At 31.2% G+C, this 57671-nt stretch carries 46 protein-coding genes (1 of these 46 cut by a window edge); 17 read left to right on the top strand and 29 right to left on the bottom strand.

Going from position 1 to position 57671, the window contains the following annotated elements; all coding sequences use genetic code 4:
• Together T416_RS0103150 and T416_RS0103145 are read left to right on the top strand one after the other, a co-directional pair.
• Positions 1-473, top strand: partial view of a DUF31 family putative serine protease gene (locus tag T416_RS0103150; RefSeq protein ID WP_031489361.1) — the final stretch only. The gene continues 1270 nt to the left of window position 1, outside the view; the window shows 473 of its 1743 coding nt (coding positions 1271-1743); its start codon lies off the left edge, out of view; the stop codon is at positions 471-473.
• 63 nt (positions 474-536) lie between these two features.
• A complete protein-coding gene (locus T416_RS0103145) occupies positions 537-791 on the top strand; it encodes a DUF2188 domain-containing protein (RefSeq protein ID WP_051676011.1) in 255 nt (84 codons plus the stop codon).
• A 51-nt stretch (positions 792-842) separates the two neighbouring features.
• Here the strand turns inward: T416_RS0103145 and T416_RS0103140 are convergent, their stop codons facing one another.
• The 8 genes from T416_RS0103140 to rpmF form a co-directional block, all read right to left on the bottom strand.
• Positions 843-1610 carry a Nif3-like dinuclear metal center hexameric protein gene (locus T416_RS0103140; RefSeq protein WP_031489359.1) on the bottom strand — a complete coding sequence of 256 codons (768 nt, stop codon included), beginning with the start codon at positions 1608-1610 and terminating at the stop codon, positions 843-845.
• On the bottom strand, positions 1600-2265 hold the full coding sequence (locus tag T416_RS0103135) for a class I SAM-dependent methyltransferase (RefSeq protein ID WP_031489358.1): 666 nt from the start codon (positions 2263-2265) through the stop codon (positions 1600-1602). The genes T416_RS0103140 and T416_RS0103135 overlap by 11 nt, the downstream gene beginning before the upstream one ends.
• A complete protein-coding gene (locus T416_RS0103130) occupies positions 2249-3592 on the bottom strand; it encodes an RNA polymerase sigma factor (protein ID WP_031489357.1) in 1344 nt (447 codons plus the stop codon). Before T416_RS0103130 ends, T416_RS0103135 begins: the two co-directional genes overlap by 17 nt.
• Positions 3593-3626: 34 nt before the next feature.
• The gene (locus T416_RS0103125) at positions 3627-4490 is read right to left on the bottom strand and encodes a bifunctional 5,10-methylenetetrahydrofolate dehydrogenase/5,10-methenyltetrahydrofolate cyclohydrolase (RefSeq protein ID WP_031489356.1); all 864 of its coding nucleotides are present in this window, start codon (positions 4488-4490) and stop codon (positions 3627-3629) included.
• A 37-nt stretch (positions 4491-4527) separates the two neighbouring features.
• Positions 4528-5844 (bottom strand): hypothetical protein, encoded by a 1317-nt coding sequence (locus T416_RS0103120; RefSeq protein ID WP_031489355.1) that lies wholly within the window; start codon positions 5842-5844, stop codon positions 4528-4530.
• An 18-nt stretch (positions 5845-5862) separates the two neighbouring features.
• Entirely contained in the window at positions 5863-7704 is a 1842-nt protein-coding gene (locus T416_RS0103115; RefSeq protein WP_156953993.1) for a hypothetical protein, read from the bottom strand.
• A gap of 117 nt (positions 7705-7821) precedes the next feature.
• A complete protein-coding gene (locus T416_RS03890; RefSeq protein ID WP_051676008.1) occupies positions 7822-8226 on the bottom strand; it encodes a hypothetical protein in 405 nt (134 codons plus the stop codon).
• A 34-nt stretch (positions 8227-8260) separates the two neighbouring features.
• Positions 8261-8434 carry a 50S ribosomal protein L32 gene (rpmF, locus tag T416_RS0103105; RefSeq protein WP_031489352.1) on the bottom strand — a complete coding sequence of 58 codons (174 nt, stop codon included), beginning with the start codon at positions 8432-8434 and terminating at the stop codon, positions 8261-8263.
• 125 nt (positions 8435-8559) lie between these two features.
• On the opposite strand from rpmF, the gene udk reads away from it, so the two are divergent.
• Genes udk through T416_RS0103090 form a run of 3 tightly spaced genes read left to right on the top strand, consistent with a single transcriptional unit; the run spans position 8560 to position 9821 of the window.
• Positions 8560-9210: a uridine kinase gene (udk, locus tag T416_RS0103100; protein WP_051676006.1), complete on the top strand. Its 651-nt coding sequence runs from the start codon at positions 8560-8562 to the stop codon at positions 9208-9210.
• Positions 9197-9493 carry a hypothetical protein gene (locus T416_RS0103095; RefSeq protein WP_031489350.1) on the top strand — a complete coding sequence of 99 codons (297 nt, stop codon included), beginning with the start codon at positions 9197-9199 and terminating at the stop codon, positions 9491-9493. Before udk ends, T416_RS0103095 begins: the two co-directional genes overlap by 14 nt.
• Positions 9477-9821 (top strand): NifU family protein, encoded by a 345-nt coding sequence (locus T416_RS0103090; RefSeq protein ID WP_245600642.1) that lies wholly within the window; start codon positions 9477-9479, stop codon positions 9819-9821. The genes T416_RS0103095 and T416_RS0103090 overlap by 17 nt, the downstream gene beginning before the upstream one ends.
• On the opposite strand, the gene T416_RS03885 is transcribed toward T416_RS0103090, so the two are convergent.
• The 5 genes from T416_RS03885 to T416_RS0103065 are packed head-to-tail and all read right to left on the bottom strand — an operon-like array spanning position 9793 to position 14237.
• The gene (locus T416_RS03885; RefSeq protein ID WP_156953992.1) at positions 9793-10842 is read right to left on the bottom strand and encodes a LytS/YhcK type 5TM receptor domain-containing protein; all 1050 of its coding nucleotides are present in this window, start codon (positions 10840-10842) and stop codon (positions 9793-9795) included. The two genes, T416_RS0103090 and T416_RS03885, sit on opposite strands and share 29 nt — an antisense overlap.
• A 19-nt stretch (positions 10843-10861) precedes the next feature.
• The gene (locus tag T416_RS0103080) at positions 10862-12157 is read right to left on the bottom strand and encodes a hypothetical protein (protein WP_031489347.1); all 1296 of its coding nucleotides are present in this window, start codon (positions 12155-12157) and stop codon (positions 10862-10864) included.
• A gap of 13 nt (positions 12158-12170) precedes the next feature.
• Positions 12171-13079, bottom strand: a complete 909-nt coding sequence (holA, locus tag T416_RS0103075; protein ID WP_031489346.1) for a DNA polymerase III subunit delta — start codon at positions 13077-13079, stop codon at positions 12171-12173.
• Positions 13064-13861, bottom strand: a complete 798-nt coding sequence (locus tag T416_RS0103070; RefSeq protein WP_031489345.1) for a TrmH family RNA methyltransferase — start codon at positions 13859-13861, stop codon at positions 13064-13066. The genes holA and T416_RS0103070 overlap by 16 nt, the downstream gene beginning before the upstream one ends.
• A 1-nt stretch (position 13862) precedes the next feature.
• Entirely contained in the window at positions 13863-14237 is a 375-nt protein-coding gene (locus T416_RS0103065) for a hypothetical protein (protein ID WP_031489344.1), read from the bottom strand.
• A 202-nt stretch (positions 14238-14439) separates the two neighbouring features.
• Here T416_RS0103065 and lepA point away from each other — a divergent pair, with 202 nt between their 5' ends.
• A complete protein-coding gene (gene lepA, locus T416_RS0103060; RefSeq protein WP_031489343.1) occupies positions 14440-16236 on the top strand; it encodes a translation elongation factor 4 in 1797 nt (598 codons plus the stop codon).
• Between the two features lie 2 nt (positions 16237-16238).
• The gene (locus tag T416_RS0103055) at positions 16239-17633 is read left to right on the top strand and encodes an MFS transporter (RefSeq protein WP_031489342.1); all 1395 of its coding nucleotides are present in this window, start codon (positions 16239-16241) and stop codon (positions 17631-17633) included.
• 156 nt (positions 17634-17789) lie between these two features.
• Here T416_RS0103055 and T416_RS0103050 read toward each other — a convergent pair whose 3' ends face one another.
• Complete coding sequence (locus T416_RS0103050; RefSeq protein ID WP_031489341.1) at positions 17790-19085, bottom strand: Vmc-like lipoprotein signal peptide domain-containing protein; 1296 nt, start codon at positions 19083-19085, stop codon at positions 17790-17792.
• A gap of 405 nt (positions 19086-19490) precedes the next feature.
• Here T416_RS0103050 and T416_RS03605 point away from each other — a divergent pair, with 405 nt between their 5' ends.
• Positions 19491-22802, top strand: a complete 3312-nt coding sequence (locus T416_RS03605; protein ID WP_038079786.1) for a hypothetical protein — start codon at positions 19491-19493, stop codon at positions 22800-22802.
• Positions 22803-23048: 246 nt separating this feature from the next.
• Here the strand turns inward: T416_RS03605 and T416_RS0103040 are convergent, their stop codons facing one another.
• Positions 23049-24686: an IdeS/Mac family cysteine endopeptidase gene (locus tag T416_RS0103040; RefSeq protein ID WP_031489340.1), complete on the bottom strand. Its 1638-nt coding sequence runs from the start codon at positions 24684-24686 to the stop codon at positions 23049-23051.
• Between the two features lie 119 nt (positions 24687-24805).
• Here T416_RS0103040 and T416_RS0103035 point away from each other — a divergent pair, with 119 nt between their 5' ends.
• Both T416_RS0103035 and T416_RS0103030 read left to right on the top strand, forming a co-directional pair.
• Positions 24806-25753 carry a U32 family peptidase gene (locus T416_RS0103035; protein ID WP_051676002.1) on the top strand — a complete coding sequence of 316 codons (948 nt, stop codon included), beginning with the start codon at positions 24806-24808 and terminating at the stop codon, positions 25751-25753.
• The gene (locus T416_RS0103030) at positions 25740-26969 is read left to right on the top strand and encodes a peptidase U32 family protein (protein ID WP_051676000.1); all 1230 of its coding nucleotides are present in this window, start codon (positions 25740-25742) and stop codon (positions 26967-26969) included. Before T416_RS0103035 ends, T416_RS0103030 begins: the two co-directional genes overlap by 14 nt.
• Positions 26970-26994: 25 nt before the next feature.
• Here T416_RS0103030 and grpE read toward each other — a convergent pair whose 3' ends face one another.
• The 8 genes from grpE to T416_RS0102990 all read right to left on the bottom strand — a co-directional run bounded on the left by grpE (position 26995) and on the right by T416_RS0102990 (position 38031).
• Entirely contained in the window at positions 26995-27723 is a 729-nt protein-coding gene (gene grpE, locus T416_RS0103025) for a nucleotide exchange factor GrpE (RefSeq protein ID WP_031489337.1), read from the bottom strand.
• On the bottom strand, positions 27713-28843 hold the full coding sequence (locus T416_RS04045; RefSeq protein ID WP_031489336.1) for a DnaJ C-terminal domain-containing protein: 1131 nt from the start codon (positions 28841-28843) through the stop codon (positions 27713-27715). The genes grpE and T416_RS04045 overlap by 11 nt, the downstream gene beginning before the upstream one ends.
• A gap of 110 nt (positions 28844-28953) precedes the next feature.
• Positions 28954-31374 (bottom strand): leucine--tRNA ligase, encoded by a 2421-nt coding sequence (leuS, locus tag T416_RS0103015; RefSeq protein WP_031489335.1) that lies wholly within the window; start codon positions 31372-31374, stop codon positions 28954-28956.
• A 2-nt stretch (positions 31375-31376) separates the two neighbouring features.
• Positions 31377-31811, bottom strand: coding sequence for a Holliday junction resolvase RuvX (gene ruvX, locus T416_RS0103010; protein WP_031489334.1), 435 nt, complete (start codon positions 31809-31811; stop codon positions 31377-31379).
• The gene (alaS, locus tag T416_RS0103005; protein WP_031489333.1) at positions 31811-34552 is read right to left on the bottom strand and encodes an alanine--tRNA ligase; all 2742 of its coding nucleotides are present in this window, start codon (positions 34550-34552) and stop codon (positions 31811-31813) included. The genes ruvX and alaS overlap by 1 nt, the downstream gene beginning before the upstream one ends.
• Positions 34553-34608: 56 nt before the next feature.
• On the bottom strand, positions 34609-35910 hold the full coding sequence (locus tag T416_RS0103000; protein WP_031489332.1) for a thymidine phosphorylase: 1302 nt from the start codon (positions 35908-35910) through the stop codon (positions 34609-34611).
• Positions 35911-36017: 107 nt separating this feature from the next.
• Entirely contained in the window at positions 36018-37370 is a 1353-nt protein-coding gene (locus T416_RS0102995; RefSeq protein WP_031489331.1) for a DUF2130 domain-containing protein, read from the bottom strand.
• A 31-nt stretch (positions 37371-37401) separates the two neighbouring features.
• Positions 37402-38031 (bottom strand): ribonuclease HII, encoded by a 630-nt coding sequence (locus T416_RS0102990; RefSeq protein ID WP_051675998.1) that lies wholly within the window; start codon positions 38029-38031, stop codon positions 37402-37404.
• A 95-nt stretch (positions 38032-38126) separates the two neighbouring features.
• Here T416_RS0102990 and T416_RS0102985 point away from each other — a divergent pair, with 95 nt between their 5' ends.
• The 3 genes from T416_RS0102985 (at position 38127) to T416_RS0102975 (ending at position 43797) form a co-directional block, all read left to right on the top strand.
• The gene (locus tag T416_RS0102985; protein WP_051675995.1) at positions 38127-39443 is read left to right on the top strand and encodes an endonuclease/exonuclease/phosphatase family protein; all 1317 of its coding nucleotides are present in this window, start codon (positions 38127-38129) and stop codon (positions 39441-39443) included.
• Between the two features lie 141 nt (positions 39444-39584).
• Entirely contained in the window at positions 39585-41324 is a 1740-nt protein-coding gene (locus T416_RS0102980; RefSeq protein WP_031489328.1) for a Vmc-like lipoprotein signal peptide domain-containing protein, read from the top strand.
• Positions 41325-41886: 562 nt separating this feature from the next.
• Positions 41887-43797, top strand: coding sequence for a Vmc-like lipoprotein signal peptide domain-containing protein (locus tag T416_RS0102975; protein WP_031489327.1), 1911 nt, complete (start codon positions 41887-41889; stop codon positions 43795-43797).
• 144 nt (positions 43798-43941) lie between these two features.
• Here T416_RS0102975 and msrB read toward each other — a convergent pair whose 3' ends face one another.
• The 3 genes from msrB to T416_RS03600 form a co-directional block, all read right to left on the bottom strand.
• Positions 43942-44385: a peptide-methionine (R)-S-oxide reductase MsrB gene (gene msrB / locus T416_RS0102970; RefSeq protein ID WP_031489326.1), complete on the bottom strand. Its 444-nt coding sequence runs from the start codon at positions 44383-44385 to the stop codon at positions 43942-43944.
• 727 nt (positions 44386-45112) lie between these two features.
• Positions 45113-45781, bottom strand: a complete 669-nt coding sequence (locus T416_RS0102965; protein WP_211246925.1) for a hypothetical protein — start codon at positions 45779-45781, stop codon at positions 45113-45115.
• Positions 45782-46625: 844 nt separating this feature from the next.
• Positions 46626-48011 (bottom strand): coiled-coil domain-containing protein, encoded by a 1386-nt coding sequence (locus T416_RS03600; protein ID WP_038079780.1) that lies wholly within the window; start codon positions 48009-48011, stop codon positions 46626-46628.
• A 655-nt stretch (positions 48012-48666) separates the two neighbouring features.
• Here T416_RS03600 and T416_RS0102950 point away from each other — a divergent pair.
• The 4 genes from T416_RS0102950 (at position 48667) to T416_RS0102935 (ending at position 51557) form a co-directional block, all read left to right on the top strand.
• Positions 48667-49641, top strand: coding sequence for a DNA cytosine methyltransferase (locus T416_RS0102950; protein ID WP_031489324.1), 975 nt, complete (start codon positions 48667-48669; stop codon positions 49639-49641).
• Positions 49642-49704: 63 nt separating this feature from the next.
• On the top strand, positions 49705-50337 hold the full coding sequence (locus tag T416_RS04110) for a UpaP162 family type II restriction enzyme (protein ID WP_408645120.1): 633 nt from the start codon (positions 49705-49707) through the stop codon (positions 50335-50337).
• A 240-nt stretch (positions 50338-50577) separates the two neighbouring features.
• On the top strand, positions 50578-51042 hold the full coding sequence (locus tag T416_RS0102940) for a hypothetical protein (RefSeq protein WP_031489322.1): 465 nt from the start codon (positions 50578-50580) through the stop codon (positions 51040-51042).
• Positions 51030-51557, top strand: a complete 528-nt coding sequence (locus T416_RS0102935; protein ID WP_051675993.1) for a hypothetical protein — start codon at positions 51030-51032, stop codon at positions 51555-51557. Before T416_RS0102940 ends, T416_RS0102935 begins: the two co-directional genes overlap by 13 nt.
• A gap of 293 nt (positions 51558-51850) precedes the next feature.
• Here T416_RS0102935 and T416_RS0102930 read toward each other — a convergent pair whose 3' ends face one another.
• The 3 genes from T416_RS0102930 to T416_RS03950 form a co-directional block, all read right to left on the bottom strand.
• On the bottom strand, positions 51851-54490 hold the full coding sequence (locus T416_RS0102930) for a DEAD/DEAH box helicase family protein (RefSeq protein ID WP_031489320.1): 2640 nt from the start codon (positions 54488-54490) through the stop codon (positions 51851-51853).
• A 247-nt stretch (positions 54491-54737) separates the two neighbouring features.
• A complete protein-coding gene (locus T416_RS03595; protein ID WP_211246924.1) occupies positions 54738-56243 on the bottom strand; it encodes a DNA methyltransferase in 1506 nt (501 codons plus the stop codon).
• Between the two features lie 67 nt (positions 56244-56310).
• Positions 56311-57671: site-specific DNA-methyltransferase (locus tag T416_RS03950; protein ID WP_038079775.1), on the bottom strand; the 1361-nt coding region annotated here is incomplete at its 5' end.

Raw genomic sequence — 57671 nt, 5'->3', positions numbered from 1 at the left:
AAAAAGATTTATCACAAGATTTGTTAAAGAACTACCTTGCTTTTACTGCTAATGATTTAACCTTCCTTGATCGTAACTATACAACAAGTATTCTTGAAGAAAATATTAGTCCTAAAAACAAGGAAATTTACTTGAAGTATCTTGCTGATTTAAAAAATGAGAAATATCAACGTAATAAAGTGGTTGATAAAATTTATGCTTACCGGAAGGATAGTGATTTTATTAATGAAGGAAGCAATGCTGACTTTAACGATTTAATTACCACTTTCTATCAATTTATTAAGAAGTTAATTGACACGGAAACTCTTAATAAAACTCATGGTCAACTTCCACCACCTGATGACATCAAGGGTATTGAAATTAGTTGGGATGAACGCAAAAACATCGCGATTAAGGTATCATTTATCTTTGATAAAGAAATCAATTTTGGTACCGTTGGTAGTTTTAGAATTAATTTTCTTGTTTTAAAGTAGTGTTGTAACTTACTTTTTTTCCTTTATTTATTAAAATATAAGTAAATAATAGGAAGTATTTTTATGGCAGAGACAACAAAAAAAGAAACAAAAACTGACAAAACTGCTACAAGTAAAGTAGTTTATTACCTATCTCCGAATGGAGATAATGGATGAAAGATTATGAAAAAAGGTGGTCTTAAACCTTCTAAGGTGACTACCACGAAAAAAGAAGCGATTGAGTACATTAAGACACTTGGTCGTAATCAAGAAGCTGTCGTATACATTCAAAGTAAGACTGGCCAAATCCAAGAAGTGCGAAACTACCGAAGCAATTAAAAAACACACGAAACATCTCGTGTGTTTTTTCGCTCCATCAAACCTTTTATTTTAATAGAAAGCAAGTCTTAATGGAACTTCGGCTTTAAGTAAATCAACCCCGCTTATTTTCTTTATTAAGAAATCGTAAATGATGTCAACGAAATTATATTCAGATAAATGGTGGACATCCATTATGTTGTAGTTTTTTTCGTTTGCTTCAATTCAGTCGTGGTATTTCAGATCACTTGTTAAGAAGACATCGATGTCGTGGTTTTTAAAAATATAATCACTAAAACGGAACCCACTTCCAGCGACAAGTGCGAACTTGTGGATTTTCTTAGTTCGGAATTTATCACTAGCGGTAATCATCGGTGAACCAAGATCTCCTCTTATTTTTCTAGCTCAGAAGTCTTGACCAAATTCTGACTTACTTTCACCGGTAAAGACATACTTGTTGTTGGGATCTTGTTTGATATTAATTAGTTCGATTAATTTAGCGAATTTATGAGTAATTGATTGACTAACTTGATCAAAAGCCGTATGTAGGGAAATAACAGATATCTGATGACTTTTAATTTTTTCGATTAACGTAGTATTGATGAATCAATCTTTTGTTTCATCATCTTTTACTTCTGTTTTAAGAGGATGGTGGGTGATGATTAAGTTTACATTATCCTTAATTGCACTATCGACAATTGAAGTTGTTAATTCAAGGGTAATTAAGATTTTTTTGATGTCTAAATCAAAATCAAAAATAATCCCATTAGTGTCTCATTCTTCACCATCTTTGATTTTGAAACTATCGTATAATGTTTTTAAGATTTCATTAGTTTTCATATTTATGTAAAAAATCCTTTATTGCCTGGTATTCGTTTTTTAGTTTGGAACTTACTTTAGATATATTTATTGTAGAATAAAAAGACATCCTATCCTTTAAATATTCAATGTATATATCTTTATAATTATCTAATAAATCGTTGTCAATATACCTATTAAAAATTATCCTATCCGTTTTTCGATTATCTTTTTGGTAGTGAAAGATGAAATAGTATATTTTATTCTCATATACAATGTGCGAACTAATTTTTTTGAATCCTAATTTTTCCATTTCTTCTTGTAACAAATAAGGATTGTTGTTGCTTTGAAGAATATAGTTTTTAATTGATAAATGATGATTTTTTATAATATCAATAATTTTATTGCTTCCAAGCCCCGCAATGATTAAATAATCAAAGATGATAGTGGATGATAGGTTTTTTAAACCATCATTAACTAACGGAAAAATACGATCTATGAGACCGTATTTTTTAATGTTCCTAATCCCAGACTGTAGCGGTTCATAGTTAATGTCAATCGGGAGAGCAAAATATGTTTTTTTACTTCGTATTAGTTCAATGTCAAGGAGACAATGATCACACCCGACGTCAATAATGCAATTAGCATTGTCAATGAGAGAGGCAATTTTTAATAAACGTTTATTTTTCAGTAGCATCGATGAATGAACGGAGTTTTGTTGTTTTAGAAGGATGTTTAAGTTTGCGAAGTGCTTTTGATTCAATTTGTCGGGCACGTTCCCGGGTAAAACCGTGCATTTCTCCCACTTCTTCAAGGGTGTAAGGACGTTCGTATGGAGCCAGACCAAATCGGGCTTTAATGATTTCTTCTTCTTTTGGAAGAAGAACTTTACGGAAGATTTCGTTGATTTGTTCGTTTAATGCTTTACGTTCAGTGTACTTGATTGGTGAAATGATTTCATCGTCAGATATGAAATCACTAAATTGTGATTCTTCATCGTGACCGATTTGCTTATCAAGTGAAACAGGATCGATGTTTAGCTTTTTAATTTCAACAACACGCTGAGCGGTCATTAGAGCATTTTTGTCGTCTTTCTTAATGATCGTAGTGTTCATTAAGTTTGCAATTTCCTCGGCGGTTGGATCACGACCTAGTTCTTGCAGAAGACTACGTTCAGCTTTTGTTAATTTATTAATAACTTCAACCATATGAACAGGGATTCTAATTTGACGGGCTTGATCTGCGATAGCTCTTGTAATACTTTGGCGAATTCATCAAGTTGCATATGTTGAGAATTTATGCCCCTTACTATAATCAAACTTATCAATTGCTTTTAATAGACCGGTTGAACCTTCTTGAATTAAATCTTCGAGTTCAAGTCCACGGTTTAAGTATTTTTTAGCAATACTAGTGACAAGTCGTAGGTTAGAAGTGTAAAGTTGATGTCGTCCAATCTTTGCGATTTCAGGATCTTCATCACATGCCATTTTTGCATACTCAACTTCTTCAGCGTGACGAAGCATTTTACTCTCACCAAGAACTCCAAGATAAGCCTTGATACCATCATCTACTTTTTCTGAAGTTGATGAACTAAAACCGATTTTATAAGCAGAAATTTCAACAGTATCATCAATTCCGTACTCATCTTTTTTTCTTACATTACGACTTAATGAGCGAAGGGAAAGGTCGAAATCAGATACTTTGACCCCGACTTTACCAAGAACTTCAACAATTTCGTTAAATTGTTCATCTTTTAGGTTTAGATGCGAAAAATATGATTGTAATTTAACAAATTTAATTTCGTTCTTTACACGTTTTTTCTTACTTAAATCTTGAAGAACACTAATTAAAATTAACTCAGGATCCCTTGTGTCGTTATTCTTTAAGTTACGACTTTCAAAAATTCCGGCTTCTTTTTCAGAAAGGGTAAAAGAAACCAAAAATTCGTCCTTAAAACTTAGTTTAATTTGACTCTTAATCTCATCTGATATTTCAGCTTGATCATTTACTAATTTTTTGGCCATACATTTCTCCGTCATTAAGTATTAATTATACCATTTATTTAGTATTTAAAAAACGCTTCAAACATTTAGCGAAGTTTATCCCATATTTTGGACTAATATAGTTTAATAAAAGAAAAAAGGTAGTAAGTTGCCCGACACCATATGGGACAGGAGTGTATTTGATGTGTCGTTTTACACAATCTTCATGATCAATTAAGAATGAACCTTTAACTTTACCGTTAAGAATTTCAAAAGTCCCATCGATCAGTACTGCATTATCTTTTAATTGATTAGTATGATAAGCATTCGCTTGGTTAATACAGGAAACAACGACATCAGCTTTATTGAAAAGAGTTTTTTTATCGGTTGTTTTTGTATGCATTAACATCGTTTCTTGAAAACCATTCTGTTTCTCTATCAAATGGTAGATAAAACCACCAAGATGTTTACTCCGACCAATAAAAAGAATGCTTTTGTCTTTTTTTACTAGATCTAGGTATTCAATTAGGAAGTAAATAGTTGCGACTGTTGCTGGATAATATTTAAATGATTGATAATCAATATGATTTAATAATTTTGATCGTAACCCATCAATATCGTTTTCTGATGAGAGAAAGTTTAATAAAGGGAGATAGATGTTAGGTATCGGTAGTTCAAAAAAAAGAAAGTGTGATGAAGCGATTTGACCGATATACTTTTCCCATTCTTCAATATTTCTTGACCTCAAATCAAGAATTTCGATTGGTATTTGATAATTTTCACTTAACATTCGTTTGCTTTTAATATAAGCTGAATTAATGTCAACGGCTTCGCTATCGTAAAAAATGGATATTGTTTTTTTTCTACTAAAGGTTATCTTTTCAAGAAAGGAAATAATTTCTTTTTTGATTTGTGCTATTTTTAATCGTAAATTCGTCATACTATAAAAACAAAGACCACTGGTCTTTGTTAGTTGTTTATTTTTTTAGTTTAGTTTCAACATCAATCATTTTGTTAGTTCTACGGTCACGAAGGGAAACACGAACTTTTGGATCATCAACGATAAATGTAGGAGCAAGAAGTGGTTCACGCGAAATAATTTTTTCATCAAGATAAACTGGTTGTTTTTTGTTATCAAGCTCTTTTAATTCATCGTAAATTAAGTTTAAATTATAATCATTCTCAAAAAGATCACGAGCCAAATATGACTTTGTTTCGTATAACAATGAGTGCTTAATGCGGTCAATCATTGTACGGTAATAGCCGTAATTCATTAACGGATGCTTAATGTTTTTAAGGAAAGTTCGGTATGTATTTAGGTCTTCATAAGCTGATAACAAAGTATCTAGCGTTGAAAGTTCAACTCCAACAGAAACCATACTCTTCACCATATAGTCATAATGGTTTTTAATGTAAAGACCCTTCTTGTCACCACGATAGACCATATTAAGTGTTTTAAGACTTAATTCCGCTCCCTTAACATAATTTTCTGTTCTATTTAATTCTTGTTCTGAAACAATATCTTCAAGAACACGAACAATCCCGATTAATCGCGAAAGATAGAGTGCAATGGTTTCGTGACTCTTGTATGTTTCGTAACTATTAAGAGTTTGTTTTGGACTATAAAGCGGATTGTTTTTGTTTAACATTTCTTTTTTATAACTTTCGATTTTAGCAAGTTTTTTTCTTGTAAAAAGCATATGATTGCTATCAAGCTGATAAGCTAGTTCGTTAAATACAATTTCCGCATTTGATTTTTTTCGTTTATCCTTTGAAGGGAAAGGATAACGAGACGGTTCCGCACTAAAAATTGAGTAGTGATCAAAAAAGAAATCAAGATCGATACGGTTTTTATATTTTTGAACAATTAATTCTCGTTCTTCCTCTTCTCTGACATCAAGATCATTTAGGATTGCAGCATGTCATTCAAAAATGTGATTTTGAATAATCTCTTCATTGATTTCAATGTTTTTGTTTAATCGTTCTTCATTATGATCAACAAGTTCTTGTGTCACGTTGTGACCGATTTTTTCGTACTTAGCAATCGCATTATTGCAGAAGTCACTATAAGCATCATCAATCTTTTGGTCAAGTTCTTTAATATAAGATTTTAGTTTTTCTAGATCAACAAGATTATCCCAAATGACAATTTCAGTGATTGGCAAATCATTTCCGTAATATGGTTTGTATACATTTAAAGATCCACCAATACGGTTTTTAGGCTTATTAATATTGAACAATGTATCGTCATTATTGTCCTTGATTAGCTGTACCTTTTTTGTAATATTTTCCATAACCAATTCCCCTAACAACTATTTATGTTTTTTACCTAATTTTTTTGAAAGTTTGATATTTTCTTTGTTTAAGTTAGCGGTTTCTTCTGATAAGTTATGTTCGTTATTTTTTCATTTATTAAAGAAGTCTTCAATGCTCTTGTTTTCAGAAAGTTCATCATTTGATTTTTCAAATCACATCGATGAACTATTTTCATCAGTATCCATTTTATGTTCGTCAAGTTCGCTAATGTGAATACTTTCCATTGTAGGTTCGTCGTCAATGATTGGTGGATAGTCGATAGTATCCGTAGTATCTTTTGTGATTTCGTTTTGCTCGTCCATCATAGGAAGTTCAGCATCCAATGTTGGAGTTTCGTCAATCATCGGGACATCATCCATCATTTGAGTTTCTTCAACGGAAGAAGATGACGGAACTTCGTCGCTATAAATATCGAAGTCGTCAATCGGTCTCATAAACCCACCTTGATTTTCATCTTCAAGGATAGTTGGTTGTCCTTCCTCCATCGACTCTTCTTGCTGTTGTTCGTTTTCATCAACCATCATCTCTACATCGTCGCTCATTGTTGAAGAATGCGACATTGAAGTTGAAGAATAATCTTCTAGCTGACTATCCTTTAAATCATTTTTTACAACTCACTCTGTATCAGTGTGTTCCTTGTCGTGTTCGACATCAAGTGTATTAGGATCAATGTAAGTTTCTAAGTCATATGTTGTGTTGCTATCCATAATAGCATTTTCACCCATTGTTCTCGCAACTTCGTCTTCTACCTCAAGCATCATTTTGCCCTCATGGTTTCGACGGTATTTTTCATCAATCATTTTTCCGAACTGATCAACTTCATTTTGTAGCTCAGATGAAAGATCTGTGTTGTGTTGTAATACAACACTTTCTTCCATGTTTTCAACATCCTCAATGGTTTCCTCAAAATGATCTAATTCATCTTCTTTTTCTTCATAGTTGATTGGGTGGTTCAAGTAGAATTCTTGTTCTAGATTTGAAATTTCAAGGTCGGTCATCGTAGTGTCATCGTAAGTTTTAAGTTCAGACACAATTTTTGATCTCTCTTGATTGTTTTCTTCATAAGGAACTGGAATCATATCAGCATCATCGTATTGATTAGTGATGTAATCTCGTCTAGTTAAATATTCATAACTATCAAAATTTGGATTTAGGAATTCGGTTTTCTTTAAATTGAATAAATGGAATGGTTCAAACGGTTGTTCACCATTCGCTTTTTGGTAACGGTTATATTGTTCTTTGATGTGGATTGTTTTTAGGTAAACTAGAATTTGAACGATGCTAGCCTTTGCTTCAAGAGTTGATTTTAGGTCATCAAACTCTTCGTTAGTTAATTCGTAATATTTTGTTTCGTTAACTAAATCACCATATGCTTTTTTTGCTTTATTTAAGTCAAAATCGACATCACGAAGATATGTGTCGTATTTGCTAATGTTATTTTTTAATTCATCGTCAGTTAAAGATTGAACAACTTTGTCTTCAGCGAAAAATAAATTAATACTTTCACTTGCTTTAATTCCTTTTTCAATAAAGAAGTTTTTGATCTTAAAGTTAACTAGTTGTTCGTAATCAGTTAGACCGTTTGTTAAATGACTAACATCAGCAAGGTAAGTGTTGTCAACCCTGATGTTTGTTTTATTCTTTTTGTTTAGTTGTTCAAGGTAAGCATGACCTTTATTTAAAACAAGCGATAGGTAAACTTCATCGCTATAGTCGACCATTTCATTTGTTTCAAGCACACAATCATTTAAAACAACATCTTGTTGTGATAAATTAACAATACCAAGATCAAGAGCAGTTGATGAATCGAGATAAAGTGTCTTTTTATTTTCGTTCATTTTCATGATGAATCCCCAATAAATATAATAAAAACTTATTTATAATTATAACTTAAAGTAATCATAAATAAGTTTAATAAGTCTCATTAATTTTAAGTTTATTTCTATCCTTGCCATTTATGTGTTTCTAATCGCGATCGTAATCGCTACACTAATGATGATTCCAAGGAGAATAAACGAAGTTACAATAGAAAGAAAAAGGGTGATAAGAAAGTTACGTGATTTCTTAAGTAACTTTTTATCAGCATAATTCGTCGATGACGGAATGTTTAGTACTTTTGTCAGATTATTACTTTTGTCGATTTCGTAATTAGTTGTGGTACTGAAATCAAGACTGCCTTTAGTCCCTCGAAATACGATATCCTCGTCGTTCTCTTCGTTAACCATTGGCGGTTCAAAATCTTCATCAATGATGATGGCCTCGGTAAGGATGTCTTTACGTTTTTTTTGTTCGATACCTGAAGAAACTTCCGTATTTTCTTTACTTAATTCAACTTGTTCGTTCTTTTTATTTCTTTTCATAACCTAAAAGCTGCTGATAAATAAAAAATAGCAATTATTTAATTGCTAAACGTACATCTCGATAAGTTTTACAAGCTCGACAAGCACGGTGAGGCATTAGTGCTTCACCACAACCTTGACATACTGAAGTAAGTGGTACTTCTAAGTGGTCGTGACTACGACGCATACCCTTACGTGACTTGCTCACTCTTCGTTGTTGAACTGCCATACAATCGCCTCACTTCCATTTTAATAATCACAATGTCTTTATATTATAACTAATTTATTGAAAAAATTTATTTTTTTTAAATCTTAAGTGGTAATAAACTTATAATTAATTAAATAGAAAATGATATGAAAACTAAAAATAGTAAGAAACCTTTTGTGATCTTTATAGCTGGTGCTTCAGGGAGCGGAAAGTCGACTTTCGCGAATGCTCTTGTAAGAGCATTTCAAAACGAGCACCTTTCAACATCCCTTCTTTGTATGGACTCTTATTACCAAAGTGATAAGAACTTAATCCCTAAAGTTGAAGATTTGCATAATTATGATGATCCAACATCGTTAAATTGAGAGTGGATTAAGCATGACCTTGAAACCTTGATTAGAAACGAACCAATTATCCCACCTGTTTATGATTATACCATTAGCAAACATGTTAAGAGTGATGTAGTTTTATATCCTTCTGATGTCATCATTTTTGAAGGTATTTATGCTATTTATGATGAGGAAATTAATAAACTTGCGAACTTAAAAGTGTATGTTCAAACACCGAAGGATGAATGCTTAAATCGGAGATTTATTCGGGATACTAGAGAACGTGGTCGAACGATTGAATCGATAGTTCGTCAATGACGTCTTTGTGTTTCACCAATGTTCGATAAGTATATTGACCCATCAAAAGTTAATGCTGACTTAATTGTTCCTTGAAGTGAGAAGCATGAAAAAACTGATTTTTTGATTAAATCACTAATAATGTTTTTAATTAATCATGAGAAAAAATAGAAGAATACGATTCGTTCTAACGGATCATGCTTATTTTAGAATTAAACAAAGAATTGCTGGATATGAAAATTACTCATTACTTTTCATACAAGCTATGGTTAATGACTTGCTTCGAAACATTAAACCAGGACGTGCCGACGATGCGACCTTGTTTTTTATTAATCCTAATAATCCACGATTTGTTTTTACAGCAAGACAAAGTGGACTAAATGAATTTACTATTATTACCTATAAGAAGTTATCAACATCGAAAGATGTTATTATGTATGGACAAGAAGAATAAAACAGTACTTGAGTTCAATCGTTTATTTGTTGATGAAAAAGAAGAAGAAATGTCACCAGTGACTGATGACATTGATACTTTAAAGATTAAAGAAATCATTGAAGATTTAAGAATTTATGTTCGACTCGACGGAGGAGATTTTAAATTTATTAAATATGAAAACGGGGTTGTTTTCATTGAAATTCTTGGAGCTTGTGTTGGATGCTCATTAATCGATGTAACCTATCGCGATGGACTTCTCAATATTTTAAAAAAAGAAGTTCCATCGGTAAAAGATGTAGTTATTGTTGAAAATAAATCTAAAGGTCGCTTCTTTTTTCCTTTTTAGTTTTAACTCTAAAAAGATGCTTTAAGACAGAAGGTTCCTTTCATTTTTTATGACTAATTTTTTTAATGTTTTCAAATACATAATTAAAGGTGGTAATAATTGTTGCAAGAATGATGATGTAAATAGGAGTTTTAACACTTTCTTTAATGATTCTTGGCAGAAGATAATAATTAACCCCATATTTTAAATAAAGACTAGATGGTTTTTTACCAACATACTGGAGAAATTTTAACTGGGTATGTGGTCCTAAAGCAAATGAGAAGAGCATTGTTGAAGTCATTACAAGTATCGTTACATATAGGATAGTAAGGATAAAATCTTTTGGTTTATTTTTAAACCGGGTTAGATAAACAATAATGGTGATTTCACTGAACAGAATGAAGAAACACAGAAAACCGATTGTTACATATCGAAAGATAGAAGAAAAATCATCGTTAATTTCTTTATCATTACGAATGATTGACTTAAATAATTGTGTTGAATCATCAGCAAACATCAGGATTAGACTAATGGTAAGAAAACCAAAAACAAGAATAAAAATTTGGTTAAAAATGATGTCACTAACGATATTTTTACCAGTTTTTCGTAATGCTAGAATACTACTAAGCAAACCAGCAATACACCCTAGAACAGGTTCTTGGATGGCATACATTCAGAATCAAGTACCACCCCGGAGTAATCATGTGAAAGTATCCATCAACATTCCACCGAATATCCCAAGAACGGGGCCAAAATACCAACCAAGTACCATTAGTGGCATTCAGGAGAATGATAAGGTAATACTAACTCCAGGTACTTTAACACTTAAAAAACTCATTCCTAATCGGATTGCAATCAGTAGTGAGAAGACCGTCATCATACTGATGGAACGGAATAATTTAAGTGGGTAAAAAGGGAAGAAAAACTTAACAATCTTGATTTTTAATGTTAAGTTTTCATGTAAAATAATCGGTTCCTTTTTATAAGCAAAAAAAGGTTTTTTTCGTTCTTTGAGTTGCGATCAGGTTTCTATAAAAATCACCCCAATATTTTAGATTTACCTAAAAGGTAAAGGAATCACCGAAAGGACTTTTTTTCTTTTGACCATATTGATTAGGATTGACTTTTCCTTGAACTACATCATTTTTAATTTGTTCAAGTAAAGCCTCAAGACGTTCGGTATCACGTTTCGGATTTAAGAATTTAGCCGTAATTAAAATAAGGATTAAAAGAAGTACAAAAACAAAAATTAAAATTTGGGTAACGAAGTAAGTAATGATTAAACCAAACATCTTGTCATAGTCATTATCACCAAGTAAAGGCTGACGCAATCGTGCATCAACATCGTCGTTTTTCATTTCGTTAAATCGAGCAATCACGTTGTTTTGATCTCATCTTAAGTTACCACTAAAAATATCGACGAACAGTGAGATAAAGACGACACCAACAAAAATGAACAACATAAAGATTCGGAAATTATACTTCGTGTTATCGTTACGCCATGTTCTTACAAGACTTATAACGGTCGAAATAAACATTATTCCGAAGATAATAATAGAGACCGGTATCTGTCCTGTACGATGGTATGAAGCTACGATTTGTTCACCATTATCCTGTCTGGTGAAAATCTTATACATATTCTTCGTGTATTCAGTAAAAGTTGAGAAAGCAATAATTGAAAGAATTAAGGTAAGTCCTGCGACAATGACAAAGAAAATCTTTAATGCAGGAATTAATTTTGGTTTTGTTTTGAACATATAAACTTCATTGTTAAGTACTTTTTGAGTGAATACATTAGAAGCTATTGCGTCAATCTGCATTTGACGGAATTCATCACTGTTGTTTGTAAAACCAAAATTAGTAGCATCAAATTGCGGTTCTTCTTGCATCTGTTCATCAGTATCAAGCGGTTTGTTGATAATATCTTCTTTGATAACAGTAGCTTCTTTTTCATCAAAACCCATTGACATTTTTGTTGCTTCGTCAAAAACAAAAGTGATATCTGCTTTTTTATTTTCATAAACATCAACTTCGTATGTGTTTAAAATGTAAACACGAAGTGAATTTATGACATCGGTAATTTGGTCAAGATCATCTAAGCTATTTTCAACATAACTAAAAATGCGATATGATTGAAAAGCTTTGATGTATTCAAGGTGCATTTGCTTTTCAACATCATAATTTTCTTCGATGTTTTTGATGATGGAAATGTTTTTATTAATTTGATTAGCTAGCTCATTATCGCTTTTGATTGAAGTGTTAACTTTTTCTTCAAGAAAAGTGACGTTCAATAATTTGCGGATATCGTTATAAATCGTTGATAATCGTTCACTAAGCTGATTTTTAACCGGTTCCATATTTCCTCCTTTGCTAGCTATTAAAGCTGATTATTCAATGTAGAAAAAGCAATTCTTGATTAATGGAAGTGCTTTTGAACATTTTTTCAAGATCAATTAAGTCTCTAATCTTATTAATTATAGAGATTAAGGTAAACTTTGATAAAAGTTTTTTCATTTTTGTAACAAGAAAAGGTTGGAGCTTTAAGGTACAGACGATATCGTTTTCATCATAACCTTTTGATCGAAGAAGGAGAAAAAGGTAATAATTCTGTAATAGGGTAACAAGCATACTAACAAGAATTGCGGTCTGTTCACGGTTCTTTGAAAGAAAGTTGAAGATATCAACATAATTTTTATTAAAAAGATAAACCAGAAAATCAAAAATCTTATAGGTTGTGTAATCAGAAATAAAACGAAGACGGCCGTCGTTATCATCTAGTAAACCTTGCTTAATGATTTCAGCATAAAGAAGATCTTTGTTATTTTCAGTTTTTATTTTTAGTTCATTAATGACCGTTTGGTTTAAAACAAGGTGATTAAGGTCAAGCATTTCCTTGATTGATGAATTAAGACTAGACACCGTGTTTTCTTCGATGTAAAAATGGAGTTTATTTTTTATTTCATTTGGGAGTTTTTTAAGGTCAATGTTTTTTTCTTTTACAAAAAAAATGATAATGTCGTTCCTAGAATTATTTTCCTTGAAGAAAGGAATGCTTTTCTCAATATCTTTTTGATTGTTAAAGAGATTATCTGATTCTATTAAATAAACTTTATTGTTAGAAAAAAGGTCGTTATCTAATGATAAGGAAAGCAATGTCTTGTTCTTAAGCGATGACTCATTTAACTTAACAACTTCAAAACCAGTACAGTCCTTAATCAACTCATTAATAGTTTTTTTTAGGAAAAAAATTGAACTGTAATTAATTAAATATCAAAACATTGTTTATACCATTCATAAATAATAACGCTGGCCGCTGTTGAAACATTAAGTGATTCGGTATTTGAGATAGGAATCATTAATTTTTCATCAACATGATTAATGAAATTTTGGTGTAAACCATGACCTTCATTTCCGAAAAGAAAAGCATATTTAACATCGTTTTTAAACCGATATTGACTAATTTTTTTTGCATCACTAGCGATTGTACATCCTACCTGATAATATTCATTTTCAGTTAAGAACCGAAGAGTTTCTTCATCATTTTTGAAGGACAAAGTATTAATCTTGAAAATCGCTCCCATACTAGCTTTAATTACTTTATTGTTGTAGAGATCAACACAATTACTAAGGACTAGGTTAGTCATTTTAAAAGCAACACAACTTCTTAATATAGTACCAAGATTACCAGGATCTTGAATGTTATCAAGGACGATTATAGGATCGTTAGGTGATACCGGATGAAACGGCATTTCAATGACAGCCATTACTTTTGAAAAAGATTCATTTGAAGATATTTTCTTCATAATGGTATCGGTCAATAAATACACTTCTACGTCATCACAAAGAGTGAAACGAAAGCACTTTTCAAAGTTTTTTTTGTAGTGAACATCGTAAACTAACAAATTCTTTAGTCGATAGTTCATTTTTAGTGCTTCATCAATTAATTTTTCATTTTCGACGAGGATAAGACGATGCTTCATTCGATATTGCTTATCAACCACGATGGACTGAAAATGGTTAACAATTGGATTTTTGCTTGATGTGATGGTAATTAATTTCATACTATGATTTTTTGATCTTTGGTGCCTCTTTACTAGTAACCTTCTTCTTTTCTTCCTCTTCGTCCTTCTTATCCTTAGCCTTTGTTTCTTTTTTATCGTCGTACTTTAATGTTTGATTGAAAAGTTCAGTAAAATCAACATTCCCATCACCATTTGGGTTGATGGAATTAAAGGCTTCTTTCAGGGACTGCATTTGTTCGCTAAGGTTAGCATAATCGTGATTAACGAATGCCATATAGTCATTGGTTAAATTGCTAATCATTTCCTTAATAAAACCTTCGGTTGTAATTAAACCAGTAGGATCTACTCGGTTTTTAACTTCTTCAATTTTTTTAAATTCTTCTTCCGTAAAAGTTAACTTAATTTCTTTATTCATAATTACTCGCTTCCTTAATTTAGATATTATAAATTACTTCGGAGCCCTTTGCTTGTTTTTAAAAAACAAAAGTAATTTAATAAGGTGCTTAATATTATATTCGCGAAAAAAATAAAAATTAGAAAAAAACTAATGCTAATATTATTATTTGTGTTTTCATTAATCTTTTATAATTAATAGATATTACAAACATTAGGTAAATATGGATAAGAAATTAATACGAAACTTTAGTATTATTGCACACATCGATCATGGTAAATCTACTTTATCTGACCGCATTATTGAAATGACCGATACCTTGAGTAAACGAGAAATGACCAATCAAGTTCTTGATAATATGGTTATTGAACGTGAACGTGGTATTACCATTAAATTGAACGCAGTGCAGCTTCTTTATCATAGTCAAGATGGAAATGACTATGTCCTTCACCTCATCGACACACCAGGACATGTTGATTTTACCTATGAAGTATCACGAAGTCTAGCGGCTTGTGAAGGTGCTATTCTTGTTGTTGACGCCTCGCAGGGAATTGAAGCACAAACCTTATCTAATGTTTATCTTGCTCTTGAGAATAATCTTGAGATTATTCCTTGTATTAATAAAGTTGACCTACCTAGCGCTGATGTTCCTAAGGTTAAGAAGGAAATTGAGGATGTGATTGGTCTTGACACATCAAATATTCCACTTATTTCAGCCAAGACTGGTCTTAATGTTGATCAAGTACTAGAAGCAATTGTTAAGTATATTCCGTATCCTATCGATGCTGACGATGATGCTAAGTTGCAGGCACTTATTTTTGATAGTTTTTATGATTCATATAAGGGTGTAGTCTCTTTAATTCGAATCAAGAAAGGGACTTTAAAAGTAGGCGATCACATTAAGATGATGTCTAACAATAAAGAGTTTATTGTGACTGAACTTGGAATTAGAACCCCCAAAATTATTAATAAAAAAGAGTTGGTTGCAGGAGAAGTTGGTTGAGTTGCAGCAAGCATTAAAAATATTAAGGATATTTCTGTTGGGGATACCATTACTCATACCGATGACCCAGCACCGTCACCATTAAAAGGTTATAAAAAAATTCTTCCGATGGTGTATTGCGGACTCTATCCGGTTGATACAAGTCAGTATGAACATTTTAAAGAAGCGATGGCAAAAATTGCTCTCTCTGATGCTTCATTAACTTACGAGTATGAAACTTCAACAGCACTTGGTTTTGGGATTCGATGTGGTTTTCTTGGCCTTCTTCATATGGATGTTATTCGTGAGCGTGTGCTTAAAGAATTTAATATTGAATTAATTTTAACAAGCCCTTCAGTACAGTATCATGTTGAATTAAATAATGGTGAAGTTTTAAAAATTGACTCTCCAAGTAAGTTACCAGATCCAACCTTAATTAAAGCAATACACGAACCTTTTGTGAAACTTTCAATCATCGTTCCAGAACAGTATCTTGGGTCTTTGATGGAATTATGTCAAGAGTGTCGTGGAACTTATCTTGATTTACAAATGATTGACCAGGAGCGAAGAAAATTAATTTACCATATGCCTCTTGCGGAAATTATGTATAGTTTTTTTGACCGTCTTAAGTCAATTAGTAAAGGGTATGCGACTATGGATTATGAACTGGTTGGATACCGTCCTGAGAAATTAGTAAAAATTGATATTATGTTGAATGGTACAAAGGTTGATGCTTTAAGTTTAATTGCTCATAAATCTTTTGCTTATGAGAAATCAAAAGTCATTGTTGAGAAACTTAAAGAGGTCATTCCAAAACACCAATTTGAAATACCTGTCCAAGCTAGTATCGGAAGCAAAGTGATTGCTCGTGAAACTATTAAGGCGATGCGTAAAAATGTCCTTGCGAAATGTTATGGTGGAGATGTTTCACGGAAGAAAAAACTTCTTGAACAACAAAAAGAAGGTAAAAAAAGATTGAAAGCAATTGGTAATGTCGAAGTTCCGCACGATGCCTTTGTTAAAATTCTTGGTGATTAATAATGAAGATGCTTGATCAAAATCAATATATCTCAATTGGTGTTAACATTGGGATATTTATTCTTTTTCTCATTCTTTCGATTGTTTTTCTATTCAAAATTAAAATTGAACAAAAAGGTTATAAAATAACTTATGTTTTTTATATCCTTTTTTGGATACCAATAATGCTGGTCAGAAATCTTAATGCGACGATTCAATATGGTATCGGCGATACCTCATTGTTGTATATTGTCCTTGGAGTTTATGGTTTTGTTGGGATATTCATCCGTTTACTAGCTGATTATATTTCGTTTCTAGCAAAGTATCGGAAAGCATTCTTGATGTTTGCTATTATTTCCATTATAGTGACTTTCATTCCACTTACCATTGTTCAAAATACAACTACTAATATAATCCAAGTCGTAGGGGTTGGAATTGGTGCATCTTGTATTGGAACTTATCATCTTCTTTTTAAGGAACAATATAGTAAAGAAAAGAATTTTCTTGCTGTTTCCTTACTCTCAATTCCTCCCTTACTTGCGAATTTTATTACAAGTCCGATTCGCTCTGTTTTTAATACTATTGCATACAATAGCGTTACAAAAGCAGTAGATCCTTCTTTTCTTAAGTATCTTTGAGTAATTGCTATTCTCTTTATGGTCATCGTTTTTGTTTTTTGATTCTTTATTAAAGAACGAAAGATATTATCCTTATGAATTGAAGATAAAAATAAAGAAGTAAAGAATGATAAATACCAGATTGGGATTTTTATCCTCTTTTCAATTATTGGATTAATTATTTTATTCATTCGATTCTCGAACGCAGGGTCGGTTGCAGCTCTTCATTTACAAATTCTAAATAAGTTTAATGATCAGAAAGCATTTTATTACGAATCTTATTTAAATTTGGTGCACAATGTCTTCCAACTGATTGCCGGAGTTCTTATGGGTGTTGTTTTTGTAAAAAAACTAAGACCTGTATACTTAATGATGATCGGTTGTGCACTTTTCGTTCTTTACCATCTACTTTCCATCTTCCTTCTAACTCCAGTTTCATTCTTTATTATCCATATCATTAATGGGTTTGCTTATGGTCTTGTTTATAACACTTTATTGTCTGTTGTAATGGTGATTGTCTGAAGAACAAAGAAAATAACTGCAATGGGTGTTTATCAGTCAATTCTATCCATCGGGATCATGTTATCAGGACCTTTTGTTAACTTCCTTAAGATTGGATTTAATGCAAGTAAACTTTCTTTTGATGATTATAAGGGTCATAATGTAGTTTATAATGTCATCTTAATTTCCCTTGCCATCCTTGTTATTTTTCTTCTTCTAGGTGTCTTTTTCCTTATGAAGAAAAGAGAGAAGATGATTGCTTTAAATAAGGAAAAAAATCAAATCCTTTTTAAGACTTAATATTAGATTTATTAAGTTAATTAAAATCATATAACTCAGTCTAGTACAGTATGTTAAATGTTTAGATAAGAAAGAGATAAGAAAAAAACGGCGACTTTGCGTTGCCGTTTTTCTATGATTTATTTAATTAATTAAGGAAGACCAATATGGTTATTATTATTGATTTTTTTCAACTTGGGTAAACTTAATTACTAATGAGTTTGTGCTATATGGTTTACCGTTTTCAAGAATCTTGTAAGTACCTTTGTTTGCTTGTCCATTTAACTTAGAAGAGTCTTGGTTAAATCGGTAAACAAGATTGTGTTTTTTACCATCGTACTTATCAGTTTTTCTTGGTTTTTCATCTTTCTTTAAAATACCAACTTGTCCATTTTCTCGGTATTTAAAGTCTTCTTTTTGATAAACATTTTCTTCTCTTTGACTAAGTGAGAAAACTTCGATGACAGGTACAAGGTTAGCATTACCTTTATACTTTCCAAGAACTGTTAAAAGTTCATTAGCGTCATAGTTTAAATCAAAATTGAATGAAACTAATAGGCCACGAACGGTAATGTCACGCTTAGTAAATGCTTTATATACACTTAAATTTTGGAATTCAGGTAATTCAGTGATTAAGCTTGTAGTTGTATCTAAAAGTGAAATTTGATAATCAAGTTTTAAGCTAAAGAATGATTTATCATCAAGTTCTTTACTATTAAGAGTTGTAGTATTTTTAGGAATTTTAATAGTTAGTCAATTTGGAGTACCTTTTGGTGTATCAAATTCAATGTTTTTTAGGTTCGTAGAAGTATCTGTATTAGTAAATAATTTAACACTTGCTAATAAATGTGGATTTTCATTCTTATTAGGAAGCGGAACTGGAGCTGGTGTTAAAGTTAATGCATCAATAATTTCTTTTTCTTTTGGTTTAGATTCAGTTTTACCTTCATCACCTTTTTGTTTTGATTGATCATTAGCTTTAGCATCTTCAGTTTTACCTTGCTCAGGTTTTTCTGTCTTTTCATCAACCCCTGGTAATTCTTTTTTATCTTCGCTTGCTGTGTTATTTGTTTTAAAACGAATTAAAGCAATTGCTGAAATATCAAGTTCGATGTTTTTATAAACAACTTTTTCAATTGCATATTCTTTATTTTCTTCTAAATCACGGAAATAAATTGTTGGATGATCTTCGTCTTTATTTATTTTTACAATACCTGTCTTTCCTTCAGAAAGGTAAACAGTTAAATCTTCTGCCTTTTCAAGTTTCTTTGAAAGGTAAAGTTTTACCGCATAAGTATTCTTATCAACATTTCCAAGAATAGAAAGTCCTTTAACACCAAGTCCATTAATAACATTTTTAGCTAGATTTGTTGTGTCCTTATTATTACAAGCCACCGCAACGATTCCAATCGTTGAAGCGACGAAACCTATCCCAAGAAGAGAAAGTCCTATCTTTTTAATTTTTGTTTTCATTTGAGTCTCCTTAATTGAATTAGGTCTACTAATCGTAAAAAACATAAAAAAGTAAAATAAGTATAGACTAAAACTTTATTTTTGACATAAAAATTTCATTAATATATGGTTTTTTCCTGTTAAAAGTAAAAGGAAAATTACTAATTTTCTAAAAATTAGTTTCCAAAATACCGATTTCTGAACTAAATATTTTTTTGAAAAGTATAAAAAATAAACGTGAAAAGACCTATTTGATTGAAAAAAATATTTTTAATTGTTATATAGCTGACAAAAATAATTGACAAAAAGGATATTAATGACGAAAAAATGCTTTTTTTCTTCACAATTTCAATCATTATTAATATTTAAGAAGTTATCGTATTAAAATATTAAATAATTATTATTTTCATTAAAGGGTGAATGATTATGGTTCAAGAACAATCTCAACCTAATTTTAAACTCTCGTTAAACACGAAGGTAACATCGACAATTACTAATGTTCTGCGAGAGTCGTTCCGCTTTGTCTTTAGTTCGATGATTACAGCTGTAGCTCTTATCCTCGCGGTCGTTCTTATGGCTGATGGCCTAAAAGATGGAGCTTTTGGAATACAAAGTATCACATACGTTACCGTGTTTCAACTTTCATTCATTTCTCTTGGAAGTGTTGTCGGGAGTATTATTTCTTTGTATTCGCATCGGCCAGGTGAGAAACAAAAAGGAATAATTAACTATAAGGCATCGAGTCAGGCCGGGAGCATTTATGCTTTCCTTTTTGGTATTTTTCTTCTTCTTTTATATTTTTCGACTAGTCATGTCTACAATGAATATGCAAACTCACATTTCAATACATTATTTAGTAAAGATGTAGGGACACACTGAATATATGCTTCATCTGGGTTAATCCTTTTTTCTTCACTAAAGCAATATTGATTATCAATTTTATATCATTCTGATAAGAAGATTAATAAGATACTTTATTATGTTTTTGAGTTCTTATACTTTCTATTAGGTTTATCACTTGGAGCAATTATTGGACTTCTTTCAAATATTGCATATGCTGGAGTTGGGATCGGACTATCGATTATCGCAATTCTTGGTACACTTGGGATTTACCTTTATCTTTGATTAACTAAACTTTATCAGCATGACCGAATTGATTTTTTAAAGAATCAATTTATGATTATTCTACGCTCTACTTGAGAATATACCTTGATTTCTTTATTTACTTCAGTCATTAAGATGTTCGCATTGATTGGACTATATTATGTAATTCAAGAGAAAGTAGTTGGATCAATTCCCCAATACATTCAGAGTGCACGAATTATTTGGTATCAAGCAATGATGTTCTTTCAAATGGGACTTTTTGGTCTTGCTGACTACCTTATTTATCTTTTTAATCAACAAAAAATCAAAGATGAACGACTTCATACACCAACTCTTTTTGTCACAATTATCATCTATGGAATAGTACTTACGACTATTCTTGGATTAATCTATGGATTTAGCATTCATGCATTAACTCGTCTTTATAGTAAAAATCAAGATTTAGTTGTCGCACTTGAACGAAATGGACCACCAAGTTATCTTTATGACGATTTTAGAAAGAAGTTGCTAAGTAATGAAGATACAATTAAGAATCTTGTTAATGCATCCGTTTTAACTCCTGAAGGAAAGAAAGCAATGCTTGATGGGATTTATGTTAGGCTTCTTACAAAATTAAATAATGATGTTAAATTAACTGATGGCCAACTAGCAATGTTAAAAACTGATGGTTTTGAAAAAACACTAAATCATATGATTGAAAATATTGCAAAGGATAAATTACAAAATGATCCAATGGTTATCGATCTTGCGACTAAGGGAGTACAACTTGAGTTTCTTAAACGTGTAACAAAAACTGATTCATTACCAAAAGAAGTGGTTGATGGTGTCAATAATAACCATTTCCTTGATGTTCTTCACAAGATTATTGATGACATTAAGTTAAAAGAAAATGATAAGGTACAACAACTCGTTTATGCTGTGCAAATTGACACCTTAAAGAAAATTTTGAAACTTAATGAACTACCAGAAGAAATGGCTCGAAGAGTTATTAATGAACCATTTATGGAGTTAATTAGTCAGGTTATTAAGGATAAAGTAAATAACCTAATTAAAGCGACACCAACTCTTGATCTACAAGTTGCTGAAAATATGGTAAAGAAGGAAATTCTTCAATTACTATATACAACCAACTACAATGATTCACTACTTGCCAAATTTGATGCTTCAATTAATGAATATGTAAACACCTGAGTTAATAAGAATTTCCGGATTATCGCAATTGGAGAAATTACTAAGCAAATCCTAAATAAGGATTCGATTGATGCTGAATTCCTTGATACTATTAACAAATATATCAAACACCAAGTTGAATTAAGAAAAGTTCCAGAAGCAATGAAAAATCAAGCAATCATTGCTGAACAAACCGAACTGATTAAGAATATCCTAAATACTTCTACACTGGATAAAACAACTTCAGATATGATTAATCAAGGTAAGTTTAATGATGTTTTAATTAGTGTTTTAAATGAATCAATTAAGAATTCTGAAATCATTCAAATTAATGTTAAAGACGAAGTTGCAAAAGTTATTTTTGAAAAAATTTTAGGAGACAAGAGCAAGTTCCCTAAGGATTTATTAGTTCGTTTAAGTAAAGAAGGTTTCTTTAAATTAATAAACGAAGTGATTAACATCAAAGCGAAGGAAGTTTCTGATAAAAGTAATGGTTTGTTTCCACTTAACTTAGTTATTCCACAAATTCAAAAAGAACTCCTTAAGGGTCTCTTTAATGATCAATACAAGGATAGCTTCTTAAAAAACTTCCCGGCATCCCTTGAAAATGGTTTTAACAAGGTGGTTGCTGAACAATTTACAAAACCTGAAGTTTTAAATCTAGCAAAAGGATTCATCGGTTCACGTGTTTTAACAGCTCTTGATACAAACATTGTTAATACCGAATTTAATGATCTTGTGAATAGAACAGTTAAGGAAAATGCTCTTCACAATCCACTTGTCATTGAGAAAGTAGTGGAAAGAATTGAATTAAAAATTCTCGATGAATTAAAACTAAATCAATCGTTACTTGAAAATGGAAAAGAAGCTATTAGCAAACATCAATTTACCAGCTTTATTAATAATGAATTAATTCCTAATGTATTTGTTAAAAAAACACTTGATACACGAATTAATGAAATTATAACTTCATTAAAAAGTGAAGATGTAAAGCAAAGAATTGCAACTACAAAGCAAATTATTGATCCACTTTGAATGAAAGGTGATGAATTCTTCAGTCAAACAAAGGATAAAGTAAATCCATTTACTAAATCATTTAAACACATCGAAGCAAAAGATATTGCGAGTGAACTTTATCGTAATAACGGTATTATTCATATCTTTGTTTTCAGTCTCTTCTATCCGCTTGGATTAATTATTATTCGTTATGCAGACATTATAAGAAGAAAGACTCTTTACCCAATCTTTACACTAGTCATTCAAGTACTTGCAATTGCTTTTGTGGTTGGTTTTGGAATTGATTACTCAATGACTGATGCATTTAAAGGTTTATATGCTTGGAATATGCCACTTTCAATCATCGGTGCTACTATTTTAGTTAGCTCAACAGTTATTGTCGGGATTAATTATGCAAAATACCGAATTGAACAAAAAAAGAGTTTAATGCTTGATAGTAATAACTAAGAAAAAGGTATATAACAATTTTAAAACGACTTTAATCGGTCGTTTTTTTATTAAACTAGATGTTATTTTTATGCTACGGCAAGGAGATGAAACTAAAACAAACAACCACTTCACCCCCTTCTTATGTTTTAATTTTTCGTTTAGCAACAAATCGTTTTCAGAACATTTAAAAACACACTCATTTAAAAACGAGAGTGTGTTTACATTTTTTTAATTTATCTATTCTGTTTTTAACTTATTTATATACTATTTAGTACTTTCTTTTTTCTTTGCTAAATAGTCTTTGAAATATTGTTGACCTAGGTCAAGACTATAGAAGTCTCATAAATCAGCACCTGAGTTTGGGTCCGGGTTTTGCCCTACATGGATTTTTCCATCGCTCTCATTATAGTGAACATAATAGTAAACTACATTAGCAAGTTTTCGCTTATTATCTTTTTCATCGAAATAAGTTGAGTTTGGGTCATCTGAATTTGTAATGTAGAAGCCAACTACATTTTGATTCTCATCAAAGTCAGCACCTCAAACATTAATAATGTGTCCGGTAGTTTTTCCTAATGTACTATGAGAAATGGCCATTGGTCGCTTATTTTTAAGAGCATCAATTACCGCTTCACTAAGTGCTTTTTTTCGGTAGGTATTTCGTGCATCGGTTAGTTTTGTAAGGATGTTTTTCCCAAAAACCTCTCTAAAGAAACCATAATTGGTATTAACATCATAGCGACTATGGTAATTTTGACCACCAAAACGGTCTCTTGCAGCATTGTATGGATAACCATTTAAATAGTGATCGACAAGCATATTTGGATTTACAAAAGTTCCACCATATCTTTTAAGGAAGAAATCAAATATTTTGGATTTAAATACTTTGTGGTCAACACGATTATCAGTTGTATCTACATAAACTTCCATTAATTCCCTAATATCAGCGGTATAACTTTGTCCTGCTAATGTAATATTAAGCTTACCCTTTGTTTCATCTTTAAGATAATCCTTAATATAATCTTTATTTTGGATGAATCAATAATCAAGCCAGTTAGCCGCTGTAATCGCAGCACAAAGAGCATTATCATTACGATTAAACTCTTTATTAGTATCGAATCAATAGTCGTTTTCGTTTCTTGGATTTAAATGTTTATAAACACCTACCGGATCATCACTAACCCGACCAAAAGAATTTTCAGCAAACTTTACCCCATCAAGGAACACAGAATATTTAACCCCTGGAATCTCTTTAATGAAAGCAGGATGGTTTTGAAAGAAATCATCTTCCTTTTTATCATTTTGTTTTTCCTTGTTATTCTTTTTTCCAGGAGAAAGCGGTAATCCAGGAATTATTTCTTTGTTTTCCACTCCAGGAACTAGCGGGGTAAACGGAATTGACTTCTTTGGTTTTTGTCCTTTATTACCATCAAGTTTACGGTCTTCGACCTTACCTTCATCTTGATTTCCTAACTTTTGGTTATTTTTGTCTCCCCCCCCCATATGTTCGGAAGCTTGATCACCGTTTTTCGGTTTGTCATGAGGATTTGTTGATTCATCACCCTTAGAATTTGGTTTAGATTTATCTTTTGATTCCGGGTTTTTATCATTTGGTTTACCGTCAGGTAAACGGTTATTCTTATCTAGAGTATCCTTCGGATGCTCTTTCTTTTTTTCTTTATCTTCTGGTAATGAGGGCTGTTCTTTTGGCTTAAACCCTTCTCTTCTATGTTTGTCAGATTCTTTAGGATGCACACTTGAATCAGGATTATTAATGCTATCGCTTTCTAAATTATTCTTTTTATCAGGTTTACAAGCGGAAGCGATGGAAGCGACAGATCCAAGGATAATGGTTGTTAAAACTGTTGATATTAATAATTTTTTACGAATTTTTTGTTTCATAATGTACCAAGAAGAGAGTAAATAATTCTACATCTTTTCCAAATACATTTATAATTTTTATTATAAATTTAACTCATATATCCATTGATTTTGAATATTTAATAATAAAAAAGGAACTTATGCAATTACTTTTTAGCCCTACAAGCTACAAGAATTGTTTGTATTTAATCGATAAACAAGTTGATGCAATATTAGTTGGTAGTCACTCTTTTGCAGTAAGAAATATGAACAACCTTTCTTTAGCTCAAATTAAAGAATTAGTCAACAAAAGAGGACAAACAAAAATCATCGTTTCGGTTAATTCCTTCTTTTTTGATGAAGATTTAGCACGTCTTACTAGTCATCTCATTGAACTTTCTGAACTTGACATCGAATATGTAATGTTTAGTGACTATGCTGTTGCTCAAATTGTTTTTGAAAATAACTTACCACTAAAACTTTTTTATAATCCGGAGACAATTGTTACATCATATGGTCAGTTTGATTTTTTTGTTGAAAATAAAATTGACGCTGTGTTTCTCGCACGTGAACTTTTTTATGGAGAGTTAATGCAAATTGGAATGAATAACCACCAAAACCTGAAACTAGTTTTTCAAGGTCAAGGTCTTGGATTTATTATGCATAGTAGATGAAATCTACTATCTAATTTTGATGGATATTTGAAAAATCAGGAAATTTATAAGGATTTGCTGGAAGATAAGGATTTTATCAATATCCGGGAAGACTTAAGAAAACATCCAAATATTTTAAAGCAAGATGAATTTGGAACACATATGTTTACTGGTTTTGAAATTTGTAGTATTAACATTCTTGATAAATTATTAAAACTGAAAATGGATTACCTTCTTATAGACGGATACCTGCATCACGATGATGATTTTTTAGTCATCATTGATAGTTATTTACTTGCGATGGATGCATTAAAAAATAACACTTATACTAATGATTTAAAGGATGAACTTTGAAATAAGATTAAGAGTGTCGCTATTAATCGACATATCTCAAATAATTTTCTTGGAACAATTAAAGATATTTTACATATGGAAAAGTTTGATGATGAAAAATAAAAAGTATATTCCGGAACTTCTTGCACCAGCTGGTGACTATGAAAAGGCGATTTATGCATTAACCTATGGAGCAGATGCTGTTTTTGTTGGATTAAAATCGTATTCTCTCCGGGCACGAGCAAGTAATTTTGAGCTCGATAATGTTAGAAATTTGATCGAGTTTGCTCATCAAAACCATAAAAAAGTTTACATTGTGACCAACGTTATTTGTCATAACCCTCTTCTTCGGGGTTTTCCCGAATTTATTAGCAGTGTTGTTAGTCTAAAACCTGATGGATACATCGTAGCAGATCCTTATATTATTAATTTCATTAGAAAAAACCACCCTTCTGCAGAAATCCATATCAGTACTCAGCAAAGTATTACAAATTCTAAAGCGGCACTTTTCTTTAAAAGAAACGGTGCTTCACGTGTTGTTTTAAGTCGTGAAATGACCCTTGATGAACTTAAACTTTATATTAAAAACAACAATCATCAAATTGAGACCGAAGTGTTTATTCATGGCGCGGTTTGCATTGCTTATTCAGGACGTTGTATGATGTCAAATAACTTTAGTCTTCGCGATGCTAATGTAGGTGGTTGTGCTCATGCTTGTCGGTGAAAGTACAATATTCTTGATGAAAAAAATAGTTATGATGACCTTCCTTCAAAGTTTAGTATGTCAGCAAAGGATATGGTGCAACTTAAGAATATCAAGAATTTAATGGATCTTGAAATTGATAGTTTTAAGATTGAAGGAAGAATGAAGAGTGTTCACTATATTGCGACGGTAGTGGCCACCTATCGAAAGGTGATTGATAGTTATTTAACTGGAACTTCATTTGATTTAACTCCTTATCTATTTGAAATTGAAAATGCGATGAACCGAAAAGCTGATGTTGCTTTTATGAACGGTCAACCTGATATGAATTTAATGCTCTACCATGAGAAGCAGGAAGTAGTTATCCAAAATTTTATTTTTGTGATTGACAAGTACCTTGGTAATAATCAATATTTAATTACGAGTAAGAATAACTTTCATCTTGATTATGACATTGAAATCTTTGGTCCGAAACATGACAAAGTTGATATTAAGATTAAGAAAATTTATGATGTTTTGAATGAGAATGAAATCGATGTTGTAAAAACACCGATGATGCAGTATATTATCGAAATTGAAAAAGTAGATACGGTTTTTGATGTTCGTGATATCGGTCGAATCAAACACGTCGGATAAGAAAAAAAGTGGGGTTTCCCACTTTTTAACTCTCTTTTTTTGTAATTTTTACGGTCGCATATTTTATGATTTTATCCTTATACATGAAGCCTGGGTTAACAATACTTTTAATACTATGGTCAGGAAGGGTGTTATCAGGTACAACTTCAAAAGCTTCAGCAGTATCACCGTTAAAGATGCTACCAAGCGTTGGGGTATACATATGGATATCAAGTTCCTTTAGACTTTCGACCATACCGTTTGCGATCATACTAAATCCTTTAATAAAAGAATTTAACTTATCATCGTCGTATTCCTTGTTTGTGATGCTATAAAACTGGTTAATATTAGAAAGAAGATTATCAAATTTGTTTTTGTAAATTTTAAAGATAGCATCTTCAAGTTTTGTATCAAAAGTGTTATACAGTTCTTCTTGTTTTTGTTTTAAGATACTTGAAGCTTCCTTCATTTTTTCTTCAAGTTTCTTAATAAACATCGAATTTTGTTCGTGAATCTTCATTTCTAGATTCTTGATTTTATGTTGTTGTTGTTGGATGATTTGTTCTTGGTGCTTATGCTTTTGATGCATTTCTCCAAGTTCTTTTTTTAGGTTAAGATGTTTTTTATTGGCTTTAGATGAGTCATTAGCAAAAGCATCTTGGTATTCGTCTTCGACTCCTTTGACATTGTCATGTTCGTTAGGAGTGGTATCTTTTTTTTCTTCTTTTTCGACCTTATCCATTTGTTCGTCTTCGTGGTTTTTGTTATTTACCATATCGTTTCACTTCCCTTGTTACATTTTCATTATAATTTGACACTTCTGTGTTTTCAATAAGACTTAGTTTTTTTAATAAATTAAGTTCATCTTTGGTATAGGTATTAGGTGTTGCATACTCAATGGTTGTATAAAAGTCACCTGTTTTTTTATGACTAATTGGACTTGGTTTGACTCGTTTTAGACCTTCACCTGAAATCTTAAAGATTTTACCATTAGGTGTTCTTGGAGGAATTTTGATGCATTTTTTACCATATGGAGTGATAACATCAATTTCACCCCCGACGATGGCGAGAATTGGATCAATTTTAGTTCTAGTGTGGATGTTTAAACCATCGATTGCGAAGTATTTGTGACTTTTCACTTCGATAAAAATATAAAGGTTGTAGCTTTTACCATTTATTACATTACCGCGGTTTGAAACCATCAGTTTTTCCCCATCAATAGTTCCTTGAGGGATTTCAATTGTTAGTTTCACATTTTCCTTAGATTGACGGTTTCCCTTGCAGACAGGACAAGGATCTTTGTAAATTTTTCCACGACCATTACACACTCGACAGGTCACCGTTTGCTGCATTCTCCCGAACGGTGTGTTAATAACATTATTAGTATGTCCTGAACCATTACATCCGGTACAGGTTTTGACATCATTAGGATTCTTTACTCCAGACCCGTTACAAGAACTACATGAGACAACACGGTCATAGGAAATGGTTTTACTTGTACCAAGGATGCTTTCAAGAAGGTCAATTCCTACACGAAGGTTGATGGTACCATCGACATATGTTTCACGGTATCCACCATTATCTTGACCGAAAAAGCTACTAAATACATCACCAAAATCAAAGGAACCAAAATCACCAAATCCACCGAAACCGCCCTGACTATTAAAACCAGCATGTTGATCGTGTTCACTACCAAATTGATCATAATTACTTCGTTTTTTAGGATCTTTTAACACATCATAGGCCTGGTTAATTTCCTTCATTTTCTCTTCAGCATCTTTCGAAGGATTTAAATCAGGGTGGTATTGTTTTGAGAGTTTCCGGTAAGCTTTTTTGATATCTTCCTCAGTCGCATTACGACTAATTCCTAACACTTCATAATAATCTTTTGCCATAAATGCTTTACTCCAATGTATTTAAAAATTATAATAAAAAACTCCAATTTTAGCAAACCAATATTAAGATTGCTAAATGGGAGTTAGTATAGGAAAGAGTTAATACTATCCTAAAAAACAAAATTGATGATTTTATGTTTAATATAAATGATTTTCTTCGGTTCATCTGTTGATGTGATGTCGTTCTTTTTGACTAAAAGTTGCAGAGCGGTTTGCTTAATACTTTCATCATCGTCATCGACACTAACGGTAATGCTACCCTTTAACTTACCGTTGATTTGAACTGGAATGGTAAGAGCGGTTTTCACTAGTTTATTTTCATCATAAACCGGAAAAGGATGATTAATAATCAGGTCTTTGTTATTTATACTATGAAGCTCTTCAGCGAGAAACGGAGCATACAGACTAAGACAAATTAAAAATTGATCTAGCATTTGATAATTAATTTGTTTTATTTTATAAACAGCATTAATGAAAATCATCATCGAACTGACAGCGAGGTTAAAACTCATATTTTCGATGTGGATTGTAAAGTCTTTTAGAAACTGGTGAAAAGCAGTTGTTAATTCCTGATTAATGTTTTCAATATCGGATATGATTTCGAATTGTACTTCGTTTGTATACAAGCGGTAAACCCGATCCAATCATTTTCTTATTCCGTCAAGTCCCTGATTACTTCAAGGAAGGGATTGGGACAGAGGTCCCATAAACATTTCGTAAATCCGCAATGTGTCAGCACCGTGGGATTCGACAATGACATCAGGGTTGATGACATTCCCTTTTGACTTTGACATTTTTTCGTTATTAGAAGCGAGAATCATTCCTTGGTTAACGACTTTATAAAAAGGTTCTTTGGTTGGAACAAGACCGATTTGATAAAGAAACTGGTGTCAGAATCGAGCATAAAGTAGATGTAATACAGCGTGTTCTTGACCACCGATATAAAGGTCAACTGGAAGTCATCTTTTTAGACGATCTTGTCCTTCTTTTGAAGACAAATCAAGGTATGATCCGTCGTCGTTCTTTAAGATATAAGCTAAGTAGTATCACGAAGAACCGGCTCATTGCGGCATCGTGTTTGTTTCTCTTCGGTAGTGCTGTTTGTTAATTGTGACATTAACTCAGTCCGGTTTGTTAGCAAGAGGACTTTCCATCTTACCGCTTGGTTTGTATTCTTGTAGGTATGGAAGAGTAACTGGTAAGGAATCAATGATGTGAATGTTATTTTCGTCATCAAAAAGAACAGGGAAAGGTTCTCCTCAATATCGTTGACGACTAAAAATTCAGTCCCGTAGTTTATAGAAGGTAGTTTCTTTTCCAGTACCATTTTTCGTTAGTTCGTTAATGATTTTTTGCTTGCTATCGTCAATGTTTAAACCGTTAATAAGTGGACTATTAATGTGTTTACCATCAGCTATATACGGAAGGGTGTCGCACTCAATGACCTTTTTGATGTCAAGGTGATATTTAAGAGCAAAATGGTAATCACGTTCATCGTGAGCTGGGACACCGAAAAGGACACCAGTACCAAATTGTTTGACAACATAATTAACAACAAAAATAGGCACAATTTCATTGTTAATTGGATTGATGGCATAAGAACCTGTGAAAACTCCTTCTTTTTCATAGTCATCATGCATTCCGAAACCAGTTTTTGATTCAATTTCTTTAACAAAAAGATCAACTTGCTCTTTTTGTTCTTTGGAAACAAGAAAAGAAAGATGTTCGTTATCAAAACCTATTGCAAGATATGAAACACCATAAATAGTGTCAACACGTGTAGAAAAAGCATGAAGAATAATATCTTGATTCTTTACTTTAAAATCGACAATTACCCCATTACTTTTTCCGATTCAATTACTTTGCAGTGATTTCAGAGATTGTGGTCAGTCAACTTCTTTTAACCCGTCTAGGAGCGAGTCAGCGAATTCAGTAATCTTTAAGACTCACTGCTTCATTGGTCGTTGAACAACCGGAAATCCACCACGTTCAGAAACCGGATTGCCATCTTTGTCTTGTACAACTTCTTCGTTACTAAGAACTGTTCCAAGTTCCTCGCACCAATTAACATCGACATCAAGAATACAAGCAAGATTGTGTTTATATAGAAGAGAGAAAATGTATTGTGTGGTACGGTAAAAATTAGGGTCGGTTGTATTAACTTCCTTATCATAATCATAATCAAAACCAATACTTTTTAGTTGACGACGGAAATTGTTGATATTTTCCTCGGTAAACTTTCCTGGATGAACATTGTTTTTGATAGCAAATTGTTCGGCGGGTAAACCGAACGCATCCCATCCAATAGGGTGAAGAACATCATATCCTTTTAGTCTTTTGTAACGTGAGATGATATCAGTTGCTGTATAACCTTTGATATGACCAACATGCATTCCATATCCTGATGGGTAGGGAAACATATCGAGAACATAAAACTTTTTATAATTTTCCCCGCGGTCTTTAAATTTAAAGACCTTATTTTGTTCAAAATAATCTTTTCAGTATTGTTCGATTTTATTATGGTTATACATATTTATCCTTTAATAATTTTTAAATAATATTGGAGAATGAAACAAGCTGCTATCCGGTCTTTATTCATCTTTCTTTTTTTTGCTTTCATATTGACATCACGCATTGCTTGATCAGCGATTCGTGTGGTAAAGCGTTCATCAACAAGTTCAATGATAATCGACGAATCATATTTATTACGAAGTAAGTGGTAAAGGTTAATGACACGACTAGTGTTGTTTGTCATTGAAGCATCGTAAACATTTGTTGGATAACCTAGGATTATGGTATTGATCTGATTGTTATATTGTTGAAAGTATTGTTCAACTTGGTTGACAACAAAGGAAAGATCTTCGTTTGGATAGACCATATTTAATAAAGGACTTGCAATGATATTTAAATCATCAGAAATCGCAAATCCGCATGTTTTCATTCCAAGGTCAAGACAGAGTATTCTCATTAGTTACGGTACTCTTCAATAATTTTCGTAATATTAGAAACATCACTAAGTGATGCTTTCATTCCACCTTGGACGAAGTGAGCTTTACCGCCACCTTTGTTTTTTTCGTACATACTAAAACTCTTAATAATGTGGTTTAAATTAAGGTTGATTTGTTTTGCATAAGCTTCGTTGATAGCAAGCAAATACTGTACTACATCATCCTTAAAGTTAAGGGAAACAAAAAGAGTTTTTTGTTGTTCGTTTATTAGTTCAGAAAGCGCATTGAAAATAATTTTATTATCGATATTAAAGAAAGTATTAACGACAACTTTGTCATCTTTGTTTTGATATTGCTCTTTAATTGAAGAGAGAAGTTTGACATTATTTTCCTTATCGACGACCATTTTCTTCTCTATCATTTTGTTTAAATAATCGTTGTAATCATTTAAAGTTTCGTTTAGATTATCAATCTTAAGGTCGTTTTGAAGACCGATAACCTTTTTATATTCCTTAATTTCATCGTCGTTTAAATAAGGATTAAGATGGTGATAAATTTGATTAATACGTTCAATAAGGGTATTGATTGCATCATTGTAGTAATCAAGGATACTATCGATCATACTTACCATTGTGATTCGGTATGAACCAGACCCTTTTGTTTCAAAAGAAACTAATTTAACATATTCGATTTCGCGAGTATTTTCAACATGGGTACCTCCGCAGAGTTCAATACTTGGACCAATTTGTACCATTCGGAGTTTTTCACCGAGCTTGTTGTATACATCTTCAAAGTAAGCAAGAGCACCGGCTTTTTTGGCCTCTTCTAGTGTCACCATTCGTTCGATTGCATCAATTTCTTTTTTGATTATTTGATTAATATGATTTTCTATTTTTGTTATTTCATCATTTGTTAATGGACGATGGAAGAAGAAGTCAAAGGTTGCTTTATTAAAGTATTTAGCCGCTCCTTCTTGCTTGATTTTATCACTAATTAAATGTTTTAAGGTGTAGTGAAGAAGGTGCTCGCTAGTGTGGTTTGCAGCAAGATGAACCCGGTAGTTTATGTTGATTTGAAGAAGATATGACATCCCAGACTTAACTGTCGCGTTTCGGACTTTGTGAACATGATAACCTTCCGGACTCTTAAAGACATCAATTACATCGAAAGAATAGTGATCATCTGAAATGGTTCCGATATCGTGTTGTTGGCCACCTGATGTCGCATAAAAAGGAGTCTCATTGAAGATTAGGTAGCCGTCTTCGTTATTTAAGGCATCAACTTCCTTAAAGGAAAGATTGAAAATTTTTAGGAGTTTGGCATTTTCCTTTGTGTAAGTATGATAAAGGAATTTGCTATCGAGATGAAGGTTAAGCAGAGCATCGTTTTGTTTCGCCATCGCTTCATTATTTTTGTTTTGATTTGAAATTTTCTGGTGATTAAGGAAGAGTTTATTAACTTCATCAAATAGAAGATCAACAACTTCTTCTTTAATATTTTGGTTAATATTTAAAAGTAGTTCACGAATTAGTTCGAGCGGAAAACCATATGTATCAAAAAGTTTAAAAGCAGTTGCTGCATTTAATGAACCGTTTTTTGCTATTTCTTGATGAAAAAGGGATAATCCCTTTTCAAGAGTTTGATTGAAAAGGGAAGCCTCCTTTTTCACAATTCCAACGACATATTGAATCATATCAGGAGTAAGATAAGTATAAAAACCATTCATATCATTCATAATGGTAAGAATAGCATCATCAATAAAATTAAGATTTGTAATTTTCAGTTGATGAGCATTAACGAGCATTCTTCTGATTAGTCTTCTTAGGATATATCCGCGATCCTTAGCTGACGGAATGACACCATCTGCGATTGCGAAGGTAACAGCACGAATGTGGTCTGCTATTACTTTATAACTGAAATTAATTTTGTGCTGTTCTTCATTTGGTTTGAAATATTCATTTCCATCATACTTCATTGTTGAATATTTCATAACACTATTAATAATATGAATGAATTGGTCGGTATCGAAGTTGGTTGGGACATCTTGACTAATGCAAGCAAGACGTTCAAGACCAGCACCAGTATCGATGTTTTTTCGCTTTAGTTCGGTGTAAACATTGTTACCATCATTATTAAATTGCGAAAAAACAATATTTCAAATTTCAATGTAACGGTCATTTTCAAGGTCATCAAGGATTAGTTTTGTTCCAACTTGGTTAGGATCATATTTTTCCCCACGGTCATAGTAAATTTCCGTGCACGGTCCACAAGGACCTGAACCAACATCCCAGAAGCATCGGTCACGACCAACACGGAGAATTTGGTCTTTTTTGACATCCTTGTTTATTCAATATTGATAAGCTTCTTCATCTTCAATATAAACAGTAATTCAAAGGAGATTAACATCAATTTTTAATTCATTAATAAGAAAGTCGTAAGCGAAATCAATAGCCTCTTTTTTGAAATAATCTCCTATCGAAAAATTACCTAACATTTCGAATAAAGTATGATGACGAGCAGTTCTTCCGACATTAAAAATATCGTTTGTTCTAATCGCCTTCTGACTATTGACAAGTCTAGTGTGCGGTGGATTTACTCGGGCTGAAAAATAATCCTTTAAGGTTGCTACCCCACTATTGATTCATAGTAAAGAAGGATCGTTAATTGGAACAAGTGATTTTGGTTCAATAAATAAATGATTATGCTTTGTAAAAAAGTTAATCCATTTTTGTCTTATTTCATTGGTTGATAATTTCAGCATTATTTTATCTTTCTTCAATATATAAAAAACTTTCTAGCAAGTAGAAAGTTATTAGATTATTTCATAATGTCAAGAATTGCATCCTGCATTTTTTTAGGTTCTTTATTAAATTGTAGATTAGCAAGGAACCTTTTTTTAGCTTCCTCGCTAATTGGAGTGGATGAATAGAGAGAAGCAACTAATTCGCCTTTTTTTACCATATCATTTGTTTTCTTATGAAGGTAAATACCAGCGTGTGGATCGACCTTATCAGTCTTTACCTTACGACCTGCTTTTAGATCAACACTAATAAGACCAAGCTCAGATGTTTTTTTGAATGAAAGATAACCTTCGTTTTCGCTTATCACATCAAGAGTGTATTTAGGGTTAAAGTAACTATCATCATATAGACTTTGATAATCCCCTTTTAGGTATTTAACTCAATTAACGAAGACATGAAAAGCAGATTGATTCTTTAATACTTCCTCAATCTTAGTCATTGCCTCTTCTTTTGATGAAACTCGTCCTGTTTCAAGTAGAATGTCAATTGCAAAATGGGTGATTAACTCATATAAATCTTTTGAAACTGGTTTACCACGAAGGAAATCCATCCCTTCTCTAACTTCAATTCCATTACCAATAGCTCTACCAAGTGGTTTATCCATATTAGTTAGGTGGATAATGGTTTTACGATTAAACTTGCGACTAAGTTTAAGCATTTTATCTCCAAGACTTCGAGCTTCGTCGATGTTACGACAAAAAGCACCTTCACCAACTTTAACATCGAGAAAGATGTAGTCAGTAATAAGAGCAAGTTTTTTTGCCATTATCGAACCAACCATCAAATCAAAAACATCACTTGCTCCGATGACATCACGTAAAGCATAAATTTCTTTGTCTGCTTTTACCATGTCCTCACTTTGACCAGTAAGGAGTAGTTTTGTTGCTAAGAGCTCTTCTTTGTAGTGTTTAATATCAAAATCAAGGTTAAGATTTAGTGATTCAAGTTTGTCGATGGTTCCACCGGTAAAACCAAGACCACGTCCACTCATTTTTCCGACATAGAATCCAAGAGCAACAAGTAAAGGAGTCAAGATTATTGAAACTTTATCACCGACTCCACCAGAACTATGTTTATCAACAACAATTTGACCATCAACTCGGAGGTCAAAAGTTTTTCCACTTTCAATCATAGCTTTAGTCGCATAATACTGTTCATCGTCAGTGTAACCAGTAAAGTTAACAGCCATAAGGAAAGCGGCCATTTGGTAATCAGTAATGGTTTTATTAATAAAACCATTATAGACATAACTTATTTCTTCGTTTGAAAGAGGAATTTTGTTTTTCTTCTTTTTTATGATTTCAACAACATTAAACATAGCAATCTCCTACCATAGTTATTATTTTAATAAAGAAGAAGGAAAAATGGAAAAAGTTTTCAACATTTTTTTAATGTTGAGAATACTTTTTATTGAGTTTGAAAAACTTAAAACATCCCTTCGTTTTTTTCGAGTTTCTTTAGGACTGGATTTAAGTTTTTTTCAAGTTTCTTTTCCATATCGTTATTGATTTTTTTAAGTCCATCAACAACCTTTTCTTCAAGGGCTTTCTTAACTTTATCTAGGATATCAGCTTGTTTTTGAATAGTGTCGATTGTATCATTAATTTTTGTTCTAATTTTGTCATCAAAATATTTCTTAAATTCATTAAATTCTTTTTCAAGTTCTTGTTTCTTAAAGAAGGAAATTTCATCATTAATAGCTTTAGCTTTTGAAGCGAGAAGACGGAAGAAGTTAACAATCGTTTCGAACATAAAAGGACGAATCATATACATATCACGATACTCATTGATTGATTTAATCGCAAAAGAACTTTCGGGTTCAAGTTCGGTTATTAATACAGCATATTGTGAACCGTAATTTTCTCGGTCTTTGTCTAGTTTCTTAAAGAATTTTTCGTTTTTTTGACCTTCTGTGGTATTGAATTTTGTTTTTGCTTCAAAGATGATAGAAAGGTTTGGTTTTGTTTTTTCGATTTCAGTTAGTTGCTCAAAATCACGATCGTAGATGTCAAGACGGAAGTCGGGCTTATTACCATCTTTCGACACAGTAGTTCTTGTAAAATTCATTTTACGGTCTCAATGAAAATGCTCATCGTACATATTGATGATTTCCCGCTCAAAGTCTTCACCAAGTTCTTTTGTGGTAAGACTATTTCGTTTTAGCAGCTCTTCATCATGTTGTTTCTGAAGTTCTCTTAGTGCCTCTTCTTTTTCTTTATCTTTTATTTGACTTAACTTAATTTTTTCATTTTCAAGTGAAAGTTGATAATTATCCCTAAGTGCTTTGAGTTCGTTGTATTCTTGATCTTCAGCTTTATATTTGCTAATGATGTTTTCTTTATTAATTGCTAATTGCTGTTTAAGTTCTTTAATTAAACTATCCTTATCGTTCAAGGTATTCTCTAAAGTTTTATATTCTTCGGATTGAAAAAACTTGTTTTTCCAATTTTCTTCTTCTTCTTTTAATTTTTCTTTGAATTTATCTTCGGATCATTGTTTTTGGTAATTTTTGTAACGCTCATTAGTTAATTCAAGTTCTTTCTGGTCATCCTTTAGTTTTTTATATTCATCAGTTTGTCGGAAGTTATTAATAATCGATTCCTTCTCTTCTTCTTTTCATTTTTTAATGATTTCATCTCTTTGGTCTTCGATTTTTTCCTGAATAGCATTGTGCAGTTCAGTTTCTTCAGTTTTTAACTGAATAATTTCCTTTGCATGAATATCTTCAAGTGCTTGTAGTTGTAGATTAACAAAATCAATAATTTTTAATTTGCCCATAAATACCCCCATTTTTAGCATCTTGATTATACTATTGATAAGACTTAGATGTTAGTCGAAAGCTTCTTCGATGAAGTGGGGTAATTCCGTATTTTTCAATCATCTGATAGTGTTTTTTAGTCGGATATCCAACATTTGTTTCAAATCCATAAAAAGGATAAATAGTTGACATCTTCTTCATATATTGATCACGAGCATTTTTAGCAAGAATACTTGCACAAGCAATCGAGAAGGACGTTGCATCACCCTTTTTTATCATCGTGATGTCATTGTTTTCATATCCTTTATATAAATAGTCGACAAGGATGGTAGTAGACTTGCTTTTTAGTGAAGCGATGACTTGTTCTACCCCTAAGATCGTCGCTTTTAAGATATTTAATTGGTCAATTACACCTGGTTCAATGAAAACTATTTCAAAAGCAATTGAATGGTCTTTGATTAACTCCGAAAGTTCTATTATTAATTTTTTTGTTAATTTTTTAGAATCGTTGATTCTTTGGTCGTAGAAATCTTTTTTGACAATCACTCCAGCAATTACGACCGGACCCGCAAGACATCCGCGACCTACTTCGTCAATACCAAGAATACTTTCTTTTCCGTTTTGATAAAACTCATTATCAAATTGCTTTAAGGAACTAATTTTTGTTTTTTTGTTTGTCATCTCTTATTTAGGTTAACCTTTTTTATCTTTATTATTTTACTTTCTTTCCTGTATTCTTCTTGTTTATAATCTTTTTTAGAGATAAGGAATTAGTCATGAAAATAAAGCGAAAGATTCAAGTTGCATTAGGTTCAGTTCTGATTAGCGGAACATTAACCATTATTGCTGTTTCTTGTGTTAAGCATAACGGGAATAACAAACAAGAGGAAAATAACAGGATTAAGGAAAACGGTAACACTGCAGATCATTCTAATCAGTCTGGGACTGAAAAAAATGAGACTCCAGTGAAATCCACCATCCGTCTTGGTCACTGAAACATCCTAAATCAGGGTGGGGACGATTATTTAAAAAATGAAGCAATTGCAAAAATTATTCTTTATTCTGGAGTTGATGTGATCGGTCTTACTGAACTTAATGCGACTCCTAAGACATTTAATAATGAGAAAAGGTATCAAGCAATTGAAAGTATTGTCAATGTCATAAGAAAGTATGATAAAAAGAATTTGTGAACTTACACCATTTCGAAAGATCTTTTTGGTAGTAATTATGAAACCCAGAAGGAACGGGTTGGTTTTATTTATAAAAAAAATGTTGTAGAAGTTAAAGAAAACTTTATTACTTATGAAGTTCAAGGATCTGGTCGCGACCAATTGTTCAAACAAGAGTTTAACCCAACAAATGACAGGAGTTTTATTAGTTATAGTCGTCCCCCAAGTGGTGTTACCTTTATCACACCTGATAAGCGAAAAGACTTCACTTTTGTACTTTCTCATTTAGATAGTCCAGGAGAGAAAAAAGGTAGTGAAACAAGAGCTCATGATTACCTTGTTAAAAGTAAATATATGGGAATTAAAACAGCACAAGGTTCAAAGGAATTAAACGAGGCCTTTCAACTAAATAATGTTATGAGTTTTTTTGACGATCTCGACGGAAAAAATGATGACCTTATTTTTATGGGTGATACCAATATTAAAAAAGGAAATGAGAGCATCGCTTTTCGTCCTTTACTCTTAGATGGTTACATCTCTTTGTTAAAGGATAGTGATGATAAGAATCGAACTAGTCTTTCCCGTAGTTTTAATCAATATAGTCAACCTTACGACAAGATGTTTCTTAAGACTGATGGAAAATACCTAAATCCAAAGAAGATTGACATTTGATCTCTGCTCTTTAATGAAGATGTTATCTCAAAAGATTGACGTCTTGAGACACTTAAGTTCTATTACACTGGAAAAGGAAAGAAGATTCATAGTTTGAACGAGTTAACAAATATTAATCAGCAGTGACACCAGAAAACCAAAAACTTATACGAGTACTATACGAAAGTGATGGGCAAAATATCAGACCACACAATGACTTATTTTGACCTAGAATTAAAAGAAAATGATATCGAACTCGAACATAGTAGATAACACTATTCTTCTTTATTTCTAAGTAGATTTTTAAAATTAATTTAATTTAAGGTATCTTTTTAAATAAAAATATTTTTTATTTTTATTGACTAAAAGCACATATATGTGTATATTTGATGCATAAATTAAACGAGAAAATCTATGAAAATAAATAAGAAAAAACACCTTTACCTTACATTAGGAATGATCACAATCACAGGACTTGTCACAGCTGTATCTGCCGCTTGTCGTAACACAGGAAACAGTGTTACAAATAAAAACACAGTGACTGATGTTACCTTTAGCGAAGTGACTAATTCTTCAGCGAAAGTTACGATTAACTTCTTACAAGAAATTAATCCAAATAAAAGAGTTAGTGTGAAGTTGAATGATAAGGTATTTATTGTTTCAACTACTAATAAAACAAAATCAGTGACTATTCCTGTGTCAGGTCTTAATCCGAGAGTCGCTTATACTGTTAACGAAGTTCGTGTTGATGGTGTCGTTTCTACTCTTAATAATAATGTTCAATCAAAGAAGATTGACATTCGTGAGGGCGATTCGAATACTAAACCTGAAACAAATGATCAAACTGTACCTGACATTAAGACTGAAATCAAGGTAAATACTATTGAAACGATTGATGTAACCTACACTTCAGCTAAGGTTAAGATTACTCTTTTGAACGAAATCTCAGCTTCAAGCAATGTTGTCCTTACTCTTGGTTATGGAGAAAAAAATATCACATCTTCGAAGATTAATAACTCATCTCTTAATACATTAACCTTTGATTTTTCTCAACTTGAAATGAACACTGAATATACTATTAAGTCTCTAATGATTAATAACAAGGTTGTTAGTCTTTCAAGTATTAATGACCAAAAGAGTTTGAGGTTTAAGACACCTACAAAGAAAAATCTTCTACCAAATAGTGACCAAAAAAATGTTCCAGGGTTGAATCCGAATGAAAAGCAAACTGATAATAATAAAAAAGTACCCTATGACTTTGACAAATTAGATCAATCTAAGGTTACAGTTACATATAAGAATGCTAGCGAAACATTATTTAGTTTAGCTTCAACAGATGCTAAGAACTACTTAATTACACTTGACAGTAGTTTAACTCCAGATCTTTCTTCAATTTTTGTTAAGGCAGTTAAAACAAACGAGAAGATTACTGTTACTTACAAATTAGTTGCTAAAACAAAGAGCGGAGAAAAAGAGTTTACTAAAGATATCCCAATGAGTATCTTTAAAGCACCAAATCCTTATGATTTTACTAATTTTGACTCTAATTACGATGTCACGGTTAAATATAAGGAAAGCGAGAAGGTTACTTTTCACCAAGCAGAGGAAACAGAAGACAAATATCAAATTACCCTAGATAGCACATTAACTAATGATTTAGATGTTAAATTTGTTAGTGCAAAGAAAAGTGCTAATAAGATTACAATTACCCTGAAATTAGTAGCAAAAAACGGTAAAACCGGAGAAAAACAGTTCGTTAAAGAATTATCTCGTTCGGTTTTTAAAACCGATGAACAAACAGAAGAACCTGTTTTAGTTGCTGCTAATGACAACTTAATTGTCAATTACAAAGAAGCTGACAAAGTTGATATTAAAGATGCTGAATTAAAAAGTGAAAAATATGAACTTAAATTAGATTTAGCGAATGGTCAAGATTCTTCTAAAGCTAATCAAGTAACTGTCACCTTCGTTAAAGCAGAAAAAGCATCTGACAATAGTAAAATTACTATCACTTATAAACTTTCAATAGGGAATGTCAGTAAAGAATACAGTAAGGATATCCTAGCGAACCACTTTAAAAATGATTCAACTGCTCCTTCAAAAGATCCTCAATCAAAAACAACAGATAACAATACTGCTAAGATAACTAAATAACTTTCATTTTTAAATATTTTCCTATCATAATTCTTTTTTTATTAACTAAGTGAAGGGAGATATGTTGTTTTTTAGAGAACCATCATTAACAACGAATAATCCTTTTTTCACCTTTAAGGAAAGAAACTAAACAAACACACCATGATTGTAAAAAAAGAGTGTGTTTTTTTGTTGAATGTAAAGGAGTGTAGTTTTTAAAAAACAAATTTGCGAGATTAAGAAATTTATACAATTCATTACACTATATATAATGTTTTTTTCAAATTTACACAACAAAGCAAGCTTTTCCACATAAAAATAAAGATACAAATTAATTCTTAATGTAATGGATGTTCAAATGCATTATGATATTCTTCATTTTTTTGCATTGATTAAAAAAATGTGTATAAATTTATATATATTGTTAAAAATTTAACACAAAAATCTTTTTTCTTTAATTTTTTTGTTCACAAGAACTCAATTTAGTACCATTTATTTTACTTTTTAAAATTCATTAAATTATAAATTTTTATTGACATATATCTTAATTATGTGTATAGTCAATACATAAATGAGGAATTTTATGAAATTAACTAAGAAAAAATACATTTATTTAATAACTGGAACAATTGCTGCAGCAGGTCTTGTTGCAGGAGTTGCTGTCGCTTGTAGAAATGTTAAAACAACAAGCGTTGTTCAAGATGTTGTATTTAGCGAAGTTGATAAGACTACAGCTAAGGTATCAATTAACTTCTTAAATGAAATCAATCCTAACACAAGAGTTAGTGTTAAACTAAATGACAAGGTTTATGCTGCTACAGTTACAAGTAAGACTAAATCTGTTTTAATCCCCCTAACAGGTCTTGATCCTAAAGTTGAATATACTGTTGTAGAAGTTAAAGTAGATGGTAGAAATGCTACACTTAATGCCAATATAAAAAACAAAAAAATTGCTAAGCGTGATGGAACTTCACCAGATAAACCTGGAGTAGATACTGAAATCAAAGTAAGTACAGTTGAAGTTTCTGACATTAAAGAAGAATCTGCGAAAGTTAAAGTAACTCTTTCAAAAGATGTTGCGGCACGCAGTAATGTTGTTCTTACCCTAAAAGCTGGCGAAAAGACTGTTAAGTCTGAAAAAACGATAGCGTCTGCTCTAAAAGAAATTTCTTTTGACTTCAATAAACTTGAAGCAAACACTGAATATACAGTTGAATCGCTTACTGTTGAAGGTAAAGCAGTTAGTCTTTCGGGTGTAACTGATCAAAAGACTCTTAAGTTTAAAACGCTTGAAAAGAAAGCTACTCCTGATCAAGGTGAGAAGGAAGCTTACGATTTCAGTAAAGTTGATGAAACTAAGGTTACAGTAACTTATAAAAATGCGTCTGAAACATTGTATAGTGCAGCTACAACTGATGCAACTAATTACGATATTACACTTGACACATCTTTAAGTGCTGATCTTACAGCTAGCTTTTTAAAAGCTGAAAAAACTGAGGACAAGATTACAGTTACATACAAACTAGTTGGTAAAACAAAGACTGGTGAAAAAGAATTTACAAAGGAAATTCTTAAGTCAGTGTTTAAGAGTGAAGGAGATGCTAATAAAGATCCTTTTGATCTTGCAAATGAAAAATTAACTGTTTCTTATGAGAATGCAGATAAAGTTACATTTGACGAAGCAACACCAGACGAAGAAACTATTAAATTTACTTTTGATTCAACAATTACAGGATTCACAGCTGAATTTATTCTTGCTGAAAAAGAAGATAATAAAATCATTGTTAGTTATGAACTTGTAAAAGATTCAACGAGAAAAGAATACAAAAAAGAAATTAATGCTAGTTCATTTAAGCAATCTAGCAGTACCACAACTAATTTTGAAGAATTAAACAATGAAGTTATTGTGGAATATAAAGATCCATCATATGTAACATTTGAAGAAGCTGGTACCGCAGAAGAGCGATACATTCTTGAATCAGGATTTGAAGGTGTGACTTTAGAATTTGTTAAAGCAGAAAAAAATTCTGACAAAATTACGGTAACTTATAAAATTAAAGATGGAAATAATACTTCAGCAAAAGATTTTACTAAGTATATCGCGAAATCAGTTTTTAAAACAGTTAATGTAAGTTCAAATAGTTCTACACAACCTAACGGAATGCAAAATGGTGGACAAACACAAGGTGGAACAGGTGGTCCTCAAAATACTAACAGTTCTCAAGGGACTGCAAGTGCTGGAGCAAATCAAGCAGGACAAAGTGAGGCAGGTTCTGCACAAACAGATGGTACAACAATGTCTCCACCTGCATCAGGCTCTCAACCAGGACAGACAGGTACACAAGGTTCAAAAGAGTCTACGGAATCACAACAACCTTCAACTAGTCAAAACAGTGGTTCATCCGCTAGTTCTTCAACTACAACATCAAGCACTACTGCACCAACTCCGTCAACTACTACAACAGGTTCTTCAGGTGGTTCACAACAACCATAAAAAATATCTTTTTAGAAATAATCTTTCCACAAAGGAAAGATTTTTTTGTCTATCGTTAATTAATAACAAAAAAATAACCAAGACGATAATCTCATATCTAGGTTATTTTTTTCTTATATTTATTTGTTTTATAAGAGTTTAGAATTATTTTTTCTCTTCCATATCAAGGATACTTTTATACTTACCATATCCCTCTTCATCTAATTTGTCATATGGAACGAAACGAAGTGATGCAGAATTAATGCAGTATCTCATTCCACCAAACTCCCTCGGTCCATCATTAAAAACATGACCAAGGTGGGAATCGGCATCTTTACTTTTTACTTCAATCCTAGACATTCCGTGCGATAAATCCTCTTTCTCAATAATCATAGATTGATCAATCGGTTTACTAAAAGCTGGTCATCCGCAACCAGAGTTGTATTTATCGGTTGATAGAAATAATGGTGTTCCATCAACTATGTCAACATAAATTCCTTTTTCAAAGTGTCGATCATATTCGTTGACATAAGGACGTTCGGTATACCCTTCTTGAGTAACCTTGTACTGTAGTTCACTTAAGTGTGATAAATCTTTTTTATTTTTCATAATAAAAAATTATACATAAATGACTAAATAAATTTTTATTTCAATTAAGAGTTTTTTATTAGTTACTAAAGAAAAACTTAGTGTGTAACTATATGGATGACTATTAGTTCATTGTAAATTTGGTTAATTGGTAATCATTCGATTTCTTTTTAACAATATTAATAATAGACAGATAGATTATTTAATAAAGTATCGTCGTCCTAAACAACGGCTTATTTTTTGTTACCTTTTTTAAATTTCCATTAAAACATTCAACAGAATTTTTGGTGTACCTTACGGTTTATAGTCCTAGTGAAAAATAGCATAAAGCTGTGTTTTTTTAATGTGTCTGCAATTTTCTCGGACATTAAGATTTGTACTATTTTTTTTAACTCATTTTTGTTTAATGTTTGGAGTTTTTAATTCAAAGACACCACAGACTGTACGAACTCTCTTTGGTGGATAATCAATTGTAATAGTTAATTTTATAGGTTATATTAACATTCTTTTAAAACCCATATTAGTGTTAAATTAACCATCAATTATCACTTGTACGGTAATGCTAATATCTCTTCTTAAAGATGCTATTTAGATTATCTAAATTCTTAAAATCATAATTTCTCTAAAAAATTATTGATTGTTTCATTATATTCGATACATTGTTTTTACAAGTTTTTATTCTTTAATAAGACTAACAACAAAAATAGTTTTTTATTTGCACAGTTGGTGTACAGTCCAGTTCAAATCCTTATTGATATTGTTCGAATTCTTCTTTAGCCTTGTTCTTTTCTTTGTTGATTTGATCAAGCAGATGTTCTTGATAAACAATCTCTTCTTCGGTTTTCTTAATTGCACTGTTTAAAGAATCGAGGTTATTTTTAGTTTCATCTTTATTTGCTTGGTCGTTATTTTTATTCTTTGTTAGTTGATCAATTGCTTGATGTTTATTTTCTAGATTACTTTGTTCTTGGCTTATACTATCAGTAACCTTTTTATCCTTAGCGGTAGCATTTTCAACTTCACCCAAGTCTTTTAAATAATCATTAGTTAATTCTTCTAGTTTTTTCTCCATACTACGAAGTTTAGATTCCTCTTTGTCGAAGTTTTTCTTTTTACTAGACAAAGTTGAAGATGAATTTTGATGTTCATTAGTTAGTTGTTCTAGTTTTTTCTCACTAGATGCAATGTTTTCGGTTTTTTCTGTTCTTAGATGTTCCTTGTCTTTTAAGACCTTTTCTTTCTCCTTAACATTAACAAGAGCAGAAGAAAGATCTTGTTCTATTTTAATCTTGTCAGAAGTAAGGTTGTGAAGTTTCGTTTCTTCACCTGTTTTTTCCTGTTCTTTGCTATTAATAGCACCTTTTTTATTTGTTTCTTCAGCTTCTTTTTTCATTAAGTTGCTCTTGATAGTTGACAAACTATTTTCTTCTTCGCTTTTCTTTTTATTTAGTTTAGTTTTTTCGGTGTTAAGGTCTGCTATAGCATCCTCTAGGGTTTTTACTTCCTTGTCTTTCTCTTTCTTTTCTTGTTCAAGCTTAGTTAGTTTTTGTTGGATTTTCCCTTTTTCAGTATTAAGGTTAGTTAGATCAGCATTCGCTTGCTTTTCTAATTCTTGCTTTTGATTGAGTAAACTAGTGGTTGATTGACTTTGTTTTACTTCCTCAGTGTGTTGATTATTAAGAGATGCGACTTCTTGTTTTAATTTTTGGTCAGCACTTTTTTCCTTATTGATTGCATCCTGTTTAGTTTTGATGACATTATTTAAGTTAGCGATTGCTTGTTCAAGATTCTTTTGTTCGTTTAGAGCGGTTTGATGTTGGGTTTCAGCTTGTTTTTTTGCTTCAGTTTTAATTCTTACTTGTTCATCAATAGATGAATCTTTATTTTTCTCATTTAAGTAGTCAGACTTCGCTTTTTCAGCTAATCTTTTCTTTTCTTCAGCTTCTTTTTTAGACGGATCTAAAACATTTGTTCGGTAATCGTTAATAGTTTGTTCTTGTTGAGCTTTTTCTTTTTCATCTTCTTTTATTTTAGCTTGTAGGGTATCGTATTCACTCTGACTCTTCTTTGCTTTTTCTTCGACTGCAGCTATTTTCTTTTGTGTATTATCAATATCTTGTGCTATGTAACGTTTTGAATCTTGATCTTTTGTACTATTAAAAGCTCGTTGTTTTTCAGCTAGTTCTTGTCTTAGTCTAGTAAGTTCTGCCTCTTGGTTTGAATGCTCCTGCTCTGCAATTGATGATTGAAACTTTTCGTCGTTAATTTTTTTGATTTAAAGTATTTAGTTTTTCGTTTAGTTGTTCTAAACTTTTGTTAACCTGAGTAGTATCTCTTTCTTTTTCGTCACTGATTTGCTTAGCTTCATTCATTTTTCGCTCAAGATCAGTTGTTAAAGTTTCGTGTTGTCTTTTCTGATTTAGTGCATGATCAAGACCTGAAGTTGCATCACTTAATGACTTTTTCGCTTTCATTTCAGCATCACGTTTTTTAGGAAGTTCAACCGTTTCTTTAGTTGATTTTTCTTGTTCAACTATTTTTAAATCTTCTTCCAATTTTTTTAATTTTTGTTCAAGTTTTTTCTCTTCAGCAACCTTCGCATCATATGCCATCTTAAGTCGATTTACTTCATTCTCATGACGACTTTTTTCAGTATTTAGGCCCTCAATTTCCTTAGTAAGGGCATCACGTGTTTGTGTTTTTTCAGTAATTAATTTATTTTGATTAGAAAGTAAAGTATTAGTAGCTGAAACTTCATTTTGCTTATTAGTTTGTTCCTTTTGCTTATTAGTTAACAAAGTTGTTTTGCTTGTAATACTATCAGCATTGTTCTTAATATCTTGTTTAGTCTTATTAAGTTTATTAGTTAAATCTTTTTTATGGTCATTAATGGTTTTTAATTCACTTTTGATTGTTTTAAGTTCGTCGTTCAACTTTTTCAATTCTTTATTTTGAGAATCAATATGTGAGTTAGCTTCTAAAATTTTCTTTGTAGCTTCATCTTTCATCGCATTTAGTTTACTAACTTGAGTGTCAGCATTACTTTTTTCGGTTAATGCATCATTATAGTCATTAATCACATTCTTAAGCAATTGCTTTTGTTGCAAAATCAAATGGTTAGTATCTACGATATCAGAATCAAGTTTAGTAATTTTTAAGTTTAGTGATTGAATTTCTTTTTTAGCAGCATTAACCTTCTTAGCAACTTCATCTTTTTCAGTTTGTTTTAAGTTTAGTATCTCTTTTTCTTCTTTAACTTTTTCATTTAAAGATGCTAAGTGTTGTGAGTTTGTTTCTTTTTCCTTAGTTAGTTTGTGAATAGCTTCGTTGATAGCATCATATTCTTGTTTTAAAACACCTAGTCTTTTTTCTTTGTCATCAAGTTGACCTTGAAGCTCATCTAATTTATTCTTAACAAGAGTATGATTCTTCTTTTTTTGTGCTAATTCTGTTTTTAATTCATCCAGTCTACTTTGTGCTTGTTTAACTTCTAATTCTTTCTCAATCACTACATTTTGCAATTGGGTTTTGAAATTATTATTATGGTTAAAGTGATCATAAACTAGGATAGAAGATCACGATACTGCAAGAGTGGCTATAGATGCTGATAAAATGCCAATTGCTATTTTTGCTGCTTTTTTACTCATTGAACGACTCCTTAATAAGTATTTTGAATATATATGTATATATATGACTTTTATTGAGTTTATTACTTTTAATATAAACATAAAGGAGATACACAAAAGGGTTTAATTTCTACTACAAATTGACCTTTTTTAATGTTATTTTAGGGAAGAGATTGCTTAATTCATTAAAAAAAATATGGAATTTTATACTTTTTTTAGTTTTGAAGGAACTGTAATATAAATCCGATAAATAAGATTTTATTCATATTGCAGAAATTATTGAAGTGTGAAAATTGGTGAAGCTTTAAAAGCTAGATTGAAAAAGGCAGAAGAAAAGGTTCTTGTTTGCGAAGTGAATGATGAACTCCAAAAAAATTATTTCCTTTAATGAAGAAAAATCTTGCCAACAAGAGAGAAGAAATGAAGTTAGATACGAGCAATCGATTCATTATTTACAAGAAAGAGAGAATTGAGTCTTGATGATTATCCATTAGAAATATAGACTTAATTGAGAAAAGGAGAAATGTCCACTAAATTGGGTAATCCTGACAATTTACATTAGATAAAAAGTTATGCTTTTACTAAAAAGAATTAAATCGTTCTTTACCACCATATTAAGACATTTAAATAAAAGTAAAAGTAGGGATTTTGTATAATCTTTAATAAAGGAAATCAAATGTCGAGAAAAATAATTGATTTATTTAGTGGATGTGGTGGATTAACCTATGGTTTTTTTCATAATGGTTTTGAAATAGTATCTACTGTTGAACATTGACAGCCAGCACTTGATACATACAATTTAAACTTTAAGAAAAATGAACATACTAAAGATATTACTGATCCTTCAGTTATCCTTGATATTGAAAAGCAATTTAAAAACAAGGTTGATTTAATCATCGGTGGATTCCCATGCCAAGGTTACTCTATGGCAGGTAAACGAAATCCGGATGATCATCGTAATCAACTTTACAAATATACTATTGATACAATCGATAAAGTCAAACCAAAACTATTTGTTTTGGAAAATGTCAAAGGAATTTTATCATTTAAGGAAAATGATGGGGAACTAGTTATTGAAAAAATAATCGGAAATTTATCTATGAAGGGATATTATTCCAGATTTATCTTGCTAGATGCATCTAATTTTGGTGTACCGCAAAAAAGAGAAAGAGTTATTTTTGTTGGTTCAAGTTTTAATAATAAAAACAAAGTTGATAGAATCATTGAACGGTTATCAAAAACTCGTCTACAAGTTAAAACAGTTTATGATGCAATCAATGATCTTGAACAGATTCCTGAGTCAATTGACTTTAATCACATTTTTACAAATCATACTGCATCAATGATTGAAAAAATTAAAAAAACACCAGCAGGAAGAAGTGTAATGACAGGCTATTCTGATGCTTTTCGTCGTCAATACTACGACAAACCATCGACGACGGTTAAGGAAAACCACGGTGGGGTGCATGTTCATCCAACATTAAATCGAGTAATGACTCCACGTGAGCTTGCTCGTCTACAGACTTTTCCTGATAATTTTATTTTTCGATCAACAAAATCAAATATTTTAAAACAAATAGGAAATGCAGTTCCTCCGAGATTGCCTTCATATATCGCACAAGTAATTATCGAGGTCTTTTATAATGATTAATTGAACCGATTTATACTATATAAAGAATTTGATACTTAAAGAATTAAATAATATTTTTAAAGTATACCGCCATCAAGTATCTATTTATGCTGAAGACATAAACCTCTTAAAGTCAAAAAAAGTTGTATTAGGTCATCGACAGCCATTGGTTTTATCCTTGAGGAGTTTATTTATCAAAAACTAAAAAATGTTTTATGTGGAATCGATGATTGACAAGTTCTACGCGATCATTACACAACAACCAAAAGTAGTTACGATTTTCTAATAACTTCTAAAAAATATGACTTACTAATTAATGTTAAAACAGAAAATAAAAAAAGTAAAAATAATGCAATAGCTGCGATTAAACAACTATATAACGACTATCGAGAATATTCTCTAAATGAGAAGGATTTTTATTTTGTAGTGGTTAAAATTAGATATGAAATAGACCGCAAGAATAGTGCTAAAAATATTGATTATCTTGATAAAATCAATATTATTAATTTCGAAATTTTTACCCTTGAAGAAATATCTTTTTATAAAGGTTTTAAACAAGATCATCGCAATTGGGGTGAAGAATATAAATCATCATCAGGAAGACTTATAATTTCTGAAAAGTTCTTTAATGATAATAAGTTAACCGAATTCGATGAAATATCAAATGAAAAAACTCTAAGTTTTATAACCAAGATGTTTTTAAAACAAAAGAAATAAACTAGAAATTAAATTATGTTACATAATTTAAACACATAATACCCCATTCTGTAAAAACACTTGATGTTTTTATTGTCAATATTTTGCGTTCGTTCAAAATTGAATCATAGAACAAATTTGCTTATCAATTCAATAACTTGTCGGTATGTAAACAACGAAATATTGCGTAAATTAGAATCACCCTTCCTTTTATAAAAAGTTGATTTAATAAAGATTTTATATGTATTAAAGGAGCATAAAATGATAATTAAAGAAAATGAAGCTTGAAAATACTTTTATGAAAGCGAAGAAGATATGTGAACAGATATCCCTAATTGTGGTAAATGAATGTATTTTTTTAAATTAAATGATGCAGAGATTGTTGATAAACTTATTTTAAAAGCAATGGAATTAAAAGTATGTACTACTATAAAAAGAACGGTTGATTCTGAGAGTGTTAAAATATTTAATCCTATTAGCAGTAATGATTCTGGAGTAGTATGCTTTTATTTAAGCATTGATGATACATTAAGACATAAAAAGGTAATTCAATTCTTTTTAGATAACAATATGATTAAAACAACCAAAACCGGTAAATTATTTAATATATCTTTTAAATTAGACGACCAAACAGATTCAATGGAGTATTCAAAATATGGTAATTTTCAAGCAAAATTGAAATTAGAAAATATATTAGATTTAGAAACAAGAGAATGAAAAATATAAACAAAATGATAACAGAAGAAATTCAAAAAGAAAATTATTTTAATCCTAACTGAGAAATAGAAAATAAAAATTCAAATCAATGAGTAAAGATTTATTATCAAACAATTGAAAAATTAATTGAAAATGGGGCAATCGTAAATAATTATAATAAACTAATCATTAAAGAATATGTCACCAATTCAAGAAATGAAATCGGGGAATGAAAATATTGTCGTCATCACATTGATGAAATAAAAATTAGCGGAGCAATTTATTCACAAGATAGTGAAATGGTAGATTATTACAAAACAGATAAAGCAATTTTAATTACTTACGCGCAACATTTATTATTACATTATATTATTATTAATGCTAATACAACTTCACCTAATAACGGAATGTTAAAAGGAATTGCTAATCATTTTATAACATTTGAAAATTCTTTTAATTATTGAAATGAAGTTGTTAAAGAAATGTGTAATGTTTATAATGTTCCATATGAAGATAATTGAAAAGATAAATTATCTTTTGGATAAAAATACAAGGGTATAAAATATAAAAATATTTTATATATTTCCTAAAATTAAAAACCAAGTGCAACACTTTAAATTTATATAAAATTTATGAGCGAGACTTGGTTTTTCATTTTGGTGACACCCTCTTTTAAAATTAAGAGTGTGTCTTTTCTTACCTAATTTGAGAACTATGTAAAAGGTGTTTTTTTTATATTCAAGACTATATAAAATATTAAACTAATTTTGTACCAAATGGTTTTGTCTCAAATCCTTATAAAGACATCGTTTTTATAATTACCTTTCCATCATTCATCTTATACTAATGACTCAATGAACTCTTCAAATTTAGCTTTAAACTTCTTTAAGAGTTTATCTTCCCGATTAAAAAATGGCATTCCAATAACTTTTCAACCTGTATGTTGGTGATTGAAATTAATTTCATTATTTAATTTATCTAGCAATGTCTCTTTTCATTGATCATTGCTAATAAGTTGCGAACCTTTAGGTTCAATAAAGAATTGCAAATTATTCTTTTCTGTTTTAATGTATAGTAGAAAATCTGGTTCAAAACGATCTCCAGTTTCCAAATCATAAATCGCAAGATCACTAAATCGTTCATTTCTTACTAAATAAAATTCGAAGTTTTTACTTTCTAGTTTTTTAGCATAATTATCACTAAACCACTTTACAAATTGCTTTTCTTCCGAAGTTCCATAATTATCATTAAAAACATACCAAGATTTTTCATTAAGGTTCATTCTTAAGTTTTCATTCGCTTCACTTTGGGAATGTCCACGACCATCGGTATCTGCTGTTGGTTTAACATAAATACTTTTATCATCAATGACATTTTTAAGTGGTTTTGGATATCAAACATCAGAGCCGACATATTCATCTTTTAAATTGTAAAGATACTTTTCAATTACCTTAAAAGCTTCAATTAATCCTTTAAAGAGTATTTTACCAGTGAGCTCTGTTTTTTCGTTTTGTGAGCAAAATTTAATTTTAAAATTATCCCCTAAATATTCATTTGATGTTAAGAATTCCTTTAGAGACTTTAAATTAGCAAACTTTCTTTTTAAATAATTAAACTTAAGCATCTCAAAATAAAGAGAGGCACCTTCTACGATATGATAATCAATTTGGTTTAAACTTAGTTCATCTACTAGTTCATTTTCAGCAACTGGTTTACTCTTTTCATCGTCATTGTTAAACAGTGATTCTTCATTAACAAGTAAAGTGTCAATATTAAAATCAATACTTCTTGAAAAATGATTTTGATCTGTTTCACTCGGTGTCTTGTTTTTCTTTGGAACACGTTTATTGGTTCAAACAAAGGCTTGATTGAAAAAATTTGACTGTCTAAATTCATCCTTTAATTTAATTTCCAAAATTTTTCCTTCATCTTTATCTATTAAACCAGTTGCAATTAGTGAATTTTTTAACTCTCTTATGTATTTTGAATCGTTTTTACAGTGATAGTAAAGGGTTTCCAGGATTCGATATTTATTTGTTACATCAAAGTCGAATTTACGTTTATATTGACGTTCTTCATCTCCTTGGTAAATAAAAGGACAATATCGTGCACCACGACCAATTAATTGTGCTTCCCGAATCGTGTATGTGTTTAAATTCGCTCTTGTGTTCTCTTGTCGTTCGTCGTGTAGACGAACAATATCAAAAAGGTTTAACACATCTCATCCTTCATTTAATTGGTCAACAACGAAGATTGCTCTTAAAACATTATCCCTATCTTCAAGTGAGTTAAGTAGGATTTGGTCTTTTTCCTTAATCGCATTTTCAGAAGAAGAGTCGATGCTAATTAAAGTTTCTTCTCTAAAACTTTCTTTAAGAAGGTTAACTAGTGTTTGATAACTACCGTTACCTTTTTCCTTAAAATAATCAAGAATTGATTTGATTGTTGGGATTTCAATGCTTTCAAGGACTTCTATTTCTTTAGGGTCAAGCATTTTCATTCTTGTTTTAAATTCTTCAAAATTTTCCTTATTGTCTTTAATCGTTTTTGATTTAAGTAAAACAACTGGTTTAATTTCAAGACCTAGTTCATTAAAAAGCATTCGACGGTATTCGCTCATCACAAGTGCAATTAGTGCTCGCTCAAAATATTTACTATTTGAACTTATGTTTTCAAAATTCTTTGTTCAAGATTCATCACGGAAAGAACTTAAAGGGTAATCAAAAACGATCTTATCTTTGTATTTTTGATGAATCTCACGGTCATTTAAACCAGCGGTCGCACTAAATTCAAGAAGGACAGAAAGTGGATTTTTATTGTAGAGACTAATTACCGTATTTTCTCAAGACAAATCACTTGTAGTAGTATTCTTCTTTTTATTTTTAACTTTAGTTGAAGCATTTAAATGATGTGATTCATCACTAATAAAGACCACTTTTTGATTACTGAAGTCATACTCACTCATCGCATCTTCCCTTGGGTTTGCAATGTCCATATGCAGTTTCTGGATAGTTGTAAAACAAATGTTGATCGAGTCGTGATCAACACTTGATGTTTGAAAATTATTGACAACATTAATGTTAATCAATTTATCATTATTTTTTAATGGAGTTGCAAAAAGGTACTTAGAACTAGCTGGATTTGAGAAGTTTTGTTTAGTCTTTTCAAGGATGTTCGTTTGTGAGACAAAGAAAATAAAGTGACGGTAACCTTGTTGGTAAAGAAATAAAATAAGGGCGGCCATAATGACTGTTTTACCGCTACCGGTGGCCATCTGAAAAAGACTATGGATTTTACCATTATGATATTTTTTACCTTTGTGACCGTGATAATATAGTCGAAAAGCCCTGATTGCTTTTTGTTGATAATCACGTAAAGTAATTTTAGGATTTAATCCTTTAAGGATGAAATCATCAATATGGTGTCTTCCTATATCTTCAATTAATTCCTTAAATTTTTCTGCTAAGTTATTACTCATGTTTTTCTCCATAAAAAGAATCTGTGAATGCCTTTTCAGATTCCTTAATTTCGTTTGATTCATCATCCATTTCGCTATAGTTTACATATAGTTTATTTTTGTTGATGATGGAAATTAATCGCTGTTTTTGATCATCAAGTCCATATTGATCAAAATTATCAAGAATTTTTTCAATTTCGTTTTTATTAAGATAGGGAATGATGTCATACGATGAAAGGATTTGTTCTTTTACCTGACTGATGTTACTTTATGTTGCTTTAGCAATTAAATCAATTCATTTTTGGCTTTTTTTAGCAAGTTCACAATAAACAAAAGATCCACCACCATTTCAGTTAACCATTTTAGAAATTCCACCTTGTTCGCCTTCGATAACTTTTTTTAATCGTTCCACAGTGACACTTTCGATATAGTCCATTTGTTCGATACCAATATATTGTCGATTCATTTTATGAGCAACCGCTGCTGTTGTTCCTGAACCTAGGTGGAAGTCGAGAACTAAGTCGTTTGGTTGAGTTGTAGAATTTAAAATTCTTTCAATTAAAGCTTCAGGTTTTTGTCCACTACCACTAAATAGTTCTATTCGTTCTGTTTTATTTTTTGCATCTAAAGCAATTATATCTTCCCATACATCGTCGACAACATATCCACAATTTTTATAAATAACATCCCCGTTTTTAGGTTCTCCAAATTGTGATATATATTTTCTTAAATATGCTGTAAATCTTGAATCTGTAATAGGATGATTTCCGTATATTATTTCACCATCGTTATTTAAATATTGTTTCCATCTTTTGTAGTCTGGTGTATCTTCGTAATTACCTACATTCGTTTGATTAAAAAATGTTATATTTTTTTTCTTATACCACAGTATATTATCGTGTTTCTTAGGAAAAAACATTTTAACTTGCCCTATGTAGGTTCTATATCTCCATATGATTTCGTTAACAAAATTTTCTCTACCGAATATAGAATCCATTAATACTTTACAATAATGTACTTCATTATGATCTAAATTAACAAAAATAACACCATCATCCCTTAATAATTTTTTGGCCAATTCAAGACGATTTTTCATAAATGTAAGTCAGGTTGAATGGTTGAATTTATCATTGTAATTAAATGAATCATTACCAGTGTTATAAGGTGGGTCAATGCAAATACACTTCACCTTGCCACGGAACCGACTAAGAATTGAAGATAGAGCGATTAGATTATTCCCTTTAATAATAAGGTTATCTTTTTCATTAAAAGTGATGTTTTCATCCACCTTTTCTTTTGAATAACGTTTCATATTAACAAAGACTTTTGGTTGAAGGAGGTGGTTAATATAGTCAAGTGCTAAAGTTTCGTTTAACATCACTTCAGTGCTTTTTTGATCATCCTTATCCTGACTACCAACTAGGAGACAATCTTTGTACGGAAAAGAAAGAACTACATCACTTTTTTCGCTTAAAAAGTCACCCTTGTTATCGACCAAACCAATTTTATTTTTAAAGGATGTAAAACTATCAGGCATAAAATCTTTTAGATTAATGAAGTCAATAAATTTTTGATCATTAAAAATTCAAAAATCATCGACTTTGCTAAAGAATGTTCGCTTCATTAATTCATTATGGAAAAGTAATTTGAAAAAATCTGAATCGTGGTTATTTACAGCAACAAAAATATTTCCAAGAAGTAATTTATTTTGTTCAGTCGAATAGTATTTTTCGTCACCCTTAAGTAAGTTAAGTAGTGTTTCCTTTAAATCCATAGAATTCATCCTTTAAATAAAATTAAATACTGTTTTAATGTTATTCTGATAAACATTATCGTATTTTTTAGTTGATTATTTTTTCTCCATAAAAAGAAATTGTAAAATCTTTTTCAGATTCCTTAATTTCGTTTGATTCATCATCTATTTCACTGTAGTTTACATAAAGTTTATTTTTATTGATGATAGAAATTAATCGCTGTTTTTGGTCATCAAGCCCATATTGATCAAAATTATGAAGAATTTCTTTAACTTCGTTTTTAGTAAGATAGGGAATGATGTCATGCGATGAAAGGATTTGTTCTTTTACCTGCCCGATGTTATTTTTAGTAGCTTTAGCAATTAAATCAATTCATTTTTGGCTTTTTTTAGCAAGTTCACAATAAACAAATGAACCACCACCATTTCAGTCAACTATTTTAGAAATTCCACCTTGTTCGCCTTCGATAACTTTTTTTAGCCGTTCGACAGTGACACTTTCGATGTAGTCCATTTGCTCAATACCAATATATTGACGATTCATTTTATGAGCAACCGCTGCTGTTGTACCTGAACCAAGATGAAAGTCTAGTACAATGTCACCTACATTAGTACATAAATTTAATAGTTTAGATATTAGTTCCTCCGATTTAGGGTATTGAAATTTACCTTGACCAATTAAAGTTGATAAATGTTTCGTTCCAAGTGAATTTTTTTCATTATCAAGGCAAGACGATTGGGCAATGCTTTTATCAAGAATTGTTGTTTCATGTTTGTAGCGTTTATCGTATAGTTTGCCATTTTTTAGTACTAATCTTCAATTATCAATTTCAAATTTATCCTTGCTTCATAATCAACGACCGTCTTTTCCAGATACTTTAGCAGGCAAAATTTCTTGGTTGTATTCTTTTGACTTTGTTAAAGATAATTTACCTTCGTTATTAGCATAAATAGGATAGTACAAATTAGGTCTTGCTTCGCGGGTACCATTAGCCCCTGAATTTTGAAATGGTGTTAAATAATATTCACCTAAATTGTCATGATATGGAAACTCTTTTTGGCCAGTAATAATTCTATTTAGATGAACTTGTCTTTTGTGTATTGCATATATCAAAATATAGTCATGCAATTTTTGAATTTCTCAAGGACTTAAAACCCTCTCATGTATAGTAGTTTTTCTAACTAAACAACCAATAAAATTATCTCTTCCAAACACACCATCCATTAACACCTTCAAATATGCTTGTTCATTGTCGTCGCACTGTACAAAAATGACCCCGTCATCTCTTAGTAATTCCTTAGCTAATTCAAGACGATTTTTCATAAATGTAAGTCAGGTTGAATGGTTAAATCTATCATTGTAGTTAAAACTGTCATTACCTGTGTTGTAAGGTGGATCAATGTAAATGCACTTGACCTTACCTCGGTACCGACTAAGAATTGTAGATA

The organism is Ureaplasma canigenitalium ATCC 51252, assembly GCF_000712165.1.
In the GTDB taxonomy this organism is placed as follows: Bacteria; Bacillota_I; Bacilli_A; order Mycoplasmatales; family Mycoplasmoidaceae; genus Ureaplasma; species Ureaplasma canigenitalium.
The sequence above is the reverse complement of the archived record's forward strand: the minus strand, read 5'-3'. Positions and strand labels throughout refer to the sequence as shown.